The organism is Candidatus Nitrospira nitrificans, from assembly GCF_001458775.1.
Classification (GTDB): domain Bacteria; phylum Nitrospirota; class Nitrospiria; order Nitrospirales; family Nitrospiraceae; genus Nitrospira_D; species Nitrospira_D nitrificans.
This window is the reverse complement of sequence record NZ_CZPZ01000013.1, coordinates 1-57,671: the sequence shown is the minus strand read 5'-3', so window position 1 is coordinate 57,671 and position 57,671 is coordinate 1. Positions and strand designations below refer to the sequence as shown.

The window sequence follows — 57,671 nt, the reverse complement described above, 5'->3', positions numbered from 1 at the left end:
GCCAACGTGACCAGCGGAGCATACCGTGACTGGCTTCGTCGGCAATATGGGGCCGGAGCGGAATGAGGATACTCTTAACCGGCAAGGACGGCCAGGTGGGGTTTGAATTGCAGCGGGCGCTGGCTCCCCTCGGTGAAGTCCGCGCGGTGGATCGGCCTGCGTGTGATTTGTCCGACGTCGAGGCTATTCGCGCGCTCGTCAGGACGTACCATCCCGATGTGATCGTCAATCCCGCAGCCTATACCGCAGTGGACAAAGCAGAATCAGAGCCCGAGCTGGCGCATGCCATCAACGCCGTTGCTCCCGGAGTGCTGGGAGAAGAAGCGGCCAAACGGGACGCATGGGTTGTGCATTATTCCACCGACTATGTGTTCGATGGCGCCAAGCCGGGCGCTTATACCGAAGATGATCCGACGAACCCGCACAGTGTCTATGGGCGAACCAAACGCGACGGCGAGATCGCGCTACAGGCCAGCGGGGCGCGCCACGTGATCTTTCGAACGAGCTGGGTGGTCGGGGCGCACGGCAGCAACTTTGCGAAAACCATTCTGCGATTGGGCGCTGAACGAGAAAGTTTGAATGTGGTGGCGGATCAATATGGCGCGCCGACTTCCGCCGCCTTGCTCGCTGATGTGACGGCTCAGTTGGTTCGGCAAAGACAGCGCGAGGGAGACGGACACTTTCCTTTCGGCTTGTATCATCTTGTGCCCGGCGGGGAGACGAACTGGTGTGACTATGCCCGATTTGTTGTGTCAGAGGCTCGTGCCGTCGGCAGATCGCTGAAGCTCTCGGCGGACGGCATTCGAGCGATTTCCTCGTCGGACTATCCTACCGCCGCTGCACGCCCCGCCAATTCACGGTTGGATACCCGCAAGCTGCGAGGTCATTTTGATCTGGAATTACCTGACTGGCAGAGCGGTGTCCGGCACATTCTCCATCAGATTCTGGCCGATGGTAAGTCGGAAGTATTAAATGGCACGTAGTACATGGGCATGTTCACCGCTTGGCAGTGACCAGTAATGGGGAAACCATACGAACACCTGGAAACATGATGACTCAACTCACGACCGACCAGTCCCCCCGTCCCAGAAAAGGCATCATCCTCGCCGGCGGCGCAGGGAGCCGCTTGCATCCGGCCACACTGGTGATCAGCAAACAGTTGCTGCCGGTGTTCGACAAGCCGATGATCTATTACCCGCTGAGCACGCTCATGCTGGCCGGAATCCGGGATATCCTCATTATTTCCACGCAGCAGGATACGCCACGTTTTGAACAGCTTCTGGGAAGCGGGAACCAGTGGGGATTGAACATTCACTATGCCGTGCAACCGTCACCCGAAGGCCTGGCGCAAGCGTTCATCATCGGAGAGCCTTTCATCGGAGAAGATCTTTCCGCCCTGGTCTTGGGCGATAACATCTTTTACGGACACGATTTCCACCGCTTGCTGGGCTATGCCATGGCCCGAGCCGACGGCGCAACGGTGTTCGCCTATCACGTCCAGGACCCCGAGCGCTACGGAGTCGCCGAATTCGATTCGAACGGCAAGGTGTTGTCGCTGGAAGAAAAACCCAAGCAGCCGAAGTCCAACTATGCCGTGACCGGTCTCTATTTCTACGACCAACGGGTCGTCCGCCTGGCCAAGAGTCTGACGCCTTCCGCGCGAGGTGAACTGGAAATTACCGATTTAAACCGCTTGTATCTGAAGCAAGGGGCGCTCAATGTCGAAATCATGGGACGAGGTAATGCCTGGCTGGACACCGGGACACATGAGTCCTTGCTTGAAGCCAGCCAGTTCATCGCCACGCTGGAAAATCGCCAAGGTTTGAAGGTGGCCTGTCCGGAAGAAATCGCCTACAGACAACAGTGGATAGATGCGGCTCGACTCAAACAGCTGGCACAGCCTCTCCTGAAAAATGGATATGGGAAATACTTGCTGCGTGTACTTGAAGAACAAGTCTTCTGATGGCCGTGGCGTCGGGTGAGAATCCAGAGGTGGTTTTGCGCATGCCAAGATATTCAGCGACGAATGAAGGTTCTTCTCCGAACGTGTCAGTCAAGCGGCATTTGAAACCAAGATCGGTATAAAGGGCCTCCTTCTCACACGGTCGCCACGCCCACTCGTCAAGCCTACCTGCTCGGCCTCGGCAAATTCTCCGGCGCAATCGCCGACCTGTCGGGTTGACCGGGGTGAGGTTCACGTCACCACGACGCTGAGACGACACCACTTCGTGGACGGATGGAGTGTGCATCCGAGGTGTTTCTCAAATAAGATATCAAGAAGCTTCCGGCCTGATATCTCGCCGGAGACGAGTCTGCGAACATGAAGAAGCGAGCCAGCTAAGATGTGTGGAATTACCGGCATATTTGCCACGAATGCATCGGCGCCTGCGGATATCCCGGCCACGATCGACCGGATGGTGCGCGTGATCGGACATCGTGGACCGGATGGTCAAGGCACCTGGGTTGGTTCAGGGATCGCGCTGGGGCACGCGCGGCTGTCGATCATCGACTTGACCGCCGCCGGACGGCAGCCCATGTCCAATGGGGACGGGAGTATTCAGATAGTGTTCAACGGGGAAATCTATAACTTTGTAGAGTTGCGTGCCGAGCTCAGCGAACGTGGGTACCACTTTAAAAGTCATACCGACACCGAAGTCGTCCTGAACGGCTATCACTGCTGGGGCGAGCAGGTATTCGAACGTTTGAGAGGTATGTTTGCCGTGGCGCTATGGGACCGGCGCCATGAGAAGCTTGTCCTTGCTCGAGACCGCATTGGGAAAAAGCCTTTGTTTTATGCCTGGCATGGCGATGTGCTTTTGTTTGGGTCGGAAGTCAAAGCCATCCTTGCGTGGCCCGGTTTTAGGCGCGAGCCCGAGTATGAAGCCCTCCACCACTATTTGACGCTGCAATATATCCCGGCGCCGTGGTCCGCGTTCAAAGGGGTGAAGAAATTTCCGAACGCCTCCTACATGGTCGTCACCCGTGAGGGACAGACCACTACCACAAAATACTGGGCATTGCCTGCACCGTCGCACGCGCGTCACCGGCCGCTGCCGGAGTTGAAAGAAGAACTCTTGGCCCTGCTTGATGACGCCGTGCGTCTGCGCATGATTGCCGATGTGCCGTTAGGGGCGTTTCTTTCAGGTGGTGTCGACTCATCGGCTGTCGTGGCCCTGATGGCGCGCCACTCCAGCGGCCGTGTCAAAACGTTCTGCATCGGGTTTGATGAGGCGAGCTACGACGAACGGACATATGCTCGTACGGTCGCTGAACGCTACGATACGGACCATCACGTGATGGTCGTTCGTCCCAAGGCCACCGCCATTCTTCCGCTGCTCACATGGCATTACAACGAGCCGTTTGCGGACCCCTCGGCCATACCCACGTATTACGTGGCGCAGATGGCGCGGCAATACGTCACCGTCGTTCTTAACGGTGACGGAGGAGACGAAAGTTTCTTAGGCTACAGTCGGTACTCGCAATGCTTGGAATCAGAGTGGATAAATAGTTTGCCGCCGCCCTTGCGACAGCTCGCGTCTCGTCTCGTGCGATCCATCCCGCCCGACGTCGACTGCTACCGCGTCTTGCGGGTGGCCCGCCGCTGGCTGTCCTACGTGAGTGAACAATCCTCTCGTCGTTATGCCCCATCCATGGCGTACTTTTACGATCACGACAAGGTTGCCGGCTACGACTATCATCTGCGGCCATTTCTCGCCGATTCGTCACTCGACCTCCTTGAACCCTATTTCCGACAGTCCACGTCGTATGTAGGCGGAGCGGCCTGGGCCGACATCCACACTTATTTGCCGGATGACCTTCTGGTAAAGGTTGATATTGCCAGCATGGCCCACGGTTTAGAAGCCCGATCACCGCTGTTGGATCACACACTCATGGAATGGGCTGCCCGCATTCCATCGGCACAGAAAATGGAGGGCGGCGTGACCAAATCCATTCTGAAATCGGCATTGGAGCCTTTTCTGCCCAACGACATCCTCTATCGCCCCAAAATGGGATTTGGTGTGCCGATCGATGAATGGCTCAAAGGCGAACTCAAAGAGTTTGCGCATGACATACTGCTCAGCCCTCACGCTCGCCAAAGGGGCTTGATTACGCCAGCCTATGTCGAATCCATGCTGGACGAACATTGCAGCGGTATTCGTTTGCACCATACCCGTTTATGGGCGTTGCTCATGCTCGAGCTGTGGTTTCGGATGTGGATTGATCCCGCCGAAGTGCCGCTCGCGCCGCCCGCCACCGCACCATTGATGTGAATGCCCAGAATCAATATGGCCACACCCGTCTGGCGACTCATCTTGCGCGGTGCCAAATCGATGTTTGTTCCTCCGCCTGTCGGCACGGGGGGCACCATCTCGGCTCAGTATTGCTATTCAGTCTATTTGCGTCATCTGGTCATCGCAGCTCAGCATGGCCTCGCAACGGATCCGCGCACGCTTGTTGAACTTGGCCCCGGCGACTCCATAGGAATCGGTCTTATGGCGTTGCTCACGGGGGCTGAGCAGTATTACGCCCTTGATGCTGTCCGCCACGCCTCGACCGAAGCCAACCTGTCGGTGTTTGATGAACTGGTCCAATTACTCAGAGGACAAGCGCCTATTCCTTCTGCGGACGAGTTCACGGAGATATTGCCGGCGTTGAGTGACTATCGCTTCCCACGGGAAATATTGAGCGCAGCCAGACTCGCTCAGGCCCTTGAGCCTGAGCGTCTGAAGCGCCTGCGCAATGCCCTGTCGGGCGATCTGGCGGCGTGCCCTATTTACTATCTTGCCCCGATGGGCAGAATGAATGAGATTCCTAGCAATAGCATCGACCTGATTATCTCGCAAGCCGTGATGGAGCATGTCGACCCGCTTAAGGAAATCTATGCCGAGTGTTTCCGTATCCTGAATCCCGACGGCTTCATGTCCCACCAGATCGATCTTCGCTGCCACGATACGGCATCCGAGTGGAACGGCCACTGGAAATATTCCGAATTGACATGGCGTCTGATGCGCGGCGGACGTCCCTGGTTCATCAATCGCCAGCCGTGTTCGGTGCATCTCGATTTGGTCAAGCAGGTTGGCTTTAGCCTTTGCGCTGAGATAAAACAATTGAGTAGCTCCGGCATTTCGAACAGGCAATTGGCGAGCCGTTTTCGATCGCTCTCGGAAAGCGATCTTAAAACCTCCGGAGTTTTTGTCTTGGCGAATAAATCCGCGGACAATATTCATGACTAACCCTCGACTCCGGGCTGCCGCTGAATACTGGCAGGCCAGGAAATATCAGAAATCAGTATTTGTGATTCCATTCTCCATTTCAGCCGAGGATGCGCTTGCTCTCCGGAATCTCCCTTGTTGTGCGTCGATGATTCTCCGAGACCCCGATCCGACACTAACGTCCCGACCCCATTTGTCTTGGTTAGGGCGCTACGCTGATGACGGAAGGTCTTGGCAGCTTCCAGAGACTTTGGGGACCTTTATCTTCCTTGGTCCACCCGTGCAGCTGACAAACAAAATGCTGAAGCAAGTTGCAGGTACCGGCGCGCGCTCAATCGTCTGTGAGAATAGACTCCACCACTTTGTGGACCTACCGCTGTTCCGTTTTCATTTATGGCATCTAGCCGAGAAGGTCATCGAGAGAATGAGCAATTTACCGGCCGGCTCGCCGGTGCACCATCTCGTCCAAGCGGCAAAAACAATACCGGGAGCTAGAGCGCTGTGGCATCGGGTATTTCGGCGAGATTCACATGACCAAAATATGTCGGTGTGGGATGTTGCGCAATGCACGGTTTCTGCTGCGCGTTTGGACATTGTTTTCTTTCGCGAGTTGCTGAAACAGGCGCTCCTGCTGGCATCCACGAGCAGTTTCAGAGCAGAGCCAAGACGTTTCATCTTGGTTAATTCGGGTCTGGCGGCTGGTGGGGCAGAACGGCAGATCGTTAATACGCTACGCGGGCTGCAAGCTAAAGGCTTTGACGACATCTGCCTGATCGGGGAATATTTGCATCGCTCCCCTGGGCTCGACTTCTATCTGCCGCATCTTGAATCTGCCAAGATAGCAGCGTACCCTTTAACAAGCGCGATCAAAATCGCCGAACGTGGGTTTCAATCGGTCCCCGACCCACTTGGCGAGCTTTTCGCTAAGTTACCCAATACCATGGCTGAAGAAATTCTGAATTTGGCTGAAGAATTCAAGAATCGCCGACCTACGGTGGTTCATGCCTGGCAAGACAGTACCAGCATCAAAGTCGGCATTGCCGCAATCATGACCGGTGTTCCACGTATTGTGCTCGCCAGCCGCAACCTCACACCGGTCAATTTCGGCTATTACCAAGACTATATGCGATGTGCTTATCAGGCATTGTCTGAACTGGATCACATCACTTTCCTTAACAACAGTTGTGCAGGGGCGTTGGACTATTGCCGTTGGCTTGAAATCCCACACGATCGCTTCCAAGTTGTAAAAAATGGTGTGGACTTCAGTGGGCTAAGTCGGGTGGATGATTCGGTGGTGTCGGCCTATCGCCACTCTCTTGGTATTCCCCAAACGGCTCCGGTTGTCGGCTCCATTTTTCGATTCTGGTCAGAAAAACGTCCCATGCTCTGGCTGAAAGCTGCGAGAGAAATAGCGAAATTGACACCAGATGCGCATTTTCTTTTGATCGGTGAAGGCCCTATGCGAAAGGAAATGGAAAAGTTTGTGCGGAAGACCGAGCTTGAAAATAAGGTGCATATGCCCGGTGCACGTACCGACATCGCTACCCCTTTATCGTCAATGACAGTATTTGTTTTAACCTCGGAGTTCGAGGGGACTCCCAATGTTGTTCTGGAGGCTCAATGGATGGGGTTGCCTGTCGTCGCCACGGATGCGGGCGGAACGCGCGAGGCTATTGAAGAGGGCATAACGGGATGGTGTTGCCGTACGCCTGATCCTTCCGAGATAGCAACCAGAACCAGGGAGGTGTTGTCAGATAGTTCATTTCTACAACACCTACGTCAGCGTGGGCCTCGTTTTGTCGATCAACAATTTGGTTTGAACGAGATGATTGATTGTACGTTACGTCTCTATGGGGTTAAGAATGAGAGTGCCCCAAGTCCTTATCCCCATCGGCACTCGCATGCGTCTCACCCGCACACAGAAGTACAAACATGACTAAAGCGGCAACCCCGACGTATTGCGCATATCCCTGGCAACAGATGATTGTGGACCTGACGGGCGAGGTTGTGCCGTGTTGTTTCTGGAGTGGTTATGGCAATGTGGGTAAGCCGCTGGGAAATACGAATCTTGCTAGCATCGATGAAATCTGGAACAGCTCGGAGTACCAAGCGTTACGGCGAGCCAATGCCTCGGGCAACCTTGAGGGCCATCCCTGTAACCAGTGCACGGCGTATGGGTGGGCGAACGGAAACTATCCACCGTTCAGTTCCCCTATCCCTTGGCGGCATGAGTCTGGCCACTGCTATCTTGTGGAAATACCGGAGAGTTTCGCCAAGCTTGCAGGGGAATCATTGCATGAGGCGGAATTGCTGGAGGACGGCGTTCCCCTGCCGTTCCCTAAGTCGTTGCACGATGACATCCGAAACTTGGGGAAGGGGCTCTACTCGGTTTGGGGGCACTCGCTGTACTTTTCGACATCCGATAATTCTGACCCATCGGACAATGGGCGCAGCTATGAATTGAAGGTGCCCCGCGGGCGTATCAAGTTACAAGGATTGGTCGTCGATTCTCTCTCAGGCCAAAACATTCTCAAGGCGTGGGAAGAGTATCGGGAGGGGGTGGAGGTCATGTCGGCCAAGCCGACCATGATCTCCCTGATATCCACGGCGGACTGCAACATCGACTGCCCGGGTTGCAGTCAGAACATGGTGCGGCTGGTTCGCGTGCAACATCGCGCCGAGACTGTGCCGGATATCCTGGCGCATGTACGCTACCTCTATCAATTTATCTGGCACGGTGGCGAGCCCTATCTCATCAAGCGCTTCCGCCAGTTTGTGGACGAATTCCGCACTGACGACAATCCCAACCTTGCCTTCGGTTTTACCAGCAATGGCACCATGCTAAATTCTAAGGAGCTCAATAAGCTCCGGAAGTTTCCTCGCATCAACGCCAGCATTTCGGTGGACAGTTTCAATAAAGAGATGTTTGAAAAGATCAGGAAAGGAGCTGACTACGATACGGTGTTAAGCAACGTGCTGCGCGCCGTCGCGACCTATGACGCGCCTGACCGGGTGTTCTCTGTCGGCATGATCGTGTGCAAGTCGAACTTCCGTGAGCTGCCTGAAAATCTCACGTTTGCGATCGAGCACGATATAGGGCTCAACCTGTCGCCCGTAGTGATTTATCCGGTCACCGAGCAGCTCAATGTATTTGAGAATTGCCGGCTGCAGACTCAAGGTTGGCAAGAAGCGCTCGATCACGCGCGCAGGATTATGCAGCAGGCTGTGACGGAAAAGAGACCCTCGGTTCGGCGAGTTGATGCGACGGGAATGCTGGCTGAATTGCAATCGATTCTTGACCGCGCTCAACAACGCTATCATCGGTGCACTGCTTTGGAATTCATTGTTGCTGACCCCAACCATTCGCTTTCGCGGATGATTCGCCCTGGAATCGTTCTCTACCATGCTCAGACGAACGAAGTCCCGGCTTATTGTGAACTTGCGTCGGGCGCCGGCTCCTATGCCGTCCAAGTGCCATATGGCTATTCGCCGCAAAGCCTCTATTGGGTATTGGTTCATAATCTGATGGAATTAACCGGGAGAGTGGCCGAAGGTTGGTTTGAACCCATAGATGAATCCTTCATCACGGCGAAGTTCGAGGATAAGCCCGTGAAACCCGTTTGTCTCTCGATTCCAAAATTCGCTGCAGTGGATCGACCAAGAAATACGATGTTCGCCAATTACGGTGAAACAACGCCTAACGGTTTGCGCGTCAAGACCGCAGAAGATGTTACTCTCGCATACAACAGCATGACGGTCGAAGAAAGGCTTCATGGTAGAGGCCTTGCAATACACACGTATCGGCAACACATGTATCTGGCTGCAGCCAGATTGACCAGCCGGATACGTCGTTTTTTGAGCGAATCAAGGTAATGAGCTAAGAGATCTCTGATTTTTCCGCACGAGGTTTATGCTATGGATGGCTCCGACCTTTGCATGAAATGGAGACGTTACGCGGCCATCAGTCAGTAGGGTTCGTAATCCGTTCATCCATGGCGTGATTTCCCAGCTCAAGCAGCAAACCGGGTGCGGTATCATCATCAATACCTCATTCAACGTGCGCGGCGAGCCCGATTGTGATGATGGGGGAGGATGCATACCGCTGCTTTATGACGACGGACGTTGAGTTTACCGGCACGCCACAAGCAGAACGATGCTCCGCTTTCGGTATTGCTGACCCATGTTGCGTTGGGTATCTTCCTGTTTTCTTCCAGACGTCAGCCCTGCGCCTGTCATATATATGCTTTCCTAAGGAATGAGCCGCCCTTGAATAGATTTGGCGTTTACTCCGGAATCTTGAGCGTGTATGCAAACCGCAGGTTGCTTTGGTCGCTGGTGGTTCGTGATATTCAGTCTCGTTATCGTGGAACCCTACTGGGTTTTCTATGGGCCGTGGCCTATCCGCTCATGATGCTGGCTGTGTATGCCTTCGTTTTTGGCGGGGTATTTAACGCACGCTGGGGGAGTGGTGGCGGCGTGAAAGATTTTGTTCTGATGCTCTATTGTGGCCTTATCGTGTACGCTCTATTTTCAGAAACACTGACACGATCTCCCTCTGCAATTTTTTCAAATCCAAGCTATGTCAAGAAGGTGGTATTTCCGTTAGAACTGCTGACTATTAGCTATCTTGTCTCAGCTGTCTTTAATGCCCTGATCGGTGTTGGATTGCTCTGTCTTTTCTTGCTCATTCTTTATCAATCGATTCCACTCACTGCTTTATATGTGCCGCTGGTGTTCGCCCCATTGTTGGTGCTCACAGGTGGCCTGGCGTGGTTGCTTGCGTCCATTGGTGTTTTTTTTCGCGACGTTGGGCAAATTATCGGGGTGATTATGTCTATGTTGTTATTTTTGAGTCCAGTGTTCTATCCGGCATCTTCCGCCCCAGCGTTGGCTCAAAAGCTAATCTATCTCAATCCGCTGACCTATCCCATTGAGGAATTACGTGCCGTGCTGATTTTAGGCAATCAACCAGACTGGTTCCACTGGTTCGCCTATCTTTCTGTTTCCATTATCGTGACTATTGGCGGGTTCTGGGTATTTCAAATGTCCCGCCCCGCATTTGCCGATGTGATTTGACATGAGTGCGCCGATAACGCCCCCCATCCGGCTTGACGCTATTAGCAAGTGCTATCGTATTTTTCGAAACCCTCAAGATCGATTCAAGCAAGCTTTGCTTGATCGTTTTCAAGGTGTGCTAGGTAAAAGGAACATGAGTTCTCTTTACCGTGAGCACTGGGCCCTGCGAGATGTCAGTTTTGAAGTTCAACGGGGTGAGGCCGTTGGTATTCTTGGCCGCAATGGAGCAGGGAAGAGTACACTGCTCCAGATCATCGCCGGAACCGTGGCGCCTACCTCAGGCACCGTTCAAACCACAGGACGAATTACCGCTTTGCTCGAATTGGGGAGCGGTTTCAATCCTGAATTTACGGGGCGAGAAAACGTTGTTCTGAATGCTCAAATTCTGGGTTTATCACGCGAAGATGCTCTGGCTCGATTTGACGACATTGCCAGCTTTGCAGACATCGGTGACTTTATCGATCAGCCTGTCAAAACCTACAGCTCCGGAATGATGATGCGGCTCGCGTTTGCCGTGCAAACGGTAATGGAGCCTGACGTAGTTATCGTGGATGAGGCTCTTTCTGTCGGGGATGCGAAATTTCAGGAAAAATGTTTTCGCAAACTTCGAATGTTGAGGGAGATGGGAACGACTATCCTTTTCGTTTCTCACGATATCAATGCTGTGACAAGTTTCTGTGATCAAGCGTTCTTGTTTGATGCCGGTCAGATCGTTGATGCTGGCAAGCCCGTCAGTGTTTCGAAAGCATATATAGAGAATCTATATAGCGAGCCTGCGAAACGATCGATACATGAAAAACGCAAAGATTCAGAAGTAGAAGCTGAGCCAGGGACAACATTGCTGAGCCAAGGTACTGCTCACCATACATCTAAAACGAATGCTGCGCAGGATGGTTATCGTTTTGGGGATCGCAAAGTAGAAATTTTGAGCGTAGCTATATTTGATCAGGCAGGAAAAAAAACAGAGGTTCTCGTTTCCGGCAACCAGTACCGAATCACTCAAACTGTTGTGGCTCACTTTCCAGTTGTTGACTTGTCCTCAGGATTCATTATTAGAAACACAAAGGGTGTCGACATCTTCGGCGTAACCAACAAAACCGCTGCTGTCGAAATTCCCCGGATTGAAGCTGGTCAGATTTTTGAAGTAAGTATAGAAATTGACGCATGGCTGGCTGCCGGCGACTATTTTTTACAAGCTGCCAATGCAGGTGCAGACGGTGCTCAATGCGACTGTAGAATTGATGCGCTTCATTTCGTGGTCATCAATACTCCAACTCTTTTTACGACCTCAATCGTCAACTTGAATCCGAAACTGCGATTCGGCGTGATGAAGAACGATCAGCGTATGATGGGTTCGTTAGGTGGATAGCACCGTGACCTTTCAGCAACTTGGGATTGTTGAAGAAATGAACGACCCGAGGATTGACAAAATAGTAGATGCGGTCGCGCCGTACAGCATGGTTCATCAAACGGGAATCGTCTTTACGATGGCAGCAGTCGTGTACGCAATCAAAAACAGTTTGCCCGGTGTATTTCTAGAATGCGGAACCTGGAGAGGCGGATGTTCAGTCGCGATGTTGTTGGTGCAACGAGAATTATTCGGCAAAGTGCTTAAACCTGTCTACATGCTGGATAGTTTTGAAGGCTTACCCGGAGTAGATCATCGAGATGGCCCTCTTGCTGCAAAATGGCAATCTGGTGTTGACGCAGAAAAGTTTTTTGATAACTGCAAAGCAGCGCAACAAGACCTCGAAAATCTGTTGAAACAGCATCAGTTTCTGGCGGCCGAATACAGGCTTGTTCGAGGCTGGTTTGAATGTACCGTTCCAAACGTGGCATCGGAGCTTTCCGAACAAGGTATCGCTGTTCTTAGGTTGGATGGTGATTGGTACACGTCCACCGATGTTTCGCTCACGCATCTTTGTCCGATCACAAGTGAACGAGGCGTTGTAATTATCGATGATTATTACGCCTGGGATGGATGCGCGCGCGCCTTGCATGACTATCTATCGAGAAACGATTTGCCATATCGGATTAAATCACTCCCCTACAATTTCGGGGCTTACTTTATTAAGCGAGCGTATAGATCGAGTTTTAACGAGTTTTGACGGAGCGCGATTTGGTCAAAAGAATTCACTGGACACCGCAGTTAGTCAATAAGTTCTGGGATGGGGTCGCGCAAACAGAGCTCGACAATCTTTCTTTCGGGAAAGTGGCAGGTCCAAAATTTCTGGAGCTTATCAGTGCCTATCTTGTTCCTGGGGGCAGGTGTCTCGATTTCGGAGCAGGCAGTGGTCATATCCTACAGCTTCTTTTGGATCGGGGCCTGAACGCAGCGGGCTTTGATCCATCGCCAGATCGCCAAGCTTCGTTGGTAGCCAAAATTGGGCAACACAAAAATTTCTTAGGGATCAAGGACGTCGATTCCAATGAGCAGTTTGATGTCGTTCTCTTGATGGAAGTTCTCGAGCATGTGCTGGATGAGGATTTCCACAAGGTGCTTGAGCGCGTTGCGAAGTTTGTTAAGCCGGGTGGGTATTTGATTGCATCGACTCCAAATAACGAAAATCTTGAGTCTGTAAGTGTTTATTGTCCGGTTTCGGAGACGTTGTTCCATCCTTGGCAACACGTGAGAAGTTTTACCCCATATCAGATGTCCGATTGCTTTAAGAGTATGGGGTTTGCGTCCGAGTTTGTTGCTCTGGCAGATTTTTCGTCAGACGTGGAACTCGTTGAGAACCACAAGACAGCGAGAGTGTTATTGAAGCAACTTTCCGACTTTATCGAATCATCAGTCCGGAAATATCAACTGCAGCTTAAGGAACTTGATGCGATAGACGCCTATTTGCGAAGTGGCGCCACGCTTGGATTCTGGCAGAAGATAAGGCTTCGGATTGATTTGCTATTACGGCATCGAGCACTAATCGGAAAACTTCATTCAATGGCGCACGATCTGGCTCATCGTTTTGATGAAGCGTCGAGTTATGCCCTAGGGCAACTGAGGCAAACAACGGCACTCACAGGCAATGGTGTTGATCGATCAACTCGTGAAGCCGATGGCATTGATTTGCGGGTTGGAAAGGAGACGACCATCGTGTACGTGGGGAAAAAGCAATGAAGCTCGAATTTACATATCTGCTCAATGCAGCGACTTGGCGCAGGGTCGGTCTGGAACGATAAGGCTCGAATCAGTGTTTAGTGTTGAATTTCTACATGTTATTCGAGAGTTTGAATACGGAAAAGTAGTCGAGCGACTCTCCCCGGGTATCCGCATACTGGAGATCGGTGGCGGCACAGGTTATCAGGCAAAGCGCCTCAAGGAAGATGGCTACGTTGTTGACTCTATCGACATGCCTGACTCCAACTATGTCGGCCAATTGGAGTTTCCTGTTCAGCCTTACGACGGCCGAAATATTCCCTTTCCCGATGATAGTTTTGACGTAGTGTTTTCTTCCAATGTCTTGGAGCATGTCCTTGATCTGCCGTATCTGCAAGCCGAGATCAAGAGAGTCCTGAAGCCAGGCGGCTACTGCGTGCATCTCATGCCCTCCGGCGCATGGCGTTTCTGGACCAATATGGCTCACTATACGGAACTTGTTCAGCGGCTGCTTGGGTTGGCCCCTCGCCTGCTTCCCAAAGGGTTTTCAAAGTCCGCGCGTTCTGATGCCATGAGCGTGCTGCGCTTGATGGTAAGTACGGCTAAGCACTATGCAATAGTTCCGCGCCACGGTGAGACCGGCAATGCGCTGACCGAGATCAAGACCTTCAGCTCACGTCATTGGAGAGAACATTTCACAAACCAACTTTTCACCGTCGACGAGGCCACGGCTGTCGGGCTTTTCTACACAGGCCATATGGTGCTTGGCCCACGTCTCTCGTTGAAATCCAGGCAGAAAGCGTCCAAGTGGCTCGGCAGCGCCTGCGTAATCTACGTGGTCCGGCCTGCCTAGGCGTTCAGGTATCGCTCTTGTGAGCCGTTCAAACATCGTTCGACTGGCACTGCGCGTGATGTCCTGCGATGTCATATGGGCGATTCATCGTGTGCGAGTGGCTCTGGGGTTGCGGGGGCCAGTGCCTCGCCCGGAGCCTTTGTCGTCACAAGTCGGAGCATCTGCCTGTCTGAATGGAAAGGTGGTTGGTCTGCAGGGGCCGATAAAAGTCCTTGCGTTTTCTCATAACCTTGACTTTGAGGGGGCCTCAATCAGTTTGAACGAGCTGGTTGTGGGGCTATTTCATCAGGGAGTGATTACTCCTGAGGTAGTCGCTTTTGAGGATGGGCCATTGCGGGGTAAATATGCGTCGCACGGGATCGCTGTACAGGTCGTCCCCGGTATATTGCATAAAGTTTCAACGCTTACGCGCTTGAGCGTCGAGGTAGATCGTCTTGCCTTACGCATTCAGGAGGCCGGAGTTGGGCTGGTCTGGGTCAATACGCTGCTGAATTTTCCGGCGGTCTTGGCGGCAGAACAGGCCGGTGTGCCGTCGGTCTGGATCCTTCGCGAAAGTGAACAGTGGGATCGATATTTCTGCTTTCTGCCTGATCCGGTTGCACAGCGTGCGATTGCTGCCATTGGGTTGCCGAGAAAAGTTGTCTTCGTTGCGCATGCCACCCGAAAGGTTTGGGAGCCGTTCGACACGCGACAGAGCTTTACTGTGATCCACAACGGAATCAATCTCGACCGGTTTTCTGTTCGGAACGATGCGGCTGAGCGTGTACGCTGTCGTGATGCCTTAGGTTTGAAGCCGGACTCCATCGCAATTCTCTCCGTGGGCACGTTATGTGACAGGAAAGGCCAAAGGGATTTGGTGGAAGCTTTTAGTATGCTGCCCGATGCCCTTTCGCGTCGCATTCAGATACTGCTTGTCGGTGATGGCCGTGGCGCCTACGCGGCTGCTCTCAAAAAGAGATGCCATGCGCTCCCTGCTCCATCGAGAGATAAGATACGGATTATCCCGCCGACTGAGTTGATCGCCGAGTTTTATGCGGCTGCCGATCTCTTTGTCCTGAGTTCAAAAGTAGAGAGCTTTCCGCGAGTCACGCTTGAGGCGATGGCTTTTGGCCTTCCCATTATCACGACGCCTGTATTCGGCGTGCGTGAGCAAGTGGTTGAAGGGGAGAACGCGTTGTTTTACCCCCCCGGTGATAGCCGGTTGCTGGCAAGACAGATTGAGTATTTGGTGTGCGACGATGCCCGTCGGCTCCGGATGGCCACACGTTCACGAGAACGCATGTCGCAGATGACGACATTTGATGAGATGGTTGCTGCCTACGGCGGTATTAGCCGGGAGGCCATCGGATGCATGTCCCGTTAATTGCCACAGCAAGGCTAAGACCAAGACAATGGCCGTTGCTTTCTCGATGTGGATGCTCATGCAAGAGGTGGTGATCGGTAAAGTAGAAGATGTGGCCTAAGGTAACCGTCGCCATTGTCAACTGGAACGGGCAGCCCTTTCTTGATCGTTGCCTATCAGCATTGCAGGCGCAGACGGTCACGCCGCATGAGATTATTCTGGTTGATAATGCGAGCTCCGATGCGTCGCTCGATATCGTTCGGCGTTATCCATCCGTGTGTATGTTGGAGCTGAACGAGAATCTTGGCTTCGCACGAGGCAACAATGTGGCAATTCAGGCCGCCGCCGCAGAGTCCGAATGGATTGCCTTGCTGAATCCGGATGCCTTTCCCGAGCCACATTGGCTGGAGGCGTTATTATCGGCGGCGCGGGAGAATCCTGAATTCGATGTCTTCGGAAGCAAGCTGGTGAATGCCACTGATCTTTCTCTATTGGACGGGGCAGGTGATGCGTATCATATCAGTGGGCTGGTGTGGCGCGCGGCGCATGGCGCACCGGCGGATACCCTTTCAGTCCAGGCGTCCGAGGTATTTTCAGCCTGTGCTGCCGCGGCGCTCTATCGGCGGAGCGCGTTGCTTGAGGTCGGCGGTTTTGATGAAGATTATTTCTGCTATGTGGAAGACGTGGACATGGGGTTTCGGTTACGGCTGACCGGTTACCGCTGTCTGTTTGTGCCTGCGTCCGTGGTTCAGCATGTCGGCTCTGGTACAACGGGCGGGCAGCATAGCACGTTTGCCCTCTATCATGGACATCGCAATGTGGTGTGGACTTTCGTGAAGGATATGCCGGGAGTATTGTTCTGGCTGTTGTTGCCGCTGCATGTATTGCTGAATGTGGCGAGCATCCTTTGGTTTGCGTTGCAGGGACGGGGCCGGGTGATCCTGCGATCCAAGCGCGATGCCTTGTTCGGTTTGCCGAAGATGTGGCGCAAGCGGCAAGCGATTCAATCGACTCGTATTGCGACAGTGAGTGAGATTTGGCGGTTGATGGATAAGCACGTCGTTCCAGTAAGGTAATCCAATCCCACAGTTCTCCACTTGTCCTGCCGTGGTCGTTCCTACTCCCTTCTGGTCGGTCTTGAGTGTATCGCACCTCGCCAGAACATTCCCGTCTCGGAATTCATGGTTCTGTTGGGCCTAGCCCGTCTTTACCCGAAGACTAGGGCCTCCACTAGTTGACTTGCGCGGTAGACCGGGCCTAGGCTCGAACCTTGGGCCAAGGCTTAACTGAATTTCGCTAAGTAATGAAATGTTGACGACGGCTTCAGCACGGCAATTGACCTCATCACCACCCTGTCGCTCGAGCAATCTTGAGGTCTGTCCTTTATCCAAGACAGTCTCGCTGATCATCGTGAATTACAATGCATGCGAATGCATTGTCGCCTGTGTCTCGTCCGCCTTAAGCCAGGTCGACGAAGTGATCGTGGTCGATAATGCCTCAAGCGACGACAGTTTGGCGCAACTTGAGGCGGCCTTTCCCTATGACTCGAAGGTGCAGATTATTCGAAATTACCGGAATCTTGGGTTTGCGGCGGCCTGCAATATCGGAGCCGAGGCCTCCACCGGCAGTTGTCTGTTTTTTCTTAATCCTGATTGTGTACTGACGCCTGATTCCGTGAGTCACCTGTTGCGGGTGCTGGATGATTGCACGGATGTGGGAATGGCGGGTGGTCTGCTCGTCAATCCGGATGGCACCGAACAAGCGGGTGGAAGGCGGGCCATTCCGACACCATGGCGATCGTTTGTGCGGGCATTCGGTCTGTCGCGTTTTGCAAATCGATGGCCGAGGCTGTTTTTTGATTTTCACTTACACACGCAGCCGTTGCCGGCTCATCCTATCGAGGTCGAGGCGATTTCCGGCGCGTGCATGTTGATCCGGCGCGCCGCAATGCAAGATGTCGGGCATTGGGACGAGGGGTACTTTTTGCATTGTGAGGATCTGGATTTTTCCATGACCTTGCGGCGCAAGGGCTGGAAAATTATGTTCGTGCCTGACGCGAGAGTCGTTCATTACAAAGGAAGCTGCAGCCGCGCTCGTCCGATCTTTGTCGAATGGCATAAGCACTGCGGAATGATGCGATTTTATCGCAAGTTTTTCCAGCATCAGTATCCAGGCCCCTTGATGTGGCTGGTGGCGCTGGGCATCTGGCTACGGTTTGGATTGGTCGCGACCTATCACTCAGCATTGCGCATTCTGCGATAGCTCCGGATTTCAGTGTGGATCAACGGGTGAAGACCGGCTTACTGGGGGCAAACAGTCTGGTCGGCGAATGCGTGATCTCTCGGCTGAGAAACGACGGACGTCACACCGTGGCGTTCTCCAGGCACCCATCCGGTGGCGAACCTGAACCGGGAGTGACCTGGTTGCAGCTTCCCGCGTCTTTACCCGCTCACCCCGATGTTCCCTCAATCACGCATTGGTTGTGTGTGGCTCCTATCTGGGTGTTGCCTCAGTACTTTGGAATGATCGAAATCTCCGCCGCGCGTCGAGTGGTGGCCTTGTCTTCAACCAGCCTGTTCGTCAAGAAGGATTCGTCCGATCACGGCGAGCGGCATCTTGCACAGCGTCTGGCCGAGGGAGAGAGGGCGTTCCGCACCTGGGCGGAGACGCAAGGAGTGGAATGGGTCATTTTGCGTCCCACGTTGATCTATGGACGTGGGCGGGACAAGAATCTGACGGAGATTACCCGGTTTGTACGCAGATGGGGATTTTTCCCCCTGTTGGGAGAAGCCGAAGGCTTGCGTGCGCCTGTGCATGCGGAGGATGTCGCTGCGGCATGTGTGTCGGCCCTGACTTCGCCTGCCGCGGTCAACCGGACCTATAATCTTTCCGGGGGGGAAACGATGTCTTACAGGGAGATGGTGAGCCGCGTCTTTTCCCTAGTCGGCAAAGTGCCGTATCTCGTCACGATACCGCGCTCGCTGTTCCGGCCGGCGGTGGCAGCAGCTCGCTTGGTGCCACGGTATAGACATTGGACGGTGGAGATGGCGGAGCGCATGAACCGTGATCTAGTATTTGACCATGCCGATGCCGTGCGAGATCTCGGCTTTGCGCCGCGACCCTTTCGAGTGTTGCGAGAGGACTTGCCAAGATGAATGTTCCGGTTGTGGTTGTGCTGGAACGTACTTCAAGGATTGAGCGAATAGTCGACGGACGACTTCTCTACGATTCTTGACCGGTGGGTCGTGTTTTTATTTTGCGATGCCCTGCCTGTCGGGTATGATAGGTTTTCATCGACACTCATTGAGGTAGCCTCTTAGCCTTGGCGATTAAGCCCACAACACGAAGCTCCGTAAGTCGGCGGCCGTCTCGGATTCTACTCAAAGGGATCCGGTTGTTCGCCACGGATGTGGACGGAGTGCTCACCGATGCCGGCATGTACTATTCCGAGTCGGGCGATGAATGGAAAAAGTTCAATACCCGAGATGGAATGGGGATCAAACTGCTGCAAAAGGCCGGTCTCATCACGGCGATTGTGACGCAGGAGCGAACCAGGTTGGTCGCTCGCCGAGCGGAAAAACTCGCCATTCCGGAACTTCATCAAGGAGTGATGGACAAGTTGTCGGTGATCCGAGACATGGCCATGCGACATGACATCTCACTGAGGCAAGTCGCGTACATCGGCGATGACGTCAACGACATCGAGGCCTTGAAGGCAGTGGGATTGTCGGCGGCCCCGGCGGATGGTCTTCCGCAAGTCTTGAAGGTCGTGGACTATGTGTGTCGGCAGAAGGGTGGGGAGGGTGCGGTGAGAGAACTCGCAGAGATGTTACTGGAGGTGCGGCAACCTCGGTTACGGTAACCGTTACTCGTTCAACGTTACCTGAGCAGATGGGCTACATGTATGGCGCTTCACGCTTCACGTATCACGAATAACGATCTGAGTTCTCATCTGTATCCGGTGATCATGGCGGGAGGGAGCGGGACCAGATTTTGGCCCTTGAGCCGTCATCTGTTTCCCAAGCAGCTCTTGCGGATCGGCGGCGAGCATACGTTGATTCAGCAGACCATGCGGCGCGTCCTCGGCTGTGGCCAGGCTGCCAATGTGCTGATTTCGACCAACGCGGCGCAAGCTGATCTCATTCGAACGCAACTGATTGACTGGAAAGAGGACCTCGCGAACGGATTTCTCCTCGAGCCCGAAGGGCGCAATACGGCCCCCGCGATCGCGCTCGCGGCGCTTGAAGTGTCGGCGCGCGATCCGAATGGACTGATGCTGGTGGTTCCCGCCGATCATGTGGTGACGGGGCAGCGTGACTTTGAGGCGGCCGTCCGATTGGCCGCGCAGTTGGCGATGGAGGGTTACTTGGTCACGTTCGGAATCAACCCGATCCGCCCGGAAACCGGGTATGGGTATATCAAACCGAAAGACAACGCTCTGCTGGGGACACGGGGGAAATTGCGGGGGTATCGCGTTCAAAAATTCGTGGAGAAGCCCAACGCGACGAAGGCGGCCCGGTACCTAAAGGCGGGTGACTATTTTTGGAACAGCGGCATGTTTGTCTGGCGCGCTGAAACGATTTTGCAGGAAATCGGTCTTCACCAGCCGGCGATTGCGGCTTCGATGGATCAGATCAGGAAACTCAAAATGGAAGGCGCCTCCAAACAGTCGATCGACGATATCTATCGCCAAATCAAACCGGTCTCAATCGACAGCGGTGTGATGGAGCAGTCGTCGAAGGCGGCGGTGGTGCCGGTGACGTTTAAATGGTCCGATGTCGGAAGTTGGGGCAGTCTGGACGAAGTCGCGGAGAAGAATGAGGCCGGGAATGTCGTGACCGGGCGAGTGATCGACATCGAGAGCAAGCACACGATTGTCTATGCGGACCGGCGTGTGGTTGCCACGATCGGGTTGCAGGATATGGTGGTGGTGGATACTCCTGATGCGACGTTGGTGTGTCCGAAATCTCGGGCGCAGGACGTAAGGCAGATCGTCGATATTCTGAAGCGGCAGCAAGCGCCTGAGCATTTGGAACACCTGACGGTTCAGCGACCGTGGGGGTCGTACACTGTGTTGGAAGAGGGGGCTGGGTTCAAAGTGAAACGTGTCACGGTGAACCCCGGGGGCCGGCTCTCCCTCCAGATGCATCACCAGCGGAGCGAACATTGGGTGGTGATTGCCGGCATCGCGCGTGTGACGCGAGGTCAGGAGGTTTTCGATTTAAAGGTCGGAGAAAGCACCGCCATTCCGGCGAGAACCAAACATCGATTGGAGAACCCAGGGCGGGAGATCGCGCACATCATCGAAGTGCAGAACGGACCGTATCTCGGTGAGGATGATATTGTGCGGTTTAAGGATGATTACGGAAGGGGCGTAAAGCGTTAAGCGTGAAACGCAAAACGTCATACGTATCATGAAGAGCAAGGACGTCATCCGGGAGGTGACGCGTAACGTCCAACGATGCACGAATAACGAGGAACCATGGGTTTGTTTCGCGAATACGATCTGAGAGGAATTGTCGGCAGCGAATTGACCGAGGATCTGGCTGAGCGGGTGGGCCGTGCCTACGCCACCTACGGCCTGAAGCGTGGAGTGAAGACGATCAGCCTGGGGCGTGACGGGCGGCTCAGTTCGCCGGCTTTGCACAAGGCGCTGCTCAAGGGACTGCTCGCGGGTGGGCTCGATGTCATCGATATCGGTGTCTGTACATCGCCGTTAGTCTACTTCTCATTGTTCACCCTGCCGGTCGGTGGCGGCATCATGATTACCGGAAGCCACAATGCGGCGGAGTATAACGGCTTTAAGGTCTGTGTCGGTAAATCCGCCATTCATGGAGATGAAATTCAGGAACTTCGAAGGGTGATGGAAGCAGGGATATTTGTATCGGGGAACGGCCGTCTCTCCGAGCATCCGATTATTCCCGACTATCTGGCGTACCTCCGGAAAAGCTTCTCTCATGTCCGCGCAAACCGGCTGCATGTCGTGATCGACAGCGGGAACGGCGCGGCGTCCCTCGTTGCCAAACAAGCGCTCGAGTCGTTGGGATGTCGGGTGACGGGGTTGCATTGCGACCTCGATGGGCGCTTTCCCAACCATCATCCGGATCCGACGGTTCTTGAGAACCTCTCCGATCTCATGCAATCGGTGAAGGATCACGGGGCCGATGTAGGAATCGGGTATGATGGGGATGCGGACCGAATCGGGGCGGTTGATGAGCAGGGCGAGGTGCTGTGGGGCGACCGTCTGTTGGTCATCTACTCGCGTGACATCTTGTCCGTGCAACCCGGCAGCACGATCATTTCCGAAGTCAAGGCGTCACAGAGCCTCTATGATGACATTGCCAAGCGAGGCGGGCGTGGGATCATGTGGAAGACCGGTCATTCGCTGATCAAGGCAAAGATGAAAGAGGAGTCGGCGGTATTGGCCGGTGAAATGTCCGGACACATGTTTTTCGCGGATCGGTATTTCGGGTACGACGACGCGGTGTACGCGTCTTGCCGCCTCGTTGAAATCCTGGCGAAGACCCAACGTCCGCTTTCAACGCTCGTTGCGGACTTGCCCACAACGGTGGTGACGCCGGAGATCCGGGTGGATCTTCCTGATACAGTCAAATTCAATGTCGTGGAGCGGATTCGCCTGAGATTCTCGGAGTATTTGCGGAGCAAACAAGGCCTCGGGCCGAGCCGGCTGATGCTTCGGGACCTCATCACGATCGATGGTGTCCGCGGAGTATTCGATGATGGATGGGGGCTTATCCGGGCCTCCAACACCCAACCGGCCTTGGTGCTCAGATTTGAGGCGACATCCTCTGCACAGCTGAGCGTTATTCGGGCGATCGTCGAGGGGGAACTCGCGGATGCCAAACGAGCGGTCGGGTGTTGATGTCTGCCACGGCCTGGCCTGATCGAATTCCCGATGTTTCCAGAATGTGCCGCTATGCCAAGATTGTGGCCGTCTGTCTGCTTCTGTTCCTGCCTGTCGGTTCAATTGAAGCTCACGCGCAAGGTGAACTGAAACGTCCTTTTCAGATCGGCGAACGGCTGACGTATGAGGTGTCCTGGCTCAACATGACAGCCGCAATTGCCGTGATGGAAGTGGCTCAGATGGAGGGACAGAACGATCGACCGGTTGCCAAGTTGGTGGGGACGGCGCGCTCGACGCCGATCATCACGAAGTTCTTTCCGGTGGATAATCGAGTCGAGTCGGAGTTGGATTTGGAGACCCTGGCTCCGGACCACATGACCTTTCGTCGGCGCGAAGGGCGAAAGAAGGAAGATATCGAGTATGTCTTCCATCAAAAAGAAGGCACGGTCACGGCTGTCAGGGGAGGGGCGACGGAGTCGCTCCCTATCCAAGCCGGGACACAGGATATCATTTCATGCTTGTACTATACGCGGATGGTCTTGCCGCCGAATCCCGGGGCCTCAGTGAAAATGAATGTGTATCACGATAAGAAAAATCGGCCGGTCGAGGTTCTTGTCGAGGCGATCGAGACCATTGAAGGCGCATGGGGAATCGCGGAGACGGTCCGGGTGCTGGTGATCATGCCGTTCCATGGGTTGTTCATGAATCAGGGCAACATCCGCGTTTGGGTCACCAATGATGATCGGAAGACTCCGCTCCGGATGAAGGCGAAGGTTGTGCTGGGATCAATCGTCGCGGATCTGGTCGACGGCTTGCCGGAAATCAGCTCAGTCCGGCAAGAGTATTGAACATCGATTGTTGTTCGCACGGGTCAAACCCGCTATACTGAGCGTCGTCATGCGAGAATTTCCCCTTACGTTAAGCCGTTTTATCATTCAGAATCAGGCCTCGCATCAAGCTGCGACGGAGGAATTCTCCGGGTTATTGACCCAGATTGGTTTGGTCGGCAAGCTCATTTCGCAAGATCTTCGGCGTGCCGGATTGATCAACATTCTTGGAACGACCGGCGATACGAATGTGCAGGGAGAAACGGTCAAGAAACTGGACGCCATCGCGAACGACGACTTCGTCAAAGTCTTTCAACATAGCGGCTATGTCTGCGCCTTGGCTTCGGAAGAAATGGAAAAACCGATCTCGCTTCCAGGCAATTGGCCGCACGGTAAGTACATGCTGCTCTTCGATCCGCTCGATGGTTCCTCTAACACGGACAACAATATGCCGCTGGGAGCCATTTTTTCCGTGCTCAAGTATGACCGAACCGATCGGTTGCCCACTGACGGGGAAATGGTCCGCCGGGGGACGGAGCAGGTCGCGGCCGGTTATCTGTTGTACGGATCGAGTACCATGCTGGTGTATACCGTCGGGCACGGCGTGTATGGATTTACGCTCGAACCCGACATCGGGGAATATCTCCTGTCGCACGAGCGGATCAGGATTCCGGAAAAGGGCAGGGTCTACGCCGCCAATGAAGGGAACTACCACAAGTGGTCGGCGGGAACGAAGAAGTATATGGACTCGCTCAAAGTGAGCGACAAGGCGACCGGTCGCCCGTACAGCGCTCGGTATTCCGGCTGTTTGGTGGCCGACGTGCATCGCCTGTTGCTCGGAGGCGGGATCTATCTCTATCCGGGGGAACTCGATAAACCGGAAGGGAAACTGCGATTGCTCTATGAGGCGAATCCACTGGCATTTGTCGTCGAACAGGCCGGCGGGAAAGCCACGACGGGGACATCGAGAATTTTAGAAGTGGAGCCGAAGAAATTGCATCAGCGCGTGCCGTTGATCATCGGGAGTCGCCGCGACGTCGAGCAAGCGGAGGCGTACATTCAAGGGAACGCCTAGATGCTCATGTATGTGGTATGGTGATGTTGTTGGGAGGGGAGCTATGAGAGACCGGGTTCAGGAAATTCTGAGTTGGTACGGGAGCGATAATGCGGGAACCAAGACCAACATCGCGCGATTGCTGCGGGCCGGTAAGTTGGCAGGGACCGGCAAGTTAGTCATTCTGCCGGTCGATCAGGGATTCGAACATGGGCCGGCGAGGAGTTTTGCGCCGAATCCACCCGGCTACAATCCCCATTATCACTTTCAACTCGCGATCGATGCCGGATGTAATGCCTATGCCGCCCCGCTAGGGTTTCTGGAAGCCGGAGCCGGCGAGTTCGCCGGGCAGATCCCCCTCATCCTGAAGTTGAACAATCACGACGTGTTGCATGACGAGAAGGATCCGTTGCCGTCGGTGACCGGTAGTGTGAGGGATGCCCTTCGGCTGGGTTGCTCCGCCGTCGGGTTCACGATCTATCCCGGTTCTTCCCATTGCAATGCCATGTATGAGCAATTGCAAATGATCGCCGAGGAAGCGAAAGACAGTGGCCTGGCCGTGGTCGTATGGTCCTATCCTCGCGGATCGGTGTTGAGCAAAGAAGGTGAGACGGCCATTGATGTGGTCGCGTATGCGGCGCAAATTGCGGCGCAGTTGGGCGCGCACATCATCAAGGTCAAATTGCCGAGCGCGCATTTGGAGCAGGCTGCCGCCAAGAAGGTGTATGAATCGACGCAAATTCCGATCAAGACGCTGGCGGAGCGGGTGAAGCACGTCGTCCAGAGTTCATTCGACGGCCGGCGGATCGTCATCTTTTCCGGCGGGGCCAAGAGCGAGGACGCGAACGTATTCGAAGAAGCTCGGGCCATTCGAGACGGCGGTGGCTTCGGTTCCATCATCGGTCGAAACTCATTCCAGCGGCCGAAGGCGGAGGCCGTCAAGTTTCTCCGCACCATCATGGGAATTTATGCCGGCGAGATCCAGTAGTCACCGGCTGAACGCATAGAAGAGCGATCGCCACGATGAATCAGGTCGATTTTGAAAAGAAACCGCCTCAAGGAACCAGGAGCTGGCTTGTTGCCGCAAGCTTATTGACGGTCGGGATCATCATCGGGCTTGTGATAGCGTCAGACCTCGGCTGGTTGCCGACGGGATATGCGGTCCCCGATTCCGCTTCGGTGGCTCCGCCTGCTCCCAGCGCCAGACCGGTCTCGACCGCTCCCCAGCCCGTCCTCAGCGGGAGCAATCAAACGTTCGTGGATATTGCCAAGTCGGTGAAACCGGCAGTGGTGAATATTTATGCGACGAAAAGCGGACGTTCGGAAGGGTCCGGCACGGCGCCGCTGGATGACCCCTTGTTTAGAAAATTTTTCGGCGACGAGTTTTTCCGGAAGTTTGAACACCCGAAAGAACGAAAAGAACGGGGTTTGGGGTCCGGTGTGATCGTCGAATCGAACGGACTCATCATCACCAATAACCATGTGGTCGGCAAGGCGGATGAAATTCGTGTCACGCTGTCCGACAAGCGCGAATTCAAGGCGAAGCTGATCGGCACCGATCCGAAGACCGATGTGGCCGTCGTGAAGATCGACGCGACGGGGCTTCCGACCGTCGCCTGGGCCGATTCGGACAAACTGGAAGTCGGGGAGTTTGTCCTGGCCGTCGGGAATCCGTTCGGACTGACACAGACCGTCACCTTGGGGATTGTCAGCGCCCTTGGGCGAGCGGCCGGCATCGCCGAGTACGAAGATTTCATCCAGACGGATGCAGCCATCAATCCCGGGAACTCCGGTGGGGCCTTGGTCAACGTGCGGGGAGAGCTGGTGGGCATCAACACCGCGATATTCAGTCAGAGCGGCGGCAACATGGGGATCGGTTTCGCCGTTCCGAGCAATATGGCTCAATCCATTATGGGCCAACTCGTACAGACCGGAAAAGTCGTTCGTGGGTGGCTTGGGGTCTCCATTCAGGAGCTGACACCGGAGTTGGCCTCTCAATTCGGGATTACGGAGACCAAGGGTGTGCTCGTCAGCGATGTGATGGACGACAGCCCGGCGAAAAAAGCGGGATTCGAGCGAGCCGATGTGATCGTGGAGTATGACGGCAAGCCGATGGATTCGCCGACGCACTTGCGCAACGCTGTGGCTCAGACTCCGGTCGGAAAGAAAGTGGCGGTGAAACTTATTCGAGACAAGAAACCGAAAATCATCGATCTCACCATCGTTGAGCAGCCTAAGTCGATGTCACAAACCGGCGAGGACGATGGAGGGGATTCAGCGATGCCGACGGGAATACTCTCCAGCCTCGATGTGCGAGATCTCACGGAAGAATTAGCGGGCCGGTATGGGCTCAAATCCAGCGAACGGGGCGTGGTGATTGTTCGGGTCAAGCCCGGCAGTACGGCCGAAGAATTGGGTGTTCGGGAGGGCGATATCGTCCTTGAAGTGAATCGTCAAGCGGTGACGTCGGTCAAGGTGTTTGAGCGGATCGCCGGCAAGTTGCCGAAGGATCAAGCGGTCTTGCTCTTGCTGAAACGGCAAGGGCGGACGATCTACCTCACGCTTCGTCCTTAGCTACATTAGTTAGAACCCTTCTGCAGCCGGCCAACGGTTTCATGTTCAGGTTTGTGGTCAGTCCCCAGCTTGAAACGTTGAACGTGAACCTGGAACTTAGGAACGAGCCGTCATGAATAGGGTTAAGCTCGACACGATGGGAAAGGTAGCTTAGTTTCTGCTCGTGAACACTCGCACTGTCGCCCTCGTCCCTGCCGCCGGACGGGGCCTTCGCATGGGCGGCGCGGTTCCCAAACAATTTCTCGCCCTCGGCGGTCAACCGCTCGTGCTCCATTCGCTGCGTGTGCTTCAAGCCTCTTCCATCATCAATGAAATCATCCTAGCGGTTCCCCAGAACGAGATGGACTATTGCCTCCAAGAAGTCGTGGCGAAGCATCACTTTACCAAAGTGACAAAAGTGGTGCCGGGAGGACATGAGCGGCAAGACTCCGTCCGGCATGCGCTTGAGGCTGTCCATGCCGACGTCGATGTAGTGTTGGTGCATGATGCGGTTCGTCCGTTTCTCACAGAGCAGATGGTGGAAGGGGTGGTGAAGGCGGCACGGGCTAAGGGAGCGGCGATCATCGCCCTACCCATGAAGGATACCGTCAAGCAAGTGGGGGCCGACCATGTCATCGAGCGCACGATTGATCGGCAGTCATTGTGGCTGGCGCAGACCCCGCAAGCCTTCCGTCGCGACTGGTTGCTGGCCGCCCATAGGAAGGCCCATGCGGAAGGGATTCGCGCCACTGACGATGCCTATCTTCTCGAATGGGCCGGACATCCTGTGTCCGTCGTCGAGGGAAGCGGCGAAAATATCAAGGTGACGAGGCCTGAAGACATGGTGATCGGCGAAGCGATTTTAGCGGCGCGATCAAAGAGCGGTCAGTAGTCATTGGTCATCCGTCACTGGAAATACACAAGACCGAACCGTTGACGAGCGGCTATTGACCAAGCACGAAAGGAACATTATGCGTATCGGTTATGGCTACGATGTCCATCCGCTTGGGCCGGACCGTAAATTGATCTTGGGAGGAATTGAGGTTCCACACACCAAGGGATTGCTCGGCCATTCCGATTCCGACGTCCTTGTCCATGCGGTGTGCGATGCCTTATTGGGGGCGATGGGGGAGGGCGATCTCGGCCGGCACTATCCAAGCTCCGACCCCAAGTACAAGGGGATCTCCAGCTTGAAACTATTGGAAGATGTGATGGAAAAGCTGAGCGCGAAGAGGTATCGGGTGGGCAACATCGATACCGTGATAGTGGCCCAAGCTCCTCGGCTTGGCCCATATCTTCCGGCAATGCAGAAGAAAATAGCGGAGACAGCCCGGATCGATCCCGGCCTGGTCAATGTCAAGGTGAAGAGCGGAGAGGGACTGGATGCGGTGGGACATGAAGAGGCAATGATCGCGCATGCGGTGTGTGTGATCGAACCAGTCTGAAGGTTTTGGAGTTCGCAAGCGACAAACGTATGGTCGATCTTGACGACCGATTACAGGACCTGATGAACGCCGGCAGAGTTTTATCTTCCCGCGTCCGTCCGTTCCAACTTGCTGGCCGGCATGTTTGACATCATCAAACAGGATTTACGAGCCGTCTTCGATCGAGATCCAGCGGCCACGAGCAAGCTGGAAGTGATCCTGACGTATGCCGGTTTCCATGCGCTGCTGGCCTATCGCATCGCGCACTGGCTCAAGGCCAATAATGTTCCGATCCTGCCGCGGATTATTTCTCAGTTGGCCCGGTGGGTAACGGGTGTGGAGATCCATCCTTCCGCCAAGATCGGAACGGGCTTTTTCATCGACCATGGGATGGGAGTGGTGATCGGGGAAACGGCGGAAATCGGTGATTATGTGACGCTCTTTCAGGGCGTGACGTTGGGAGGGACAGGCAAGGAACGTGGGAAACGGCATCCAACGTTGGGCAACCATGTGGTGGTTGGGGCCGGGGCCAAGATCTTGGGGGGAATTACGATCGGGGACAACGTCAAGATTGGGGCCAATTCCGTCGTGTTGAAGAATGTTCCCCCCAATTCGACGGTAATCGGTGTCCCTGGTCGTGTGATCAAATCCCTGGGCGAACGGCTGCCGGATGCGACGATGGACCAGGTCGATTTGCCGGACCCCATCAGCGATCGCTTCATCGCGTTGGAGCAGGAATTGATCGAACTCCGCAAGAAAGTCGACGACCAGAGCGCCTGACCGGGCAACTATCCCGATTGGTGCCCTTCCTATTTCCGTGGCGTACCGACTGCGGTGTAGGCGTCCATCCCCGGCGCAGCTCACGCCGAACCGGGGATGGCACGTTGTTAATTCGAGAGACACTCGCTCATGAATTGCTTCCGCTCATCACCCTTCAGCTTCTTCTCGCCCGCCTCTTTATTGCACGTCTTCATCTTATTCTGCTGAGAGTCCTTCCCGCCCCCGTCTTTCTCCGGCTTGGCGGAGAGACAGTCCTTCATAAACTCCTTCCGCTCGTCTCCCTTTCCTTCACCAAACCCCTTCGCGTTCGCCCGCTCGTTGCAGGCCTTCATCTTGTTCTGCTGTTGAGGTGCGGCGACGGCGTATGGGGTCGCTCCAAGGCTAAGCACAAACAGCGTCACGGTGAGAGCACGGATTGCGGTCCGCATGCGGAATCTCCTTTGATTATGAGTGAGTTGCAAACCCAGTTCCATCATAGCGAAACAACGGATGGTTGTCTCTAGAATTGAAATGGAAAAGCCGCCCCAAGGTTGTCTTTGTCGGGACGGAACAGGCTCAGTCCAACCATTCTTTTCAACCTTCCGCTGTGCGTGTTCCTTTCTCGTGTTATCCGGCGCTTCTTGTGTTGTACGTTAAACGGTTCTCGAAGGCAGGAAGATTTCTTCGGGGGAATAGGGTATTCTCTGCGGCGAATGAGCGCACCGCATGGGCATCTGTTTCGAACCGTGTCGGCGAGAACCAGGAGAAGATTCCATGAGTTCTACACCACCCCTCACATCATCGAGCCAATTTAGGAAGCTCCTCTTGTCGGAGCAGTTGGAATTCATCTGCGAAGCGCATAACGGTCTCAGCGCGAAGATCGTTCAAGAAGCCGGCTTTCGAGGCATTTGGGCCAGCGGCCTGTCTATCTCGGCCCAATTCGGTGTCCGTGACAACAACGAAGCCAGCTGGACTCAAGTTCTGGAGAATCTGGAATTCATGTCCGATGCGGCCACGATTCCCATTCTTCTCGACGGTGATACGGGATACGGCAACTTCAATAACATGCAGCGTCTGGTCCGCAAGCTTGAGCAGCGTCGCATTGCGGCGGTTTGCATCGAAGACAAGCTGTTCCCCAAGACGAATAGTTTCATCAAGGGGGACGCTCAGCCCATGGCGGACATGCAAGAGTTTTGCGGCAAGATCAAAGCCGGGAAAGATGCTCAAACCGATCCTGACTTTTGCATTATCGCGAGAGTGGAAGCCTTCATTTGCGGGTGGGGATTGGCGGAAGCTCTCCGCCGAGCCGAGGCGTATCGTCAGGCAGGCGCGGACGGCATCCTCATTCATAGCGCCTTGTCGGTGCCGGATGAGATCCTAGCGTTCAAGCAGGAATGGGGAAACCGATGTCCCGTTGTGATCGTTCCGACCAAATATTACGCCACGCCGACCGATGTGTTTCGGCAGCATGGATTTGCGATGGTGATTTGGGCGAACCATATGCTGCGATCCGCCGTGACCGCGATGCAGAAAACCGCGCGGACATTAAAGGAGCAGGAGCACCTGCTCTCCATCGAAGACAAGGTCGCGCCGGTTTCTGAAATCTTCCGCCTACAAAATGCCGCAGAACTGCAAGATGCCGAAGATCGTTATCTTCCCAGAGGCGCCGAAAACACCCGCGCTATCGTATTGGCCGCCTCTCGTGGCGAAGAACTCCGGGAACTGACGGAACACCAGCCCAAGACGATGGTGAAAATACAGGGGACGCCGATTCTTGCCCACATCGTGGACGCCTATAATGCCGTGGGGATCAAGGATATCACGGTCGTCCGTGGTTATAAGAAGGAGGCGGTGACGCTGCCGAACCTGACCTATCTCGACAACGATGACTTTGCCGACACCGGCGAGCTCGACTCGCTGCATAAAGCCCTGCGCGCACAGAAGGGCCAGGCCAAAGATCTGATCATTTCCTACGGCGACGTGCTGTTCAATACGTACATCCCTGAGGCGCTCTGCCGGGAGAAAGAGGACTTCGTGATCTTCGTGGACAGCGATTGGCAGAACCAAAGCAGTTATGCGCGCCTGGGCGGCTTTGCGGAATGTTCCTTGCCGAATTCGAAGAAAGCCTTCAATGCCAGGATCTATCTCAAGCAATTAGGCAATACGGTGCCCAGGGAAAGCACCCATGGAGTCTGGATGGGTTTTCTCAAAGTCTCCGCCGCCGGAGCCGGTCAGTTGCAGGCCATTCTCGCGGCGATGATGGCTGATCCCGCCAATCGGAAAGCCGGCATCCCTCAGCTGTTGCAGGACTTGCTCAAGCGAAATCTCCCGATTCGCGTAGTTTACACGGTGGGGCATTGGCTCGATATCAATAGCCTCGATGATGTGGTTCAGGCCGGCAATTTTTGACCCTCCATGTTTGTGATGGCTCCATCGTAATCGACGCGCACTAAAAACAGTCCTTGCGGAGGAGCCGTCTTTCCGGCGGCGGAACGGTTGCGGGCATGCAGGATCGTCTTCAGGCTGTCAGGGGCGCGTTTGTTCAGGCCAACCTCCACGAGTGTTCCGACGATGGAGCGGATCATCTGTTTCAGGAACCGGTCGGCATAGGCTTCGATTCGCAGCCGATCGCTTTCTCGGAAGACCATGAATCGTTGGAGATGGCAGACGGGATCGTCGTTGTCGGTGGGTTGTGTCTGGAACGAAGAAAAATCGTGCGAGCCGATCAGCGCCAGCCCCGCAAGATTCATCGCCGCGTCGTCGAGCGGTTGATGGATATGCCAGCAGTAGTCACGCTCAACCGCCGGACGTTCCGGGCGGTTCAGAATACGGTATTCATACAGTTTGCCCTTGGCCGAATGTCTCGCGTGGAATGTGTCCGGCATGAGCGCGACTGATCGCACCACGATACTCTTTGGGAGATGGGCGTTCAGCGCCCTTGTCCATCCTCGCGGCGTCATGTCGCGGTCGATACGGAAACTCGCCACCTGTCCAAGCGCGTGCACTCCCGCATCGGTGCGTCCGGCCCCGATGACCGGGGCGTTGATCTGAGTGACGCCTGTGATGGCCGCTTCGACGGCTTCTTGAATCGTCGGCTGATCGGGCTGACGTTGCCAGCCGGCGTAGGCCGTGCCGTCATATTCGAGGGTCAGTTTGACGATGGGCATGAAGCGCGTGGACGGCGATGAGTGGAGCCCCACGGCTTGTCAGCCGGTGCCCTTATGGGTTCTTTCGGCGACACCTCGTAGGCGGGCGAGACGATCATCGGATGTCCGGTCGATTGTTGGTCAGAAATGAAACAATACCATGGTAGAGGGATTGAGCGACATCGCGGACGAACGCCGGTTTTCTGAGGAGATCTTCTTCGTCGGGGTTGGAAATGTAGGCGATCTCGGCCAGGATGCTGGGCATGCTCGTGAACCTCAAGACATAAAAGGGTGCCGTCTTGACGCCATGGTCGTTGACCACGTATGGGCCGTTCATTTGGGAGACCATGGCCTCTTTCGCGTTCCACGCGAGCTCCAGGGATTCCTCGATTTTCTTTGCCGTTAAGAGATCCGCCACGAGGTATTCCCATCCGACCCCGGTGTTGATGATGGGAGTGCCGTTCTCCCGCGCCGCGACCTCAAGCGCTCGCTGATCCTTGGCCTCACCGAAGTGATAGATTTCAATTCCTTTGACCAGGCGTGACGGGTGCGAGTTGACATGGATGGAGACGAAGAGATCGGCTTCGCTGCTGTTTGCAAACTTGGCCCGATCTTCCAACTCAATGAACACATCACGATCTCGGGTCATCAACACGCGCATGCCGGGCTGCTTGCTCAGAAGTTCACGAAGCTGGAGTCCTACCTTGAGGGTAATATCCTTCTCCTCGGTTTTTTGGAGCCCCCGTGCGCCCGGATCCTTCCCCCCATGGCCTGGATCGATCACAACGGTTGTGTATCCCTTGGCTCGCGATGTAACGGGTTGGGAGGAGGGGGGAGCCGGCCGCTGAGGGACTTCGCGTGGATCAAGCCGGTAAGGAGATGCTTGTGTGCCGTGCGGAGTCACGTCAATGACCAAGCGAGGCGGGTGGGAAAGCGTGAAGTGCTTATAGGTCCGGAACGACGTGATCGGAAGAGATACCGCGACAGCGTGCGAGGGCAGTTGAGAGACCATGAAGGGTGACGGGATGGTCCCATTCGTCGCCTTCGTTTGCGCGGTTTGGCTGAGCCAGGCGTTGGGAAGGGCGATGACCACACGACTCGGATTGGCCGCTCGCTGTTCCGTGACCGTGGTGTGACGATCGAGATCCAACACGAGTCTGGTCTTCTCCGGGCTTGTCATCACACGGAAATTGCGAACGGTTACGGGAGCAAGGGAAGTGGTCGTTCCTTTGACGCGGCTTTGTTCCGACGACCGCACCGGCAACGGATACTGATCATCGGAGGACCAGGCCCAGGCGGCTTGGATCATAAGCCCATATGCGGAGAGGAAGAGGATGGCAGTGAACGAGACGAGGGTGAGGGATTTGATTGAAAGCAGTCGAGGCTTTCGTCTATGCATGGGCCCTTTGTCGATACAAGACAATGGGAAACTATTCTCAGATGTCCGTCGCCTTGTCAAGAAATACACCAAGTCGGCTAGGCGGAATTCGGATTGACTGTCGGCTCACGACCAGGATAGCGTGCGATATGCCGACGCATCTCATCATTGACGGGTATAACGTGCTGGCCGGCGCCGGACGTTTTCCGACGGACCTCGAATCGGCCCGCGACGCGTTGCTGCATGAGTTGGCCGCCTATCGGCACCGGAAGAGCCATGTCATCACCGTCGTATTCGATGGCTGGCAACAGGGCCAGCCGTCCGAACGGCGGGAGCATCGAGCCGGAGTCCAGGTGATCTATTCAAAACGGGGTGAGCGGGCGGATCAAGTCATCCAACGCTTGGCGCGAGAGTACGGGACCGACTGCGCGGTCGTCAGTTCCGACCACGAGATCGTAAATGCGGCCAGAGCTCATGGGGCCTTGGTCATGACAGCGCGGGAATTTTCGGACAAGCTGCGCGTGTCATCGAGCATAGGCGGCGCCATGCCATATAAAGAACTCGATACAGGAGCCGATGTTCGCTCAACGCGGGGATCGGAGAAGAAGGGGAATCCTCGCAAACTGCCGAAATCCCAGCGACAACGCGCGCGCCGGCTCAAGCGATTTTGAACAGCTGCGTTGCATTGTCGGTCGTTCGTCTTTCAATCTCTTCCAACGAGAGTTCCGGATGAATAGCCGCGAGTTGCTTCGCCACCTGTGACACATACGCCGGTTCATTGCGTTTGCCTCGATAGGGAACAGGCGTCAGGTATGGGCAATCGGTTTCGATGAGCAGGCGATCCAACGGGGTATTCTTGGCGATCTCGCGTAGCGCCGCCGCGTTCTGAAACGTCAGGATTCCCGAAAACGACAGATGAAATCCCAAATCAAGGGCTTTCTTCGCCAGCCAAGCATCCCCGGAAAAGCAGTGAAAGACCCCGCCGATTTCAGACGCGTTCTCCTCCCTTAGAATGGCAACCGTATCTTCCTGCGCTTCTCTCGTGTGAATGATCACGGGTAGCGCGAGTTCGCGGGCGAGCTGAATCTGTTCGCGGAACCGGTCACGCTGTTCTTTTGGCGAGGAATGGTTGTAGTGGTAGTCGAGCCCGATTTCCCCATAGGCCACGACTCTGCCGCTCTTGGCCAAGCTGCGGAACTCATCATACCAGTCGTGCTGGATATGCTTGACCTCGTGTGGATGGACTCCGACGGAGGCGTACACAAAGGGATAGTGATCGGTGAGCGCGACGGCCGCTCGACTGGTCGTCAGATCACAGCCGATGGAGACGAACGCGTCGACTCCGGCTTCCCGCGCACGGGCGATGACCGCCTCCCGGTCGTCGTTGTAGCGCGCATCATCAAGATGTGTGTGGGTGTCGATCAACATCGAAGCACATCCTACCATGGAGTGATGTGGCGGCCGCTATGTCTTTTGTTGCGGCCTGCCATTGAGCGATTAACCGAGAGATCGGTGTTGCTTCGTGTTCGATCGAAGACAGATCACTGTTCCTGAGGCGATGAGCGGCAGAGGTGAAAAGTCACGAGACCGGCTTGGGGGTGAGGACCGTCGCAAGTTCGATCAGGAGACGCTCGGTTTCGTCCCAGCCGAGACAGGCGTCAGTAATAGAAACCCCATGCTGAAGGGCGACACCCTCCTTCCAGGCTTGTTTGCCGGGATTCAGGTTGCTTTCGAGCATGAAACCCATGATGGACTGGCGGCCCTCCCGAAATTGCTGCAAGACTTCGCGAGCTACAAATCCCTGGCGAGTGTGATCCTTCTTGGAATTGTCATGCGAACAGTCGATCATGATCGGGCGGGCGATCCCTTCTCCGGCGACCGCGGCCTCGGCTTTGATGACATCCTGTGCTTCGTAGTTCGTTCGTCCGCCTCCGCCGCGGAGCACGAGATGGCGATCAGGGTTGCCCATGGTCTTGATGATGGCAGTCTGGCCGTCGGCATTGATGCCGACGAAATTGTGCGGGGCGCGGGCGGACGTCATGGCGTTGATGGCGACCTGCAAACTGCCTTCCGTCCCATTCTTGAATCCAACGGGCATGGAGACCCCGCTGGCCATTTCACGATGGGTTTGGCTTTCCGTGGTGCGGGCCCCGATGGCCGCCCAACTGATGAGGTCGGCGACGTATTGAGGACTGATGGGATCGAGCAATTCCGTTCCGCAAGGAAGGCCTAATTGATTGATCCTGAGGAGAATCTCTCTCGCGAGTTCCATCCCTGCGGCGATGTCGCAGGTGCCGTCGAGACGCGGGTCGTTGATGAGTCCTTTCCATCCGATGGTGGTTCTCGGCTTTTCGAAGTAGGTTCGCATGACAATGAGGAAACGGTCACGCAAGGCATCGGCGATGGGCTTCAGTTTGCCGGCATATTCATAGGCGGCATCGGGGTCATGGATGGAGCACGGACCGACGATGACCAGGAGCCGGTCGCGGTCTTCTCCATGAAGAATGCGACGAATGGCTTCTCTGGTTTCCACGACGAGCGCCGCAGCCTGATCGGTAATCGGGAGTTTGGTCTTAATGGCGCGAGGAGAGGGGAGCGCTTTGATTTCAATGACGTGTTGATTGTCGATCGGCCTATTCATTGATGGTCACGTCCTTGAACGGTCTTAACCGCCTTAGTTTTGAAGGGGAGCTACTCTAACGAATTACGCCGGAAAAGTCCATACCGGTTGCTGATGGGGCTGGGTTGAGTCATCCGGCGACGGATTTCCACGGTTCTTGCAATTCTGACCACTGGTTGCCTATTCTACGGCCATGCTTCCGAGACGACGAAGAGCCCTCACGTCATTCCTCCGTTCAGGCATGGCGTTGGGGATGATCTACATCATCCTGGGGCTGGCCCCCTTCGCGGTAGCGCAGGATGTCCACCACGAGTTGGCCGCAGCCGATTCGGATGGTCATGAACATTCGGACACCGATATCTGTCAGTGGGTCCAGCATCACATTGCCGGATCAGTCGATCTCGATGTTCCACGGTTTGCCGTGTGCGATGTTGTCCGACCGCAAGAACTTCCCTCTGAATTTGTATTGCTATCGGCCGCGCCCTCTCTGCTCGGTCCTTCCCGCGCCCCTCCTCAAGTATAGCTGAGCCACCAGGCCAAGCAGTCAAGATGGTCGACGGACGTACGATCTCGGTACGCCTCGTCCATCTGTTCTCATTGATTACTTGTGGATTCGTGAGTGAGGAGGAGCCTGATGTTTGTGAAACCTGTATTGAATGCCACGTTTGTGACGATCGTGGTGGCGGTCGTTGGGGGAATGTTGTCGGTCAGTCAGGCGGCCGACAGCGAGCAAGCCAAGACGATCAAGGGAGTCGTGCAACAACAGGACCTTCGGCGTGTGCCGCAGGCCGCTATCGAGGTGAAGAATCAAGCAGGTGATCTGGTGTCATCCGGATTCTCGAACGATGCCGGCGAATTCAAAGTCGCCGTCCCCGAGAGCGGTACCTACTCCGTCAGCGCCGTGCAGGAGACCTATCGAAGCGAATATGTCGTATTGACGCTCGGCGAGGAGCCGGTGAATCCTGTCACCCTGACGCTCTCCAAGACCAAAGAGGTGTCGTTGGAGGTCGTTTCACCATTACCCCCCATCCAGACCAAGGCGTCCAGCGAGACCTATTCACTCAGCCGGAAGGAAATCGATATTCTTCCGCGAGGCAATAACAACGACTTACACGACGTGTTGCTGACGATCCCGGGCGCGGCCTATGGATCGTTGAAACAGGTTCATATCAGGCAGGACCATGCGAATCTCCAGCTCAGGATCGATGGAGTGCCGATTCCCGATGCGGTCTCCTCGACCTTTTCCGATGTCATCACGCCACGGGCGTGGGAGCGGGCCGATATCGTACTGGGCGGGATGGAAGCCAATGTGGGAAATAAAACAGCTGCGCTCATCGACATTACGACGAAGAGCGGCACGAAGCCGGGATTTGGGTCGGTCCAAATGTTCGGCGGGTCGAATAAGACGATCAACCCGTCATTTGAGTATGGAGGCACGATCGGTGAGAAGTTCCGCTATTACTTCTTGAACAGCCATACGGCGACGAATCGAGGGATCGAGCCGCCGACCCTCGGGCACTCCATTTTTCACGGGCAGAGCGAGCGGAACCAGACCATGTTTCGCGGCGACTATCAGTACGACAATAACAATAATATTACCCTGTTGTTCTTGAACTCCATCGCGAAATATCAGATTCCGACGTCCCCTGGACTTGAGGTGAACCCGACTATTCTCGGCTTGTTGCCCGGAGGATTTACGCCGGTGCCATCGGAAATGATAGATGAAAATCAAAAGGAAAATAACCAATACGGCCACCTTGTGTGGCGGCACGACATCAACACCCGAAACTTTTTCAGTTTGGCCGGGTATTTTCGTCACACGAGAGCCACCTTTAGAACCGATCCGTTGAATGTGCTCGCCTATGTTCCGGATGAAGCCGAACCCTTTTCAGCCGGAAGCCAAGATCGCACGGGCTATTCAGGTGGCGTGCGGTTGGACTACACATTCGTCCATAGTAAAGAGCATTTGATCAAAGCAGGGTTCCAGGTTGATCGGACCCAGGCGATCAACAAGACGAGACTGTTTACCTTTCTCGATGACGGCGCGGGAAACCCGACCGGAGGCATGGTCAACGCCGGTGGCGACAACCGGCTCGTCGGGTGGCGACAGGAGTTCTGGATTCAAGATCAGTGGACGCCGAATGAACATTGGACCTTGAACATCGGGCTCCGTGCGGACACGGTACAGTACCTTCGCGACGAGGGGCAAATCAGCCCCAGGGTCGGTGTCACATACCGACACAACTCGGCCAACGCGTTTCACGCATACTACGGCAGGCTATTTACTCCCCCGAATCTCGAGCGAGTGGCCTTTGCCAGCTTGCATACAGAGGGCACGAAGGCGGCTCCGGAAGATATCACCAATAATCAGCCGCGGGCCGAGCGGGCCCATTACTTCCAAATCGGCAGCGTCCATGCGCTCACGGATTGGGCGACCCTCCAGCTCACGGGGTATTATAAGCTCGCCAATTATCTTTCGGACGCGCACCAGTTAGGAACGACTCCCTTGCTGAACTCTATTGCCTTTGAACGGGGATGGACCAGGGGGGCCGATGCCGCGCTCAAGGTCTGGTTCATGGAGAATCTGACGGGTCGCGCCAACATCGCCTGGGGACAGTGTAAGGGGTATGGTTTGCAGTCCGGGCATAATCTGGTGCATGTTGAAGAAATCGCCGATATCAATTCGCGCAGCGGCGTCCATTGCGACCATCAGCAGACGCTGACTGCCTCGGGGATCTTGAGTTATCGGTTGTTCGAGCGAACCACCCTCACCGGTCAAGTGTTGTTTGCGTCGGGACTGCGGGCGGCAGAGGAAGGCGCAAAGACCAATTCGAGCCATAGCCCGACCTACACGATTTATAACTTTTCGATCAGCCATGTCATTCCATTGCCCTGGCATGGTCAGAAGTTCTTGATCGGGTTCGATATCGTGAATGCGTTGGACCAAAAGTACTTCATCAATCAGGGCGAAGGCAGCATCGGTCTTGGTGTCTCCCATGCCGGGATGCCGCGGTCCTTCTTCTTCCGCGGGCAATGGTTCTTTTGACCAGACGCCGAACAAGGCCACCAGCGGCGTTCTCAGTCGCCGGGCTTCCTGCGGCCTTGCCGGATGACCTTGTTGGGCGTCTGATGGTATGTGGTATAAGGGATCGACAGGAAGAAATGAACAATGAGTTGGTTCACTCATGAATGACCGAGACCATAGGGGCGTGAAGGGCGTATTGGTCTTGCTCTGCGTGCTGTTTGTTACGGCACCGGCCTATGCGGCGGTCGGTGATGAGGCCACCCATGAGAGCGATCACCATGAAGATGTGCTTGAGTTGCCGGAGGTGCATGTCCATGGACTGCCTCTCAATAAGGATCAACAATTGGGCCCTGTAGCCAAGTCAACGCCCTGGCCTGGCATTCCGGCTTCGCTCAATGGTCAGGAAATCGATGATTGGATGAAAGCCCGCCTCTTGGTGTCCAAGCACGCGAAGGTGACCGTCGTGGTGCTGGAACCCTGCAAGCATCGTGAACTGACGACCTCCGGAGTCACCGCGCTCGGTAAATGGACGTTCGACCCTCAGATGAAAGGGGACGATCCGGTGGACGGCGAGCTGACGGTCCGGATCCATTTTCGGACCAGATAAAAAAACCACTGGTCATTGATCAAAGGTCATTGGACAGGAACCAGTAAAACACTGATAATGATCCCTTCAATGACCAATGACTATTGACCGATGACTTGGGACGAATCTCTCTTCCTTGCCATCAACGGTTTGGCGGGCCGGTCGGCAGTGGCTGATCACTTCTTCCTCCAGATCGGGAACCGCAGCATGCTCTATCTGCCTGGGGCTTGCGCCATCGCCTATTGGATATGGGTCAACCGGCGGGAGGCGTTCCTGGGAGGCCCGGTGTTAGGAGCGGCAGTCGGACTCGCCGACTTTTTCGGAGGACAGCTCAAATGGGTGTTTGAGCGAGTCAGGCCATGCCGGGCGTTGACCGACGCCGTTAAAATCGAACCGAGCGGCTGTGGAGGACTGTTCAGTTTTCCGTCGAACCACGCGGCCAACACCGCCGCCATCGCGGGATTCCTGCAAGTCCTCTATCCCAAGTCCGGCTGGGTGACGTGGCCGATCGTGGGACTCATCGGATTCGCCCGCGTGTATGTCGGCGCTCATTATGTGACGGATGTGCTCGGTGGGTGGGTGCTCGGAGGGATGCTCGGCGGAGGAGCGGCGTGGGCACTTCTTCAATGGCCAAGATTCAGAAACAAGCCGGTTTCGGCGGCGACGACAGCAACAATTGAAGACGCTCAAGCACGCTTGTGAGAACTACGGTGTTCCCGCGTCTTCCTCGACGGTCGCCAACAGATCAGTCTGCAGACGCTCCACATCGTATCCTCGTCCGATCAACACCAGCACCGGTGTTGGCTCATCCAGCAATGTGATCGGTGTAATCGTGGTCTGTCCCGGCAGGGCATATTGAAATTCTTGCAGCTCCGGCTCGTTGTCAAATCGGAAATAACCCTTCGCCCGTTCGAGTTCTTTGGGGATCGTTTTGATCCAGGCGAGAAAACGCCGGCGATTCAGAGGCCCGGGCAACGGGACCGTCGTGGCGATGGGATGATAGGTCGCCCGTCGGCGGGAGGAGGTGGGTGCCTTGCCGAAGAGCACATTGGTAGGAGCTGTCGGTTTCGTGGAGGGATGTGGAGCCAACAGGTCTGCGGCGTCGAGACGCGCATGCGACGTTTCCCACAGACGGGCATAGGGATTTTGTTCCAGGATACCGGCGCGGAACCGTTCCCAATGGCCTGGAACATAGAGGTCTCGCTTGTTCAAGATGAGTTCATCGGCGCAGCGAATGGCTTGCGTCGTCACATAGGCGCTGGAATGGCTTTCTTCCGTTGAGATCGGATGCAAGAGCGCGATCACCCGTTCTAGGAACGCCAACCGTGCAGTGTACGCATCAGTCACCGCATCGATTACTTCAGCGGGATCGGCCAGCCCCGAACATTCTAAAATCAACAGGTCTGACCCATGATCGCGCACCAGCTGCGCGATGCCCCAGGAAAGATCTTCTTTCGTGTCGCAACAGACACAGCCTCCGGCCAGATTCATGACCTGCTCGGCGAGCGTTCCGGCGCGAGGGCCGTCGATGCTGACGGACCCCGCCTCGTTCATCAGCACGCCTGTCCGACGGCCTTGGGCTTTCCAATACTCGAGCAATCGCATCAAGAGCGTGGTTTTGCCGGCGCCGAGGGAGCCGCAGAGAATATAGAAGGGGACAGGAGTGAAGGTCATGCTCGTCTCTCATCAACAATAAGCCATTGTGCTGGGATAGGTCTAGCACATGAAGGGTACGCTCTATTGAAAAATCTGCACGGAGAATACTGAGCATGGCTGCATCAAAAGATATGCTATCTCGTACGACTGTGATAAAAGAGATAGGGAAGGTTGCCGACGGTATTCGGCTGAGACGCTGAGATCAGAACCATTAACGATCGAACATGGGGAAGTCGAGATTCTAGACGGTGATCCTACGCGCTCGTGGAGCCTAGTGAATGCGAACGGCGCATTGAGCCTGAAGATCTTGGAGGACATATGATCATGTGGTGGCTGCTCGGTGGGATAGCGGCGATAGCGGTGGGAGTCGTGTTGTACAAGGAATGGAGGCTGCGCCGTTGGTCGTCGGCAGCGTCTCATAGTGTGATGACCAAAACGACCGATGGGGAGCTGCTTCAATTTCTAGTCAGATCAACACGCAGGAGCGGAAGGGAGTTTCGACCGTAATGTGTCTCCTTCATGCAAGAGGCATTGTTCACCGATAGAACGGAGCATTACCCTCCAGCGAAGACCGGGCGAAACCCTGCATCGATGAGAATGCGGGCGACCGCCTCGCGCTGATCCCCTTGAATCTCGATCTTCCCCTCTTTGACCGTTCCGCCTGCCCCGCAGACCTTCTGCATCCGCTTGGCAAGGAGTGCTTTCTCCGCCTGGCCGATTCCGACAAATCCTGTGACCACTGTGACGGTTTTCCCGCCACGGTGCGCTGTCTGGCGAATGATGTCCACTCGCCCACGGTTCTTCTTGGGGACCGCGGGTACCATGTCAGTTTGGCCGGAAACAGATCGCGCGGGTGAAGTCGGCGGCAGTTCAGCCTGCTTCAGCGTTGCGAAGGGACTTGTCCACTTGATCGGCCCACCATCGGTGGGAAGGCGTCTCTTGTCTTTCATGTGGCGTCTGTTTCTGGGAAGGCTACACCGAGACGGAGTATTCAATAACGTAACTCAAGGGTCGACCGCCATGCGTCCTGGCAATATTGAGCGAATAGGACTTCCGGCACCTGTTTAGTCACGCAGCCATATCGGATCATGACCCGGTTCGATGATAGCAATTCCTAGTCGGATCATCCGGCGGGGAGTTCCGAGCGCAGTCGGGACCCATGGGCCGTGGAATCCGCACATAGCCTTCGGCTGTCCGATTCTTTTGGAAGATCGCAAGGTGCAGTTCGTGACAGGACCCTGAACACCCAGTCGTTGTCGGCAGCGGATTGTCTAGGGCGACGGCCTCCCCTCCGATCGGGATGAAGCGAGAATAGGTGGCTGTGGTCGCGCCGAATGTGAGTTGTCCATGGTGCGAGGATTGTTCAACCTGAGTGGTGAACGTCGGACGCTCCTGTTCCGGTCGCAACACCGTGGCCCAGGTCGGATCGTCGGGAGCATACAAAAAGGCGTTGTTCCCGCGATGGCAGTCGGTACAGGGTGCGGTGCCGGGAGCAAATCCTTGAACGGGATCGCGAAGCGAGGTCATTTGCACCTCGGCTGTCTCAGGGGTCCAGCTGGTAGCGGGTGAACGTGGGTCATTGCTCCAGAAACAGGCGTACCCCGTTGTGGCGTTTTGACAGATGATTTGAAATGATCCGCCGTTCCTGCCCAGCGCAATGCAGCCGCCCCTTCCTCGAGGCGGTGCGTACGACCAGACGCTCGCGAATGAGGTCTCATCCACAGGAGCTTGATCCAGGGTGTTCGGCGTCAGGAGGATGGTGTGAAGGTTGCCGTGGCGTTCCCAGTCTGATGATGTGGGTTTCCAATCCGGTGGAATGGGAACACCCTTTGCGCGGCACGAATCCACGTAAGTACCGTCGCTGCTGATGTTCGCGCTCGGGGCTTGAGCGGGAACGGGTGAGCGGGAGGTTGCCTCTTCTTTCGAAGGCTCGATGAGCGAGCAACCCGCAAGCAGTAAACAGACCAAGGCGAAGACTATAGATTCGAATGGTCTCAGCATCGTCCCAATCTATCAGGCAATATCTCTCCGTATCACCGACCAAGTCTCAGCCGAACATGGTGCCTGATTATACGCTGAAGGAGAGGATGTCAAGGACTGCGTACCTCTCTTGGTCGGTCCATGATCCACGTTTTTTGTTCTTGGATAGAGTCTCAGAAATCTCTCGCTTCCTTGAAATCTTACAGCCTCGGCCACGACGAAAAAATGAAAAGTACTGGCTAGGAGAACGCAGCCGGTGTGTAATTGGAGCCGAGAGGATTTTATAGGTAGGAGGAAGTGCGATCATGATCTCTCGAAAGACCAGCAGCATTCTTGGCCTCGTGTTGTGGATGGGACTTCTGGTGTATCCAACGGATGGGTCAGCTGAATGGTATGCCGATGCTTATGCTGGGGCCGTCTGGACCCCGAACTCGGACCTGACTGTGACCAGTTCGTTGGGAACCGCGACAATCTACCAAGGGCTTGATGTCCACAATAATTGGACGGCCGGCGCTCGTGGGGGATATTGGCTGGATAATAAAAAGATGGACTGGCTTGGATTCGGGTTGGACTTTTTCTTCTTCCACCTCAAGACGCCTCCAGGACAACAAGTGGGCGTGACCAGTAACGGCGGGACTACCACACAATTCGCCCATTGGAGTCTGCCGGCATTTGGAATTGGTTTTGACGTGCTCCGTCTGCGGATTCCGCTCCTTCGGGACGAACAATTCATCCATGGACGCGTGCAGCCGTATATTGCCGCCGGGCCAACGGTGTTCATCACCTACGCGGGGCAGAACGATTTTGTTCAGCCGAGCGGACAAAGCTCCACCGACGTTTCTGTCGGCGCTAAAGTCGATGGAGGTGTACTCGTCATGGTCACGAAACGGATCGGGGCATTTGCGCAATATCGTTTCACTCACTTCACCAGTAAATTGGATTATGTGAATACTACGCCGGCTCCTGCCGCTGAAACATTCACGACGAGCTACAACACACATCATGTCATCGCAGGGGTCTCCGTGAACTTCTGATTCCGATGGCACAAAAAACTTATTGGATCCGGAGAAAATCAACGCGGATTATTTTATATTTTTCAATCACATCTGAAAATGATCGCATAGGTCCTATCAAGATTGAATCATCGCCAGTCCGCATAACTCCTTGGCTGGTTACGAATCGGCGATCGTTTAAGTGGCGAAGTTTCAAATACATCGCGACGCATCCCATCTTCCATTTGGGGAAACTGCGCTGCCGCATCTTTCCTGTCGGCATGCTTGATCAGGCGCGAGATGGCTTCTGTTTCGATAACACCTTTCTTTTTGACGACTGTCACAAGCCGTCGATCATCTTCCACTGAGAGGGTTGGATCGACTTCCGAACAGTGAATCTATCTGTGTCAGCACGGCGGTTTGCTCACCGATCTGTGTTCACGTACTCCTGCCGAAAACTCTGCTGAGCCGATCCACAGTGATCATGTTCTCGTTCGCGGCTGGACTCTCTTTGCCACTCTCTTCATGGTATGGGCGGTGAACACCCGCAGGAACTGGGCTGACTTGTCAGCTGACTGTATCAGCCACGTCATGGGGCCGCATTGACGGTGTGAGCTGAAAATTACTGAATCTCTTCCATGGACGAAGAGGATTGACAATTCTCACTACCTAGGATACTGCTCCGGTCAGAAATGGAGAGGGGAGGATATTTTTAAAGCAGACTTGAGAAAGCACGTTGTTTCACGTAGAGCTCAATTTTCACGAGAAGGTAAGTCCCAGCAGCTCCTTGAACAAGAAACGAGTTTTACCGAAGTTGGGAATCACCGAAGCTGTGATAGAAACTGTCAACCAGGAGTGCTCCACAGTAATCCGTCGACGGTCGTGCAGACAATGGATTCGCGATACAGATCGTTCTGAAGAGGAAGCAACTGAAGAGGGTGGGATTCACCAATCCGTGAAGAAGGAGAGCTGTTGATGAAAACGTTGGTTTTAGCAAATCAGAAGGGTGGCGTGGGGAAAACGGCGATTGCCTGTCAACTCGGGTATTTTCTCGTCGAACAGCTCAAGAAACGGGTTTTGATCATTGATTTAGATCATCAGGGGAACACGTCAAAAAACATCATCACGTCAAAGCTGGCAAACATCTCGGCTGTCACGGCCAATCAATTGTTGACCGATCCTGTCGCCACCATTGAGGATGGGAACTTTGTGGTGATTCCGTCTCATAGTGATCTTCTTAAGCTCGAGCGGCGGGAAGAAGATCACAACCAGTTTGCAACGAATCTCAAAATGTTCCTCAATGAAATGGATGACCGGTTTGATGTGGCCATCATCGATACGAATCCGAACCCCGATATCCGCGTGCTCGCGTCCCTCGTGGTGGGTGATTTTGTGCTGTCCCCGATTCAATTGAATCAAGAGGCCGTCGACGGCATTGCCGCGCTACGAGCGCAGGTCCTCAAGATACAAAGCACGTTGAACAAAGATCTTCGATTCATCGGTCTTCTTCCGAATCTAGTGGAGCCCACTCCGTTTCAACGCGCTAATATGGAACAACTCAGCGCGGCCTTTGCGTCGCTGTTCATCAGACTGGATGATGGGCGCATGGCCGCCATTCCCTCGCGCACGGCCGTGGCTGAAGCCCAGGCGATGGGGGCGCCGATTTGGACTTTGCAAAAAACAAGTTCACGCGATGCGTGGATGCATCTCAAACCGATCTTTCAGAAGGTTGCTCATACGATGGGGGTTACAGAATGAAAAAACCAATGACCGCGACGTTGGATCTCACCGCTCTCGACCGTACCGCTCCTGCTCCCGCTCCCGCGCCAGATCCGATCGCCAAAGAACGGACCGTGACAGCGGAAGTTTTAGGGCGTCCGCTTCAAATCCCAGTCAAGGATATTGACGAAGATCCCGGGCAGCCACGTCAAGAATTCCGCGCGGAGAGCATGGAGGAATTGGAGAATAGCATCAGGCTGCATGGCGTTAAAACGCCGATCTCCATTCGTCCGCACCCCACGGAGCAGAAGCGATGGATTCTGAATTTCGGTGCGCGACGGCTCAGAGCTTCGAAAGCCGTGGGGAAAGCCACGATTCCAGCATTCGTCGATCGGTCGCATACCGACTATCAGCAAGTCATTGAGAATTTGCAGCGGGAGGATCTGAAGCCGCGTGAGCTGGCGATATTTATCAAAAGAAAGATGGACGAGGGGGAGAAGCAGGCCCAAATTGCCGAACTCCTTGGCGTGAATCGGTCCATGGTCACGAATCATTTAGCGCTTATCGATCCCCCGGCCTGCATCGATGAGATCTACACGTCAGGGAAATGTTCATCCGCCAAGACGCTCTACGACTTGCGAAATCTCTATAAGGAGTTTCCCAAAGAAGTCGAACGGTGGTGTGCCGCCGCTCAAGAGATTACGCGCGCGACTGTGTCGGCCTTATCCGCAAAACTCAGAGGTCCACATAAACAAAAAATTGCCTCGCCGAAAGTGGAGCAGGCGAGCGAGGGGAAGACGCTCAATCCAGCGGCAACGATGCCGTCGTTGATCGTCATCTTTCAGGATCGATCGGGCACCGTGGACTTGCATAATGCACCTCAACAGCCCAACCACCTGATCGTCAATTTTGCGGATGGGAAGCAAGAAGAAGTGTCAGCTCGGCAATGTCAAATTGAACAGATTATTTTCCAGTAACTTCCTGCCGTTCGTTCCCCCTCTCCATCTCTCAGGTGGGGAGGGGGCATCAAGAACCGCCAATTTCATCATAGTCGTTTTGCTATTCATCAGTCTTTCAGATCGCCGTCAATCGCTTCCTGCCACTTTATCTCAATACAGTTACGAATAGGGTGATGGTGTGGCCAGTTGTTGGACATGTCCAACAACATCCATCATGGCGTAGTCATCGATATCATACGTCCTGGTGTGTTTCGCTCTATCAGAAAGAGCATGTGCTCTTCAACGCGAGTCGGATCCGGCTGTACTTTGAGCAAATAGGATCCTGTGGCTTACTTGCTGTTGCTCTGTTGTGACGACGTCACGGCTTGAACGTTTGATCCAGTCTCAGCTTGTTTTGACGCATCGGCTCTTTCATGGCTTCAGCTGGCAATAGCGTATCGAGGTGCAGGAAGCCATCGCGATGATGTCGTTGAGTGCGATATGTCAATTCTGCAGAGGGTAGGCTTATAGGCTGTGGATTGGCTCTGTTATGTCGGTATGAAATGATGGGATAATTTGATCGCTGCTCACGTGGATGTAGGATTGAGAAGAAATGGTGAGAGTAGGATAATGGAGCCGATATCCGATCTGAGTCTCGACGAGTTTTCACATCGTCGATCAGTGCAATCAATTCAATCTTCAGAACGGACTATCCTCCATGCAGATCACTGATTGAATCACACGAAGTTGTGATCATGCCACGTTGGTTTGCGCAGTGTCGGCTGATTGGATACGCACTTGTCTTCTTAGTCTTGAATGATTGAATCTCCCAAGCCCCGAGGGTGCAAGTTTGGATTGTAGCGCTTGGAGAAATTCATGGCGAGCGCGCCTATCTCCTGTGTGCACTTTCGATGGGAAAATGGATTCAGGGGAGAAGTCGGACTTAGATCTGTACGGGGCAAGCGGCGCTTGCGTATCTCTCTCGCGCATCACGTTCCACCGTATCAATTATCCATCAGGCATGTCACGGAAAATCTCATCTCGACTGTTGAAGCCAGAAGGAGCACTGACTGCTGATATTCGTACCTCACCTCAGTATTCGTGGATCGATCATCCATAAGATTCCAGAACTTTAAAAGCCTCGGATGTCACGTACGGTCTTTCCAAAACTGTGGGGTCCTTGATCCATAGGAATCGGTGATCTGTTGGACATGTCCAACAGATCACTCGGTCACCTTTGATCGCGTAATACCTCACGGACTTGGCTATGGCTATTATGACCGAAGGCAAGGTGGCAAACTTTGAGCTCGCCAATTAATTTGAACATGACTCCGAGCTCACGGTTAGGCCAATCTTCCACTCCAAGCTTGCTCTTACTATTGGGCGTGGGGGAATAGGCAGTCTCGGCCATGGGCCATGAATAGAAACAGTCATGCAATCAGACATTCTGTCCCGCGTTGGGTTGGCCTGGTCGATGACTGATGACTGTCTAGAGTTACTGAAGTACCCGTGATTTGGAGTGGGCCCTCGTTGCGGATCGATTTTTGGTTTTAACTCTGGTGGATGACTGGTGTTGACCAGTTGAAAGCCAACACCGCTGACGAGGACAACCAGGACGCGCTTTGCCACTTTCGCATTGTTAGCTGGCCCCTAGATTGGCACTCGTGAGGGCCGCTTCTTTTGGCTGAGCAGTTTCGAACACAATTGCATAGAAGGGAGTTCTCTCAAAGAAAAGGAGATGCCATGTTGAATGTATGTCGTCGGCTTGAACGTGGCTGAATCGATACTCGATGATATCCGGCATCACATGAGCTTTCGTCATTTCCTCCAAGAGCTCACTTGGTATGGGGTATCGCTTGACGTCAGCCCAAACTTGGTCGTCGGAAACCACCGGCAGCAAGCCGTGATGATGACACAGTCCGCGGATGACCTTCCTCAAGATGCGCATAAATCGAGGGTCATCAGCTGGATAGATCTTGTGTCTTTCGCCTTCAGCTAGCTCGACCGGCATCAGGAGTTGAGCGACGTGACGCCTCCGGCGATCACCGTCGGATTGCAAGAAACTTCGGCGCGTCTTACCCTCCCGGAGTTCTCGCACGATGGGGTTCGCTTCGCCCACCAAGACGGTTCGGAAATGAGGTTCGTCTGCCCAACCGCTATTGCATCGTGAACAGGCGGGAACTGTTATCCGCTCTACCCGAGAGCCAACTTTTGAGGGCGGATATAGTCCACGCGGCACGACGTGATCCTTCGTCGTCGCTTTGCCTCCACAGTATGCGCAGATTGGCTCGGCCATTCTTCAGTGGCCTTCCTTGCTGTGCCAGCTAAAGATCGAGCTTCAGCCGCAGCGCTTCACGATTGCACCCGAGCAACACCGGATTCGAGCACCTGTTAGGCCGACATGCCTTTGTGCAAGAAGCCTTCATCAATGGTTGCGTCCACAACCATGAGCACTTCCTCGACGATTCGTTCGAGGGATGCCAGGCTGTTACGGGAGATATCCCACGCCATGTCCGAGTGAACGTACTTGCTCTCGCGGAATCCTGAATAGACTCGGTGCGCACCAGCGTTGGGATCGGGCTGCATCGCGCCGACCTGGAAAACGATCATGGTAGTGCTCGAAGCTATTGCGACCGGCCACATAGTGCTTGAACTCCTTGCGGTACCCATCGAAGACTCTCTTCGCCGCTAGCATTTCAATCTGGCCCACCAACGTTTCGAGCATGTTTCTGCAGCCGCCCCAGGCGGCAAAATAGAAATGCACGTCAGAGAGAACAGGGCGCATCCGAGACGAGCCATGCAGGATGTAATCGCGCATTTCGACCTGGGATGCACCACTGCTCGGTTCGGGCGGCCCAGACTGTGACCGCCGAATTGCTTCCTCGATTCGCGACATTTGGACGCGAGCGGCTTCGAGGTGTAATTGAAGTCGCTCGTAAGCAAAGCTGGCAGCATTGCCGTTTGCAACGACGAAGAACAGCTTTTCGCCGTGAGTCATCGTGGCCCAAAAGGCCTTTTCAGCGTCCATATCCATGCGTAATAGTGATCAGGCGTGAGTAGTGACTTAATTCGTGGCATTGCCATGCTCACGCTGCTTATCAGCGCAAACACAGTTTATTATGCCCAAGTTGCACTGGCACTTTTGACATTGGCTAGGAGGTATGTACCATCTAGACTTGGTTTGAACGCGCTACGTCGAATGTGTTCCGCCTGTCGGATACTGGTGAGCAGCTCTTTGAATATCGCCTGATTCATGTTCGATATCTGCCTCCAAATGTCGGACCTCAGCTTGCCGATCGTCGGTTATGTGGCCGACGTGCCTGGTGAAGAAGCCGAATCCAGCGATCAATCCTCGGCACTAGCAGGGCTATAGCAATGTCTGGAGCTTACTCAGCGTTTCCATCACCATGTTTGACGATGCAGTCCCTTTCTTTACGGCTTTGCGAGTTTTCCAATCCAAGCTCTTGACCTGATCTGCCAATACCACACTTGTTTGATAAGCATCGTCGCTGACGACGACTTCGAACGGATAACCCTTCTTGTGGCTGGTCATGGGGCAGCAGAGCATCAACCCGCTGACTCGATTATAACTGGCGGGTGAGAGCACAAGCGCAGGCCGGTGTCCAGCCTGTTCGTGACCGGATTGGGGGTTGAATTGCAACCATACGATATCCCCTCGGTCAGGAACATAGTCCGACTTCTTCATCACCAGACCTCGCGGCCGACCGAGGCGCCTGTCTCAACCTCGCCGTGCACGTTCTTCGGAGTAATCTGTTTGACGAGATCTTCGAGGTGATACACACGCCGGACATGAGGCCTCAATATGACGTTGCCGTCCTGCACCTCAATTTCCAAGTCATCCTGCTCTTTAAGCCCGACTTGCAGGGCGACACTTTTCGGGACTCGAATCGCCAGACTGTTACCCCACTTCTGCGCTGTCGTTTTCATGCAACGTCCTCCTCTGTAGATACACTGTAGATACTATGCTGGACGATGGACGACGTCAAGAGAGCTTGAAGCAGGTGGCGTAGTGGATTGGTTGGGGAAGGGGGGGCTGATCGCCAGCCAACTGGGTGAAGATAACGAGTGCCTGCCGTAACTTAGAAAAATGCTCCGCGCGGTGGAGCTGGAACCAACGTAGGCCTTACCTGCTTTGGACCATCGGCAGTTCGCGTGACCCTTCGGCCGCTTGCTGAATCCGCAAGCGTTCGAGGCGCGAGGCTTCAAATACATTGTGGAGCATGTCGTCCGCCACTTGGGTCAGCTGGGCCGCCGCATCTTTCATGTCGGCGTGCTCGACCAAGCGCGACACCACTTCGGCTTTGGTGGCTCCTTTCTTTTGGCCCATGAACGGCTTGAGGAGAAGATAGGCCACGTCCCGCACCGCCATGTGCCGCAAGAAACGACGGAGGAGCTGAAAGGTCTGGAGCGGGTAATGGAGGAGCTTATAGAGAAAGAGCTTTTTAATCCCGGCCTGTCGCACACGGTTGATCGTTTCGCCGGAGAGACAGGTCGGATCAATTTCTGAACATTTGAAATATTTGTACCAATCCGTGGTTTCGTTCACCAGCCCGCGTTTCACATATTCCTGCCACAAGGGGGTGCCTCGATAGACACAGAGACGATTGAAACCAAAGGTATCGAGCGGAAGTCTTGATGCGAAATCGAAGGTGGCGTTCATGTCCTCGATCGTCTCGTCAGGATTCCCGACAGTAAAGAATCCGTGCACGATCTCCACACCGGCCTTTTTCGCGTTCTTCACCGCGGTCGTCACCTGGTCCAGCGTCTGTTCCTTCTTCAACCGATCGAGAATCCTCTGGCTGCCGCTCTCGATTCCGAACATCATGGCGCGGCAATTGGCCTTGGCCATGGCCGGGAAGAGATGTTGAGCGACGGAATCCACGCGCCCCTCGATGCCCCACCGGATCGTGAGTTTTTCATCCATGATCCCGTTACAAATCGCCTCGATCCGCTTGGGCTGCAGCAGAAAATGATCGTCGACAAACCCGACGGATTTATAGCCAAGCGCTTCGAGATGCTTCATCTCCGCGACGACATGTTGGGGGCTGCGGGCTCGCCACTTTCCTTCGTTGAAGATCGGAATGTCGCAGAAAATACAGGGCCAGGGGCACCCCCGGGAGGTTTGCATCGTGGTGAACCGATCCATCGAGAGCACGACCGGGACGTCCAGCGGCATGGACTCGACATAGTCGAGCTTCAGGCTTTCGCGATCCGGGAATGGCCACTGATCGAGCTGCCGTTCCATGGCGCGGTTTGGATTTTGGATGACCTGTCCATTCTTCATCCAGGTCAGACTGGCGACATCTTGGGGGTTCTCGAAGTTTGCCAGCAGATCGAGCAGCAACTGCTCGCCGTCTCCACGACAGACAAAGTCGACTTCCGGGCATTGCAATTTCACCAAAGACGCGTTCAGGCTGGCAAACACGCCGCCGAACGCGAGTTTGACAGTCCGGTTGGTCGCACGAATCTCCCGCGCCAGCATCTTGGCATAGGGATAGCTGGTCGTGCTGAGAAAACTGAGGCCGACGAGCGCCGGTTGCTCTCGATTAATTTGGTCGACGATAACCTGGTTCGGGGTGTCAGGGTTGGCCTGGTCGAACATCACGCATTCATGCCCCGCCTGCTTGATGACCGACGCCAGCGACATGATACCGATGGGAGGAAATCCCATCACACGAACATTACCGTTGGCAGCGCGTGTTTTAGCCGGCAGAGCGTAGAATTGTGGATCGCGAACGTGGATGAGAAAAACTCGCAGACAGACTCCTTGATTCGATCTCGATCAGACGCGGAGTGATTGTTGACGGAGTGAGTACGGGAAAGAACTAGGAAGCAACAAGGCTAGCCGAGCTGATGATTGCAACGTACCATGCGTAAGTTTCGCTGTCAACGACGCAGCGAACAATTCCTGATGTCACGGCGCATCCGGTGTGTCGGGCTGCCTCCTTGATGGTTGATAAGCGGAATAGTGGACGGAGAATCCAGATCAGGAGTTCATTGCTGCATCGGTTTGAACGAACAGAACGCATACCTCTGGGCTATTATCTCGGTCACCACTCAACCCAGTGCGGTCTGAAACCAATTCCTTCTCACGCGATACAGGCGTCCGGGCTAGAGATTCATCGGATCGCGGGATCGGGCTCTACAGGATAAAATCGTGTGTTGAGCCGCGGGCCGACAGAGGACGGCCCGCTTCTAACGCGCGTAGAACCTCATCCCCTTCGGCCAGCAGGCTTTCCATATCCGCCGGCTCGGTGATCTCACGTCTGGCTTCCTCCAACACCAACCGGATATGCCTGGCGGCTGCCACACGTCGATCCTCGCTCGTGGTGCTGCTGCACACATTCTTGAGGAGCTGGATCAGGCTTCGGGCGACAGCCGGCTCCTTCGCCCCGAACCGGCGGATTTGTCCCGTGCCAAGCTGCAAGTAGTCCACAAGATCCGGGAACGGAATCGCCACACGCACGGTGCCATGTTGGTCACGGTACAGCCGATCGCCCAGTCGTCGACGAGCCAGGACGCAGAGGATTTCCGACAAGTGGTGCACGGCTTGGGTCGCTGTGTAGGGATCATTGATTGCCGAAGAGAGGGCTTTGTTCCCGATATCGACCAAGCGGCGGATGCCGAAGGGAACATCTTGCAGCATGGTGCGCTCGAATCCGACCTGGACCGAGTCTCGAATTGCCTCCTCTAGTCCGGGCTCGGAGAGCAGGTGATCGGTCGACCGGTGCTAGACCCACGCGATCGGAGTCCCGGCGACAACGTGGTGCCCCACTGACTTGATGAATAGGATAACCAGATCTTTCTGTGTCGCAGCTTGGACGAGCGCGTCGGGGTCGATTTCTTGAATGTAGCCGGAACGGTCGGAGGGGAGGGGCACGGCCCATGCGGGTGGGTTCGGGCACCGCTCCTCTGATTCCTGGTAGCCGCTTTGGTCCGGGTAGAGGTCGTCGATGACCTCAAGCGTCTCGCGTACGATCATGCTCATAACCCTGTCGATCTGAATCGAGGATGAAAGATGGTGGATGAAGTAGATAAGCACGCCCAAGCTTGCGAGCCCCAGCCCAAGCGATCCGGAGACGGCCAGACGCGGCATGAACGCCGCCTCGTCGGGATTCTGGACGCCGACAGTGTGTAACCCCGCCGTGCTGTATGCGAAAGCGCCCACGAAGATGCTCAAGACAAACTGCGTACCGCGGTCACGCATGAAATTGCGCAGTAGCCGTGGGGAATACTGGTTCGAGGCGATTTGCAAGGCGATAATCGTCAGCGCAAACACCAGCCCGGTCACCGTGATCATCGTGGATGACACCACAATAAGCATTTGACGAGCGTCCTCGGGCGTGCCCTGAAAAACCAGCCATCGCAAAGGAGAATCGTCGCCGATCGGCACGTGGGACAACGCGGCTCCCGCCACCAGGAAAATCACGACGGACAGGGTCGGCATGACCCACAGCGCGCTGCGAAGGTGATCCCACAACACCCGACGCCGACCAAGCACATTCATATCGCGGCCTCCTATGCCGATCTATCCCCGCTAGGTTGAAGGAGAAGCGGGCTCGATTAACCATGGCGCCAAACAAAGCTTCAAGGGCGCTCACGCTGGAGATGGAAGGAATGATCGCCGAACCAGAGGTGCAAGCTGAGTCAGTATATCGAGATTGATCTCCACTAAGCAAAATTCATCATGAGCCACGACCGGAAAGAAAATCCTGGATTGGGAGAAAGAGCCGGGCTCAACTCCGGTTCGCCCTCTGGTTAAACCTGGCTAGCGATCGTCCGTGCGGAGAGGATGATCGGCCCTTCTTGCTTGATCGACCCCGAAAGAGGATAATTCGAGTGGGTGGGGATCAGCCATGCCTGCATCGTGGAATCGAATCAAGCCGTTTGCGTTCAGTCTTGCCGCGTTGATGGTGGGATTGGTGATCCTCCATCTGGCCACTGATGTTGCGAGATCTTTTCTGTCGCTGTTTCCTCTCCAGACGCCGTTCGAGGGGGAAAACCCGCTGTCTGCGGCAAGGGAAGAGGTCGCCGCATGGACGCCGTTGGCGATGCGCATCTTGAGCATGGGTTTGATCGTACTGCCCATTTGGTACTTTCTACGACGTCATGAACGGGAAGAGGAACTTCAACGGCTCGATCAAGGCTGGGCGGCGCGTCTGCGCGCGCGCAGCGAAGAGCTGTCGGCCGTCAATAACGCGCTCGTCAGCGAGGTGTCGAAACGAATCGATACCGAACAATCGCTCGAAGCCAACCGGCGGGATCTTCGTCTGCTTGCCTCGCAACTGCTTCGGCTCCAGGAGGAAGAGCGACGGCGGATCTCGCGCGATCTGCATGACGATATCAATCAACGGCTCGCGCTCTTATCGATCGACATCGAAATGCTGGAACAACAGCTCGCGAGCGCGTCGGTCGATACCGTCACAACGGTGCATACGATTCAGGACCGTATCGTCGAGCTTTCCGAAAATGTTCGCCGCCTGGCCTATCAGTTTCACCCATCGATTCTTGACGACCTGGGTTTAGCCATTGCGCTCCGGCGCCTCGTCGATGACTTTCAGGCCCGCACCGGTCTCGTGGCCCGGTTCGTAGGCAAAGACATACCGCAACACGTGGCGCAAGAGGTCGTCACCTGCTTGTACCGCGTCGCGCAAGAAGCTTTGGCGAACATTTCTCGCCATGCCAGGGCAAAGAACGTTCACGTTGAGCTCAGGCGAGTGCGCGACGGGCTCCAGCTGATGATCAGCGATGATGGAGTGGGATTCGACGCGAGTCGCGACAGCGGTCGGCGAGGAAGCCTCGGTTTGTTGAGCATGAAGGAACGCGTGTTCTTGGTCGCCGGAACCTTGGACATACAATCGACACGAGGCGAGGGAACCCGTATCTGTGCCTGGGTGCCGTTCAAACAGGAGCGCGCATGAGCAAGCCTCGTGTGCTCTTGGCGGATGACCACACCTTGGTGCGGGAAGGATTCAAAAAGCTGCTGGAAGAACATAGTGAAGTTGTAGGGTCCGTGGAGGACGGACGGGCGTTGCTGGAGGCGGCGAAACGATTGCGGCCGGACATCGTGGTCTTGGATATCTCGATGCCGAAGCTGAACGGCCTCGACGCGGCGCGCCGTTTGCGAAAGATCGTTCCTCAAGCCCGATTGATTTTTGTCACCGTGCATGCCGACTCAGATTATGTCAATCAAGCCTTTCAGGCCGGCGCATCCGGCTATCTGCTGAAAAGGTCGGCCGGTTCAGAACTGCTCCAGGCGATTCAGGCCGTGGCAAGCGGGAATTACTACATTACGTCCTTGGTCGCCAAAGACTTGGTCCAGTCCACGCTGACAGGCGCGGCGCCGTCCATGACAGACCCGAACCGCCTGACGATGCGACAGCGGGAAATTTTGCAACTGGTGGCCGAAGGACTGACCCTCAAGGAAATCGCCTCGACGCTCGGCCTTTCTCCAAAGACGGTCGAGTATCATAAGTCGAAGCTGATGGAACAGCTTGGCCTCCATACGACGGCTGAACTGACGAAATTCGCCTTGACCCACGGCCTCACGTCCGCATCCGAATAGACTCCTCCTCTTGCCCGATTCCACCCAGTGGAATTTCCTCTATCCATCCTAGGCACGTGCCTTATGGCGCATACCATGACGCTCTGGTAACTATTTACTCAAAAGACTCGCTCGTTTCCACATGAAAGGAGGTTGATATACGAGTTGAGCACAGCGGTTTGTATTCGATGCGTATCGACGAAAAGGAGGAATAGTTATGGCGACATCAAGTGACCGCGGGTATGACATCTCGCAGTGGTACGATTCGAAGCCGGTAAAGATCGGCTGGTTGGCGATGCTGGGGATCGGCGTGTTTTGGGTGCTGTACCAGCGGACGTTTGGGTACTCGCACGGCCTGGACTCCATGACGCCGGAGTTCGACTCGGTATGGATGGGGCTGTGGCGGTTCAACATCCTGGCGAACGCCGTGTTCTTTGCCGTGTCGATCGGCTGGATCTGGGTGACGCGGGACCGGAACCTGACGAACCTGGACCCGAAACTGGAGTTGAAGCGGTACTTTTACTGGATGGGGTGGTTGGTGTGCTACATCTGGGGCGTGTACTACGCGGGCAGCTACACGTTGGAGCAGGATGCGGCGTGGCACCAAGTGATCATCCGGGACACGAGCTTCACGGCGAGCCACATTGTGGCGTTCTACGGGACGTTCCCGTTGTACATCACGTGCGGTGTGTCGAGCTATCTGTATGCGCAGACGCGGTTGCCGCTGTACAGCCAAGCGACGTCGTTCCCGTTGGTGGCGGCGGTGGTGGGGCCGATGTTCATTCTGCCGAACGTGGGGTTGAACGAGTGGGGCCATGCGTTCTGGTTTGTGGATGAGCTGTTTGCGGCGCCGTTGCACTGGGGCTTCGTGACGTTGGGCTGGTGCGGGTTGTTCGGGGCGGCGGGCGGGGTCGCGGCGCAGATCGTGAGCCGGATGTCGAATCTGGCGGACGTGATCTGGAACAACGCGCCGAAGACGATTCTGGATCCGTTCCCCAGTCAG

53 protein-coding genes and 1 pseudogene (1 of these 54 running past the window's edge) are annotated in these 57,671 nt (G+C 55.1%); 40 read left to right on the top strand and 14 right to left on the bottom strand.

Annotation, left to right across the window (positions count from 1 at the left end; all coding sequences use genetic code 11):
* From rfbB to cysE, 27 genes are all read left to right on the top strand, one after another.
* Positions 1-66, top strand: the 3' portion of a protein-coding gene (gene rfbB, locus COMA2_RS10585; protein ID WP_090897553.1) for a dTDP-glucose 4,6-dehydratase. It extends 1,029 nt beyond the left edge of the window; 66 of the gene's 1,095 nt are visible here — the last part of the coding sequence; the start codon falls outside the window, past its left edge; the stop codon is at positions 64-66.
* Positions 63-983: a dTDP-4-dehydrorhamnose reductase gene (gene rfbD / locus COMA2_RS10580; RefSeq protein WP_090897552.1), complete on the top strand. Its 921-nt coding sequence runs from the start codon at positions 63-65 to the stop codon at positions 981-983. The genes rfbB and rfbD overlap by 4 nt, the downstream gene beginning before the upstream one ends.
* A gap of 65 nt (positions 984-1,048) precedes the next feature.
* Entirely contained in the window at positions 1,049-1,963 is a 915-nt protein-coding gene (gene rfbA / locus COMA2_RS10575; RefSeq protein WP_342672613.1) for a glucose-1-phosphate thymidylyltransferase RfbA, read from the top strand.
* 379 nt (positions 1,964-2,342) lie between these two features.
* Positions 2,343-4,271 (top strand): asparagine synthase (glutamine-hydrolyzing), encoded by a 1,929-nt coding sequence (asnB, locus tag COMA2_RS10570; protein ID WP_090897547.1) that lies wholly within the window; start codon positions 2,343-2,345, stop codon positions 4,269-4,271.
* 15 nt (positions 4,272-4,286) lie between these two features.
* Complete coding sequence (locus COMA2_RS10565) at positions 4,287-5,234, top strand: methyltransferase domain-containing protein (RefSeq protein ID WP_175304532.1); 948 nt, start codon at positions 4,287-4,289, stop codon at positions 5,232-5,234.
* Between the two features lie 277 nt (positions 5,235-5,511).
* On the top strand, positions 5,512-7,149 hold the full coding sequence (locus COMA2_RS10560; protein WP_175304531.1) for a glycosyltransferase: 1,638 nt from the start codon (positions 5,512-5,514) through the stop codon (positions 7,147-7,149).
* Positions 7,146-9,086, top strand: coding sequence for an SPASM domain-containing protein (locus COMA2_RS10555; protein WP_090897541.1), 1,941 nt, complete (start codon positions 7,146-7,148; stop codon positions 9,084-9,086). The genes COMA2_RS10560 and COMA2_RS10555 overlap by 4 nt, the downstream gene beginning before the upstream one ends.
* Positions 9,087-9,210: 124 nt before the next feature.
* Entirely contained in the window at positions 9,211-9,339 is a 129-nt protein-coding gene (locus COMA2_RS21315; protein WP_217490705.1) for a carbamoyltransferase C-terminal domain-containing protein, read from the top strand.
* 140 nt (positions 9,340-9,479) lie between these two features.
* On the top strand, positions 9,480-10,289 hold the full coding sequence (locus COMA2_RS10545) for an ABC transporter permease (protein WP_090897538.1): 810 nt from the start codon (positions 9,480-9,482) through the stop codon (positions 10,287-10,289).
* Position 10,290: 1 nt separating this feature from the next.
* Positions 10,291-11,658 carry an ABC transporter ATP-binding protein gene (locus tag COMA2_RS10540; RefSeq protein ID WP_090897535.1) on the top strand — a complete coding sequence of 456 codons (1,368 nt, stop codon included), beginning with the start codon at positions 10,291-10,293 and terminating at the stop codon, positions 11,656-11,658.
* 4 nt (positions 11,659-11,662) lie between these two features.
* Positions 11,663-12,397 (top strand): TylF/MycF/NovP-related O-methyltransferase, encoded by a 735-nt coding sequence (locus COMA2_RS10535; RefSeq protein WP_139077271.1) that lies wholly within the window; start codon positions 11,663-11,665, stop codon positions 12,395-12,397.
* A gap of 11 nt (positions 12,398-12,408) precedes the next feature.
* On the top strand, positions 12,409-13,407 hold the full coding sequence (locus COMA2_RS10530; RefSeq protein WP_175304529.1) for a class I SAM-dependent methyltransferase: 999 nt from the start codon (positions 12,409-12,411) through the stop codon (positions 13,405-13,407).
* A gap of 34 nt (positions 13,408-13,441) precedes the next feature.
* Positions 13,442-14,239, top strand: coding sequence for a class I SAM-dependent methyltransferase (locus COMA2_RS10525; RefSeq protein WP_175304528.1), 798 nt, complete (start codon positions 13,442-13,444; stop codon positions 14,237-14,239).
* 271 nt (positions 14,240-14,510) lie between these two features.
* Positions 14,511-15,602 carry a glycosyltransferase family 4 protein gene (locus COMA2_RS10520; RefSeq protein ID WP_217490704.1) on the top strand — a complete coding sequence of 364 codons (1,092 nt, stop codon included), beginning with the start codon at positions 14,511-14,513 and terminating at the stop codon, positions 15,600-15,602.
* 89 nt (positions 15,603-15,691) lie between these two features.
* Positions 15,692-16,657, top strand: a complete 966-nt coding sequence (locus COMA2_RS10515; RefSeq protein WP_090897521.1) for a glycosyltransferase family 2 protein — start codon at positions 15,692-15,694, stop codon at positions 16,655-16,657.
* 232 nt (positions 16,658-16,889) lie between these two features.
* Complete coding sequence (locus tag COMA2_RS10510; RefSeq protein WP_090897518.1) at positions 16,890-17,843, top strand: glycosyltransferase family 2 protein; 954 nt, start codon at positions 16,890-16,892, stop codon at positions 17,841-17,843.
* A 14-nt stretch (positions 17,844-17,857) separates the two neighbouring features.
* Complete coding sequence (locus COMA2_RS10505) at positions 17,858-18,736, top strand: NAD-dependent epimerase/dehydratase family protein (protein ID WP_090897517.1); 879 nt, start codon at positions 17,858-17,860, stop codon at positions 18,734-18,736.
* 239 nt (positions 18,737-18,975) lie between these two features.
* Positions 18,976-19,443 (top strand): KdsC family phosphatase, encoded by a 468-nt coding sequence (locus COMA2_RS10500; protein ID WP_090897514.1) that lies wholly within the window; start codon positions 18,976-18,978, stop codon positions 19,441-19,443.
* 42 nt (positions 19,444-19,485) lie between these two features.
* Positions 19,486-20,967, top strand: coding sequence for a mannose-1-phosphate guanylyltransferase/mannose-6-phosphate isomerase (locus COMA2_RS10495; protein WP_090897512.1), 1,482 nt, complete (start codon positions 19,486-19,488; stop codon positions 20,965-20,967).
* Between the two features lie 96 nt (positions 20,968-21,063).
* On the top strand, positions 21,064-22,464 hold the full coding sequence (locus COMA2_RS10490; RefSeq protein WP_090897510.1) for a phosphomannomutase/phosphoglucomutase: 1,401 nt from the start codon (positions 21,064-21,066) through the stop codon (positions 22,462-22,464).
* The gene (locus COMA2_RS10485) at positions 22,464-23,294 is read left to right on the top strand and encodes a DUF3108 domain-containing protein (RefSeq protein WP_090897507.1); all 831 of its coding nucleotides are present in this window, start codon (positions 22,464-22,466) and stop codon (positions 23,292-23,294) included. Before COMA2_RS10490 ends, COMA2_RS10485 begins: the two co-directional genes overlap by 1 nt.
* Positions 23,295-23,343: 49 nt before the next feature.
* Entirely contained in the window at positions 23,344-24,348 is a 1,005-nt protein-coding gene (gene fbp, locus COMA2_RS10480) for a class 1 fructose-bisphosphatase (protein ID WP_090897505.1), read from the top strand.
* A gap of 43 nt (positions 24,349-24,391) precedes the next feature.
* Positions 24,392-25,315 carry a class I fructose-bisphosphate aldolase gene (locus COMA2_RS10475; protein ID WP_090897502.1) on the top strand — a complete coding sequence of 308 codons (924 nt, stop codon included), beginning with the start codon at positions 24,392-24,394 and terminating at the stop codon, positions 25,313-25,315.
* A 35-nt stretch (positions 25,316-25,350) separates the two neighbouring features.
* Complete coding sequence (locus tag COMA2_RS10470; RefSeq protein ID WP_090897501.1) at positions 25,351-26,901, top strand: DegQ family serine endoprotease; 1,551 nt, start codon at positions 25,351-25,353, stop codon at positions 26,899-26,901.
* Positions 26,902-27,064: 163 nt separating this feature from the next.
* The gene (ispD, locus tag COMA2_RS10465; RefSeq protein WP_090897499.1) at positions 27,065-27,772 is read left to right on the top strand and encodes a 2-C-methyl-D-erythritol 4-phosphate cytidylyltransferase; all 708 of its coding nucleotides are present in this window, start codon (positions 27,065-27,067) and stop codon (positions 27,770-27,772) included.
* A gap of 79 nt (positions 27,773-27,851) precedes the next feature.
* The gene (gene ispF, locus COMA2_RS10460) at positions 27,852-28,325 is read left to right on the top strand and encodes a 2-C-methyl-D-erythritol 2,4-cyclodiphosphate synthase (protein WP_090897496.1); all 474 of its coding nucleotides are present in this window, start codon (positions 27,852-27,854) and stop codon (positions 28,323-28,325) included.
* Between the two features lie 120 nt (positions 28,326-28,445).
* The gene (gene cysE / locus COMA2_RS10455; RefSeq protein ID WP_090897623.1) at positions 28,446-29,084 is read left to right on the top strand and encodes a serine O-acetyltransferase; all 639 of its coding nucleotides are present in this window, start codon (positions 28,446-28,448) and stop codon (positions 29,082-29,084) included.
* Positions 29,085-29,191: 107 nt separating this feature from the next.
* Here cysE and COMA2_RS10450 read toward each other — a convergent pair whose 3' ends face one another.
* Positions 29,192-29,512 carry a PsiF family protein gene (locus COMA2_RS10450; protein ID WP_090897494.1) on the bottom strand — a complete coding sequence of 107 codons (321 nt, stop codon included), beginning with the start codon at positions 29,510-29,512 and terminating at the stop codon, positions 29,192-29,194.
* A gap of 325 nt (positions 29,513-29,837) precedes the next feature.
* Here COMA2_RS10450 and aepX point away from each other — a divergent pair, with 325 nt between their 5' ends.
* Positions 29,838-31,472: a phosphoenolpyruvate mutase gene (aepX, locus tag COMA2_RS10445; protein WP_090897621.1), complete on the top strand. Its 1,635-nt coding sequence runs from the start codon at positions 29,838-29,840 to the stop codon at positions 31,470-31,472.
* On the opposite strand, the gene truA is transcribed toward aepX, so the two are convergent.
* Positions 31,454-32,230 (bottom strand): tRNA pseudouridine(38-40) synthase TruA, encoded by a 777-nt coding sequence (truA, locus tag COMA2_RS10440; RefSeq protein ID WP_139077267.1) that lies wholly within the window; start codon positions 32,228-32,230, stop codon positions 31,454-31,456. The genes aepX and truA overlap by 19 nt on opposite strands.
* A gap of 94 nt (positions 32,231-32,324) precedes the next feature.
* Positions 32,325-33,608, bottom strand: a complete 1,284-nt coding sequence (locus COMA2_RS10435; protein WP_090897490.1) for an N-acetylmuramoyl-L-alanine amidase — start codon at positions 33,606-33,608, stop codon at positions 32,325-32,327.
* A 128-nt stretch (positions 33,609-33,736) separates the two neighbouring features.
* Here COMA2_RS10435 and COMA2_RS10430 point away from each other — a divergent pair, with 128 nt between their 5' ends.
* Positions 33,737-34,258 (top strand): NYN domain-containing protein, encoded by a 522-nt coding sequence (locus COMA2_RS10430; RefSeq protein ID WP_175304527.1) that lies wholly within the window; start codon positions 33,737-33,739, stop codon positions 34,256-34,258.
* Here COMA2_RS10430 and COMA2_RS10425 read toward each other — a convergent pair.
* On the bottom strand, positions 34,245-35,015 hold the full coding sequence (locus tag COMA2_RS10425) for a TatD family hydrolase (protein WP_090897485.1): 771 nt from the start codon (positions 35,013-35,015) through the stop codon (positions 34,245-34,247). The two genes, COMA2_RS10430 and COMA2_RS10425, sit on opposite strands and share 14 nt — an antisense overlap.
* 151 nt (positions 35,016-35,166) lie before the next feature.
* Positions 35,167-36,228, bottom strand: a complete 1,062-nt coding sequence (locus COMA2_RS10420; protein ID WP_090897483.1) for a 3-deoxy-7-phosphoheptulonate synthase — start codon at positions 36,226-36,228, stop codon at positions 35,167-35,169.
* Positions 36,229-36,460: 232 nt separating this feature from the next.
* On the opposite strand from COMA2_RS10420, the gene COMA2_RS10415 reads away from it, so the two are divergent.
* From COMA2_RS10415 to COMA2_RS10400, 4 genes are all read left to right on the top strand, one after another.
* The gene (locus COMA2_RS10415) at positions 36,461-36,730 is read left to right on the top strand and encodes a hypothetical protein (RefSeq protein WP_139077265.1); all 270 of its coding nucleotides are present in this window, start codon (positions 36,461-36,463) and stop codon (positions 36,728-36,730) included.
* A 111-nt stretch (positions 36,731-36,841) separates the two neighbouring features.
* Positions 36,842-39,253, top strand: coding sequence for a TonB-dependent receptor (locus COMA2_RS10410; protein ID WP_090897478.1), 2,412 nt, complete (start codon positions 36,842-36,844; stop codon positions 39,251-39,253).
* A gap of 139 nt (positions 39,254-39,392) precedes the next feature.
* Positions 39,393-39,839 (top strand): energy transducer TonB family protein, encoded by a 447-nt coding sequence (locus COMA2_RS10405; RefSeq protein WP_175304526.1) that lies wholly within the window; start codon positions 39,393-39,395, stop codon positions 39,837-39,839.
* 90 nt (positions 39,840-39,929) lie between these two features.
* Complete coding sequence (locus tag COMA2_RS10400) at positions 39,930-40,520, top strand: phosphatase PAP2 family protein (protein ID WP_090897477.1); 591 nt, start codon at positions 39,930-39,932, stop codon at positions 40,518-40,520.
* A gap of 3 nt (positions 40,521-40,523) precedes the next feature.
* Here COMA2_RS10400 and COMA2_RS10395 read toward each other — a convergent pair whose 3' ends face one another.
* The 3 genes from COMA2_RS10395 to COMA2_RS19785 form a co-directional block, all read right to left on the bottom strand.
* The gene (locus COMA2_RS10395) at positions 40,524-41,492 is read right to left on the bottom strand and encodes a CobW family GTP-binding protein (protein ID WP_090897474.1); all 969 of its coding nucleotides are present in this window, start codon (positions 41,490-41,492) and stop codon (positions 40,524-40,526) included.
* A gap of 536 nt (positions 41,493-42,028) precedes the next feature.
* Positions 42,029-42,424 (bottom strand): translation initiation factor, encoded by a 396-nt coding sequence (locus tag COMA2_RS10385; protein ID WP_090897470.1) that lies wholly within the window; start codon positions 42,422-42,424, stop codon positions 42,029-42,031.
* 136 nt (positions 42,425-42,560) lie between these two features.
* Positions 42,561-43,001, bottom strand: a complete 441-nt coding sequence (locus COMA2_RS19785) for a hypothetical protein (protein ID WP_139077263.1) — start codon at positions 42,999-43,001, stop codon at positions 42,561-42,563.
* A 758-nt stretch (positions 43,002-43,759) separates the two neighbouring features.
* Between COMA2_RS19785 and COMA2_RS10375 the strand changes: the two genes are divergently transcribed.
* A complete protein-coding gene (locus COMA2_RS10375; RefSeq protein ID WP_090897465.1) occupies positions 43,760-44,488 on the top strand; it encodes an outer membrane protein in 729 nt (242 codons plus the stop codon).
* Between the two features lie 107 nt (positions 44,489-44,595).
* Here the strand turns inward: COMA2_RS10375 and COMA2_RS10370 are convergent, their stop codons facing one another.
* Entirely contained in the window at positions 44,596-44,790 is a 195-nt protein-coding gene (locus tag COMA2_RS10370) for a hypothetical protein (protein ID WP_139077261.1), read from the bottom strand.
* Between the two features lie 631 nt (positions 44,791-45,421).
* On the opposite strand from COMA2_RS10370, the gene COMA2_RS10365 reads away from it, so the two are divergent.
* The 3 genes from COMA2_RS10365 to COMA2_RS19780 all read left to right on the top strand — a co-directional run bounded on the left by COMA2_RS10365 (position 45,422) and on the right by COMA2_RS19780 (position 49,102).
* On the top strand, positions 45,422-46,204 hold the full coding sequence (locus tag COMA2_RS10365) for a ParA family protein (protein ID WP_090897460.1): 783 nt from the start codon (positions 45,422-45,424) through the stop codon (positions 46,202-46,204).
* Positions 46,201-47,142: a ParB/RepB/Spo0J family partition protein gene (locus COMA2_RS10360; RefSeq protein ID WP_090897457.1), complete on the top strand. Its 942-nt coding sequence runs from the start codon at positions 46,201-46,203 to the stop codon at positions 47,140-47,142. Before COMA2_RS10365 ends, COMA2_RS10360 begins: the two co-directional genes overlap by 4 nt.
* 1,711 nt (positions 47,143-48,853) lie before the next feature.
* Complete coding sequence (locus tag COMA2_RS19780; protein WP_139077259.1) at positions 48,854-49,102, top strand: hypothetical protein; 249 nt, start codon at positions 48,854-48,856, stop codon at positions 49,100-49,102.
* A gap of 392 nt (positions 49,103-49,494) precedes the next feature.
* On the opposite strand, the gene COMA2_RS19775 is transcribed toward COMA2_RS19780, so the two are convergent.
* From COMA2_RS19775 to COMA2_RS20730, 5 genes and pseudogenes are all read right to left on the bottom strand, one after another.
* A complete protein-coding gene (locus COMA2_RS19775; RefSeq protein ID WP_139077257.1) occupies positions 49,495-49,746 on the bottom strand; it encodes a hypothetical protein in 252 nt (83 codons plus the stop codon).
* 724 nt (positions 49,747-50,470) lie between these two features.
* Positions 50,471-50,809, bottom strand: a complete 339-nt coding sequence (gene mazF, locus COMA2_RS10345; protein WP_090897449.1) for an endoribonuclease MazF — start codon at positions 50,807-50,809, stop codon at positions 50,471-50,473.
* A complete protein-coding gene (locus COMA2_RS10340; protein ID WP_090897447.1) occupies positions 50,809-51,051 on the bottom strand; it encodes an AbrB/MazE/SpoVT family DNA-binding domain-containing protein in 243 nt (80 codons plus the stop codon). The genes mazF and COMA2_RS10340 overlap by 1 nt, the downstream gene beginning before the upstream one ends.
* 196 nt (positions 51,052-51,247) lie before the next feature.
* The gene (locus COMA2_RS10335; RefSeq protein ID WP_245630961.1) at positions 51,248-52,795 is read right to left on the bottom strand and encodes a B12-binding domain-containing radical SAM protein; all 1,548 of its coding nucleotides are present in this window, start codon (positions 52,793-52,795) and stop codon (positions 51,248-51,250) included.
* 471 nt (positions 52,796-53,266) lie between these two features.
* Positions 53,267-54,631, bottom strand: a pseudogene (locus COMA2_RS20730) (DUF2254 domain-containing protein).
* A 349-nt stretch (positions 54,632-54,980) separates the two neighbouring features.
* Here COMA2_RS20730 and COMA2_RS10320 point away from each other — a divergent pair.
* The 3 genes from COMA2_RS10320 to amoC all read left to right on the top strand — a co-directional run.
* A complete protein-coding gene (locus tag COMA2_RS10320; protein ID WP_090897435.1) occupies positions 54,981-56,045 on the top strand; it encodes a sensor histidine kinase in 1,065 nt (354 codons plus the stop codon).
* A complete protein-coding gene (locus COMA2_RS10315; protein ID WP_090897433.1) occupies positions 56,042-56,689 on the top strand; it encodes a response regulator in 648 nt (215 codons plus the stop codon). Before COMA2_RS10320 ends, COMA2_RS10315 begins: the two co-directional genes overlap by 4 nt.
* Before the next feature lie 196 nt (positions 56,690-56,885).
* Positions 56,886-57,671, top strand: a 786-nt coding sequence (gene amoC / locus COMA2_RS10310; protein WP_139077255.1) for a bacterial ammonia monooxygenase, subunit AmoC, incomplete at its 3' end; no start/stop codon positions are given.

Excerpts from the sequence above, each read along its gene's own strand:
- COMA2_RS10510 (WP_090897518.1), top strand. The coding sequence starts at position 16,890 with ATGTTGACGACGGCTTCAGCACGGCAATTGACCTCATCACCACCCTGT.
- COMA2_RS10410 (WP_090897478.1), top strand. The coding sequence starts at position 36,842 with ATGTTTGTGAAACCTGTATTGAATGCCACGTTTGTGACGATCGTGGTG.
- COMA2_RS10420 (WP_090897483.1), bottom strand. The coding sequence starts at position 36,228 with ATGAATAGGCCGATCGACAATCAACACGTCATTGAAATCAAAGCGCTC.
- COMA2_RS10555 (WP_090897541.1), top strand. The coding sequence starts at position 7,146 with ATGACTAAAGCGGCAACCCCGACGTATTGCGCATATCCCTGGCAACAG.
- COMA2_RS10320 (WP_090897435.1), top strand. The coding sequence starts at position 54,981 with ATGCCTGCATCGTGGAATCGAATCAAGCCGTTTGCGTTCAGTCTTGCC.
- COMA2_RS10450 (WP_090897494.1), bottom strand. The coding sequence starts at position 29,512 with ATGCGGACCGCAATCCGTGCTCTCACCGTGACGCTGTTTGTGCTTAGC.
- COMA2_RS10385 (WP_090897470.1), bottom strand. The coding sequence starts at position 42,424 with ATGAAAGACAAGAGACGCCTTCCCACCGATGGTGGGCCGATCAAGTGG.
- ispF (WP_090897496.1), top strand. The coding sequence starts at position 27,852 with ATGCGTATCGGTTATGGCTACGATGTCCATCCGCTTGGGCCGGACCGT.
- mazF (WP_090897449.1), bottom strand. The coding sequence starts at position 50,809 with ATGAAGAAGTCGGACTATGTTCCTGACCGAGGGGATATCGTATGGTTG.
- COMA2_RS10405 (WP_175304526.1), top strand. The coding sequence starts at position 39,393 with ATGAATGACCGAGACCATAGGGGCGTGAAGGGCGTATTGGTCTTGCTC.
- COMA2_RS10470 (WP_090897501.1), top strand. The coding sequence starts at position 25,351 with ATGAATCAGGTCGATTTTGAAAAGAAACCGCCTCAAGGAACCAGGAGC.
- COMA2_RS10340 (WP_090897447.1), bottom strand. The coding sequence starts at position 51,051 with ATGAAAACGACAGCGCAGAAGTGGGGTAACAGTCTGGCGATTCGAGTC.
- COMA2_RS10485 (WP_090897507.1), top strand. The coding sequence starts at position 22,464 with ATGTCTGCCACGGCCTGGCCTGATCGAATTCCCGATGTTTCCAGAATG.
- COMA2_RS10430 (WP_175304527.1), top strand. The coding sequence starts at position 33,737 with ATGCCGACGCATCTCATCATTGACGGGTATAACGTGCTGGCCGGCGCC.
- asnB (WP_090897547.1), top strand. The coding sequence starts at position 2,343 with ATGTGTGGAATTACCGGCATATTTGCCACGAATGCATCGGCGCCTGCG.
- truA (WP_139077267.1), bottom strand. The coding sequence starts at position 32,230 with ATGCCCATCGTCAAACTGACCCTCGAATATGACGGCACGGCCTACGCC.
- COMA2_RS19780 (WP_139077259.1), top strand. The coding sequence starts at position 48,854 with ATGTATGTCGTCGGCTTGAACGTGGCTGAATCGATACTCGATGATATC.
- aepX (WP_090897621.1), top strand. The coding sequence starts at position 29,838 with ATGAGTTCTACACCACCCCTCACATCATCGAGCCAATTTAGGAAGCTC.
- COMA2_RS10475 (WP_090897502.1), top strand. The coding sequence starts at position 24,392 with ATGAGAGACCGGGTTCAGGAAATTCTGAGTTGGTACGGGAGCGATAAT.
- COMA2_RS10365 (WP_090897460.1), top strand. The coding sequence starts at position 45,422 with ATGAAAACGTTGGTTTTAGCAAATCAGAAGGGTGGCGTGGGGAAAACG.
- COMA2_RS10540 (WP_090897535.1), top strand. The coding sequence starts at position 10,291 with ATGAGTGCGCCGATAACGCCCCCCATCCGGCTTGACGCTATTAGCAAG.
- fbp (WP_090897505.1), top strand. The coding sequence starts at position 23,344 with ATGCGAGAATTTCCCCTTACGTTAAGCCGTTTTATCATTCAGAATCAG.
- COMA2_RS10375 (WP_090897465.1), top strand. The coding sequence starts at position 43,760 with ATGATCTCTCGAAAGACCAGCAGCATTCTTGGCCTCGTGTTGTGGATG.
- COMA2_RS10560 (WP_175304531.1), top strand. The coding sequence starts at position 5,512 with ATGCTGAAGCAAGTTGCAGGTACCGGCGCGCGCTCAATCGTCTGTGAG.
- COMA2_RS10490 (WP_090897510.1), top strand. The coding sequence starts at position 21,064 with ATGGGTTTGTTTCGCGAATACGATCTGAGAGGAATTGTCGGCAGCGAA.
- COMA2_RS10565 (WP_175304532.1), top strand. The coding sequence starts at position 4,287 with ATGGCCACACCCGTCTGGCGACTCATCTTGCGCGGTGCCAAATCGATG.
- COMA2_RS19775 (WP_139077257.1), bottom strand. The coding sequence starts at position 49,746 with ATGTGGCCGGTCGCAATAGCTTCGAGCACTACCATGATCGTTTTCCAG.
- COMA2_RS10400 (WP_090897477.1), top strand. The coding sequence starts at position 39,930 with ATGACTTGGGACGAATCTCTCTTCCTTGCCATCAACGGTTTGGCGGGC.
- COMA2_RS19785 (WP_139077263.1), bottom strand. The coding sequence starts at position 43,001 with ATGACCTCGCTTCGCGATCCCGTTCAAGGATTTGCTCCCGGCACCGCA.
- COMA2_RS10335 (WP_245630961.1), bottom strand. The coding sequence starts at position 52,795 with ATGGGATTTCCTCCCATCGGTATCATGTCGCTGGCGTCGGTCATCAAG.
- COMA2_RS10360 (WP_090897457.1), top strand. The coding sequence starts at position 46,201 with ATGAAAAAACCAATGACCGCGACGTTGGATCTCACCGCTCTCGACCGT.
- COMA2_RS10315 (WP_090897433.1), top strand. The coding sequence starts at position 56,042 with ATGAGCAAGCCTCGTGTGCTCTTGGCGGATGACCACACCTTGGTGCGG.
- COMA2_RS10515 (WP_090897521.1), top strand. The coding sequence starts at position 15,692 with ATGTGGCCTAAGGTAACCGTCGCCATTGTCAACTGGAACGGGCAGCCC.
- rfbD (WP_090897552.1), top strand. The coding sequence starts at position 63 with ATGAGGATACTCTTAACCGGCAAGGACGGCCAGGTGGGGTTTGAATTG.
- COMA2_RS10415 (WP_139077265.1), top strand. The coding sequence starts at position 36,461 with ATGATCTACATCATCCTGGGGCTGGCCCCCTTCGCGGTAGCGCAGGAT.
- COMA2_RS10395 (WP_090897474.1), bottom strand. The coding sequence starts at position 41,492 with ATGACCTTCACTCCTGTCCCCTTCTATATTCTCTGCGGCTCCCTCGGC.
- COMA2_RS10425 (WP_090897485.1), bottom strand. The coding sequence starts at position 35,015 with ATGTTGATCGACACCCACACACATCTTGATGATGCGCGCTACAACGAC.
- COMA2_RS10495 (WP_090897512.1), top strand. The coding sequence starts at position 19,486 with ATGGCGCTTCACGCTTCACGTATCACGAATAACGATCTGAGTTCTCAT.
- rfbA (WP_342672613.1), top strand. The coding sequence starts at position 1,049 with ATGATGACTCAACTCACGACCGACCAGTCCCCCCGTCCCAGAAAAGGC.
- COMA2_RS10435 (WP_090897490.1), bottom strand. The coding sequence starts at position 33,608 with ATGCATAGACGAAAGCCTCGACTGCTTTCAATCAAATCCCTCACCCTC.
- cysE (WP_090897623.1), top strand. The coding sequence starts at position 28,446 with ATGTTTGACATCATCAAACAGGATTTACGAGCCGTCTTCGATCGAGAT.